This is a genomic window from Microcoleus sp. K4-B3 (assembly GCF_036704615.1).
Taxonomy (GTDB): domain Bacteria; phylum Cyanobacteriota; class Cyanobacteriia; order Cyanobacteriales; family Microcoleaceae; genus Microcoleus.
In genome coordinates, this window is sequence record NZ_JAUBSF010000006.1 from 113,933 (window position 1) to 155,917 (window position 41,985).

Consider the following 41,985-nt stretch of genomic DNA (forward strand, 5'->3'; position numbering starts at 1 on the left):
CAACTCGCAAATCGCCTCAAAGGTGAAGGAATTTCTCATATTTTCGCCTCCCCTTTTCTGCGAACCGTCCAAACAGCAAATCACGTGGCCAACGCCCTCGATTTGTCAATAAAACTAGAATGGGGACTGTGCGAATGGCTGAATCCCGAATGGATGACGGAAATGCCGGAAACCCTCTCCGTCGAGGCTTTGTGCTCGCGTTTCCCCAGAATTGACCCCTCCTACAAACGCGGCATTCCCAACTATCCAGAAACAGCCGAATATTGCCTCAACAGGGCTGGGGAAACTGCCAAACGCCTCGCCGCTGAGTTTCCCGAGGATATGTTATTAGTAGGTCACGGTGCGTCGGTTTTAGGAACTGCGATCGGGCTGGCGGGCGGTGCGGAAACGGAAATTAACGCTTCTCTGTGCTGTTTGGTAAAATTGGTGCGGGGTGAGGGAGAATGGTCGATCGCAGTTAATGGCGATACTTCTCACTTGACTGACTCTGAAGCCGCGATCCGGTTTAATTAAAGTTGAGATTCGTGCGAAAAATCGCATTTTATGCTACGTGTGTAAGGTGCGCCGAGGCCCACCTGACGTTAATCCGATCTGTGAGAATCTCGGTGTTATTATTTAATCTCGCTCGCACATTTTAAATCGAAAATCTTAAATCGGTATGGCAGGACACAGTAAGTGGGCGAATATTAAACGCCAAAAAGCTAGAGTTGATGCCGTTAAAGGCAAGGTTTTTGCTAGAATATCTCGCGAAATTATTGTCGCGGCCCGCAGCGGAGTTCCCGATCCCGCTGGCAATTTTCAACTGCGGACGGCTATAGAAAAAGCCAAGGCGGCGGATATTCCTAATGAAAACATAGAAAGGGCGATCGCCAAAGGTGCTGGCTTGGCGGGGGGGAGTTCGGAATTAGAAGCTATTCGCTACGAAGGTTACGGCGTTGGCGGAGTTGCTATTCTGATTGAAGCGCTGACAGACAACCGCAACCGCACGGCGGCTGACTTGCGAGAAGCTTTTACTAAAAATGGCGGCAACCTGGGTGAAACTGGTTGTGTGGGCTGGATGTTTGACCACAAAGGAGTTTGTACGGTACGCGGCCCGATTGATGAGGAACAATTGTTTGAAGCGTCGCTAGAGGCGGCTGCGGAATCTTATGATTTGATATTAATTGATGAGGATACTGAAGGTGCAGAGGTATTTACAAGTGTGGCTCATTTGGAACAACTGGCAGATGTTTTGAAACAAAAAAAGTTTGCAGTTTTGCAGTCGGAAAATCGCTGGATTCCGAGCAATACAGTGGAAATAGACACTCCTGAAAAAGCTCGATCGCTCCTTAAGTTAATGGATGCACTGGAAGATTTGGACGATGTGCAAAGCGTGACGGCGAATTTTGAAATGACCGATGAATTGATGTCTTTGAGTATGGTGTAACGATCGAAATCACCAGATTTTTGCCATCCGCAAGACAAATCCCGGTAACTCTGGATCAGCGCTGACTGTTTCAGGATTATCTAAGATTTCAGGTTCGCTATCGGGACGGTAGATGTAGACTTTTCTGTTTTTGCGATCGAGCAAAAAGCCGAGCGATACACCGTTCTCAATATATTCTTGCATCTTGTTTTGCAATCCCTTGAGAGTGTCACTAGCAGACCGCAATTCAATCACAAAGTCTGGACAAATCGGTGCGAATGAGGCTTTTTGTTCTTCAGTTAAAGCCTTCCAGCGCTCTAGTTTAATCCATGAGGCATCGGGGGAGCGGGTTGCTCCATTCGGCAAGGTAAAGCCTGCACTGGAGTCAAACGTTTCACCTGTGCCATCTTGTTCTGCCCAGTTCCCCAATTGTAGGGCAATCTTACCGTTTCGATTCCCTGTATCTGAAAAGGCTGGTGACATGATAATGACTTCCCCACTGGCAGTACGCTCAATTCTCAAATCGCGATTAACTAGACAGAATTCATAGAACTGTTCAACAGTCATCGATTGGATCGCAGGGAAATTGACCGTCAGGGGGACGCTTTCGGTTTGAATTAGCAGCGTCGTCATGGTTTTTCCTCAGTTGGTGCAGGGGTGATAGAATACCTTGAGCTTACACTATTTTAGCTTCGCGATCGAAAGTCTTAGTCGATCGGGGAATCGGATGCTTGTATCCGTTTTTGGGCTGAGTCAATAATCTTTTTTCCCAGTCAGTAAATAAGTAACCATGTATCCCTTGCCCTTAACTTGAATGGCGCCGCGCTTCTGAAAAGTATATTTATCTTTTAATAGCTGGTAGGTTTCGGCGGTGACTTGAATGCAGCCGGTAATCCCGTGGGATTCCATGCGCGAAGCAATATTTACTGTGTCGCCCCAGAGGTCGTAAATAAACTTTTTTAAGCCGATGACGCCGGCAACGACAGGGCCACTGCTAATCCCAATCCGAATGCTGAAAGGTTCCGAATGTTCTAAACTCAGGAGCCGAATTTCGTGTAGCATATCGATCGCCATGTTTGCAACCGCCTCGGCGTGATCCTTGCGGGGCGTAGGCAAACCGCCGACAACCATGTAAGCGTCACCAATAGTCTTAATTTTCTCCAAACCGTGGCGATCGGCCAAGTGGTCAAAAGCCGAAAAAATATCGTTGAGCACTTCCACCACTGCAGTCGCGGAAATTCTCGACGAAAGCTCTGTAAACCCCACAATGTCGGCAAACATCACAGTTACTTCCGCAAAACTTTCGGCGATATTGTGTTCGTTGTCCTTCAAACGCAGGGCGATCGCTGCCGGCAAAACGTTCAGCAGCAGTTGCTCGGATTTAGCTTGTTCGAGTTCCAACTGTAGGTAAGCAGCCTGCAACTGTTCGGCTTGGCGAATTCTTTCTCGGGCTAGCTTTTCGATTTGGGCGGTGCGGCTCAAAGCTGTCAGCATATATGTCACCGGAATCAGAGTCCACAGCATCCCCATCGTCAGAGTTCCCCAAGAGCGCCAGTGCTTGCGAATCCGGCGAATTTCCGGCGTTGCCGACACGTACATAGACCACTGGCGGCCACTAATTTTCAGCCGCCTTTTGCAAGCTGTATAGTTAGGGCCTGGATTGTCAAGAATCGGACAGTTTAGCCTGAGGGCTCGTTCCGCAGCGGCTGATGCTGGAAGCACTTGTTGGCTGGCGGATTGGAACAGCACCGCAAATTGCTGAATTTGGCCGTCAGCAGGCAGATTTTTGAGAACCGGGTTGGCCCTTTGCGGTAACAGCGGCGCTGCTTCTTGCTTGTCTGGAGCATCGCTAACGAGATAAATATTGAGGTAGTCGGTATTGCGTCCTTTTAAAGAGGTTTGGAAAATATCTTTGCCTCGAAATACGCCCAGAACAAATCCTTGTAGCAGTTGGCGACGGGATTCCAGCGTAGTCGGTTGAGTGCTGTTTTCGTAAATCGGAACTATGGCCAAAAGACCTAGTTCCGGGGAATTGCTCTGAGTTAGGCCGACGTAGTTGGTGACAATCATTTCTCCAGTATCTCGCCCTCGATCGAGCGCGGTGCGGATTTCTGGGTGGGAGGCGAGGTCAAAGCCCAATGCTGTCTCGTTTCCGGCTAGTGGTTCGACGTAGAAAGCCGGGAAGTATTCGGAACGCTGGAGGGCCTTGCGCAGTTCTCCTCGGGGGCCGCGCTCTGTAATCTCGAAGCTGGGGTCAGTTTCGGTTCTGGCTTTGGCTTCGTAGTTGCGTCGCTGGGAATTGGGGACGCGGGGAGTCCAAGCCAGGAGTTGCAAGCTGGGGTGGACGGCTAGGGGACGGGCGACAAACCGGGCAAAAGAGGAACGCTCGACGGCGCTGAAGGCTTTCATGTAGTCGCTGAGGGCGAGAACACTATCTAAGTCGGAGTTGAGCTGGCGTTCGATGCCGATCGAAATATCGTCGATGCGGCGCTGCATTTCGTAGTCGCGGCGCTTGTCTTCCCAGTCCCAAACCAAGGCGAATGCTAGGATCGACAGTCCGACACCCAAAGCCAGCGTCAACCCGGCTGGCTTGTAGCGAGACCAGGATAAAGGTAGTTTTTTCAGCATAATTGCCTAGCGAATAAGGGCAGCAGATTAGCACACCGCTGAGTGCGATTTAATTCGGCCTCTGAGTGCGGTTAATTCAAAACGCTGATAACTCAAGCACCGACGGCAATTGGGAATTAAAAGTTAGATATTGAAACTTTTAGATTAATGGACGATCGCTCAGCAGGGGATTTCAATCCAGAATTCCGCTCCCTGTCCGGGCGCTGAGATGCACCGCAGGCTTCCCCTATGTTTTTCTACCACAATTTGATGGCTGATGGACAATCCCAAGCCGGTTCCAGACCCTACGGGTTTGGTAGTAAAAAAGGGGTCAAATAGCCGCTTGCGAACGTCTTCGGTCATTCCGGGGCCGCTGTCGGCGATGCAAATGACGATGCGCTCGCAATGACTGAGCTGGCTTTTACTTTGGCTTTTCAACCCGGCTTTTTTCATTTCAGTGCGAATCACGATCGTCCGAGGTTGCGGTTGGTTTTCTAGAGCGTCGATCGCATTGGTGATAATGTTGAGAAATACCTGATTTAACTGCCCCGCACAACAGTAAATTTTGGAGATTTTTCCGTATTCTTTAATAATTTCAATCCTGCTTTTTATACTTGCCTGATGCAATCTGTGCTGCACAATTAATAGCGTACTGTCAATTCCTTCGTGAAGGTCTACCAACTTCATTTCTGATTCATCCAGTCGCGAAAAATTTCGCAGCGACAACACAATTTTACTTATTCTTTCTATTCCTACTCTCATGGAATTTAGCATTCTGGGCAAGTCTTCCTTCAGAAAATCTAACTCTAAGTCTTTAACTTTTTCCGCAATCTGAGGAACTGGGGACGGGTAGCATTGCTGGTAGAGATTCAATAGTTCTATTAAATCGTGAAAATAGTTGTATGTGTGAGAAATATTGCCGTTAATAAAAGTTGCGGGATTGTTGATTTCGTGGGCAATCCCAGCCACCATCTGACCGAGACTAGACATTTTTTCGGATTGAACTAATTGGATTTGAGCGTTTTGTAGTTGTTCGTAGGCTTCTTGCAATTGGGTGGCTTGTTTTCTTAATTGAGATTCGGAAGCTTGGAGTGCGGCTGCGGAAATTTTGCGGTTCGTTATATTTTCAATCATCCCTAAGTTGTAAATAGGTTTTCCTTCGCCGTCTCGAATCAAAGTAGCTGTCACGTTTACCCAAACAATTTTACCTGTAGCGGCAATTTGGCGGAGTTCGATTTGATAGCTATTAATTTCTCCTCGCTCAAGAGAATTAGCAACTTGGATATTTTTTGGATAATCTTCGGGGTGCCCAAGTTCAATAAATGTTTTGGCGAGCAATTCTACTGCGGTATATCCCAGCATTTCGCAGTAAGTTTTATTGACTCGCACTAACTTGTTATCGTCTAAATTGGCTAAGTAGATAGCGATGGGTGCATCTTCAAAAATTGTGCGAAATAGTTCCTCGCTGGCCCGGAGTTGAGCTGCTAGGGAAAGCCTGTCGGTGATGTCTTCAAACGTAGACAAAATGCCGACAACATTGCCGTAATGGTCGTGTAAAGGTATTTTATTGGTATCCAGACAGCACTGGGTGCCGTCGGCTTGCATTTGGGATTCTATGATGTGATATTCTGGGGTATTTGTTGCCATGATGCGGCGGTCGCAGGCTCGAAAAAATTCTGTTTCTTCCGGATTCCAGGGCATATCGAAGTCAGTGAGACCGGCGATTTCAGTGGGATGATTGAAACCTGCGACTTTGGCAAAATTTTTGTTGCCTCCCAAATAAACTAAATCTCGATCTTTCCAGGCAATTAACTGAGGAATGTTGTTGATTACCGACCACAGCATATTTTGGGATGTTTGCAAGGCTTCCGTGCGTTCTAGGACGCGCTTTTCAAGTTCTTGATTGACTTGTTGCAGGGCCATTTTTGATTCGCTGAGGGCGAGTTCTGCTAGCTTGCGATCGCTGATGTCGATTGTCACCCCCTCCCACAGTATATCGCCGCCCGGTTGCAGTTCAGGGCGGGCAATACCGCGAATCCATTTCAGCTTTCCCGATCCGGTTACGATCCGCCCTTCATATATCCAAGGTTTTAGAGTTTCGCCGGAAATTGCGACTGATTCTAACATGGGTTTTAGGTCTTCTGGATGCACCATTGACCACATTAAACCGGAGTTTTCTTGAATTTTTTCTGGCTCTAATTCGTAGAGTTCCCAACAGCCGGAACTCACATAAAGGAATTGATCGGAACCGTCGGGGTGTAGCAAGTATTGATAAATCATTCCCGGCACGTTGGCGGCCATTTTTTGGAATCTGGCTTCGCTTTGCCGCAGTGCGGATTCTGCAAGTTTGCGATCGCTAATGTCAATCAACAAGCCGTCCCAAATAATGTCATCTTTTTCGCCCGGTTCGGGTCGGGAAGCCCCGCTAATCCACTTAATCCCATCGCCCGGAAAGACTAATCTGCCTTCCCACCGCCAAGGCTCTAAAGTTTTAGCTGAGATGGCAAAAGATTCGTGGAAGCTTGGCGCATCGTCTGGATGAACCATTTCGATCGCGGGAATAGCTGAATTTTGGAGTACCTCTGGTTCTAATTCGTAGAGTTCGCGGCAGCCGGAACTGACGTAGGGGAATGAGACAGTGCCGTCTGCTGCTAACTGAAATTGATAAATCATTCCCGGAACGTTGGCGGCTAGCTTTTGAAACCTCGCTTCGCTTTGGCGTAGTGCTGTTTCTGCTTCTACGCGATCGGTAATATCGTAAAATGCCGATAAAATTGCGGCTTCGCCATTAAAATTAATCGCTCGCATCGACATTTTTACCCAAAAAAAACTGCCATTTGCTTTCTTGAGGCAGATTTCTGCGCTGTCGCTAAAGCCGTTTTGTTTGACTAATTCTAGCAATTGACGTCGATCGTTGATATTTGCATAAAATTCAATTTTTTTTGCACCAATAAGTTGTTCGCAACTCAAACCTAAACTTTCCCCGAGAGCAGGATTTGCATACAAAATAACGCTGTCTTCTAGGCGCGTAATTAACATGGGAACGGGAGTGGTGCTGGCGATCGCCCGCAATCTTTCTTCACTTTCTTGCAGGGCTGTTTCGGCTGCTACTCTTTTGCTAATATCGTTCTGAACTCCGATAAAATGAGTTAATTTTCCTTCGTTGTCTAGGATGGGGGAAACGATTAATTCGTTCCAAAAAGGAGTTTTGTCTTTGCGATAATTTTTGAGAACTACCTGAATTTCCGTTCCTGCTCGCAAACTGCTGCGGAGTTTGTCTAATTCGGCCCGATCGGTATCGGGACCCTGCAAAAACCGGCAGTTGCGTCCAATAACTTCTTCGCGACTGTAACCAGTCAGTTTCTCAAAAGCAGGATTGCAGTAGATAATAGGTATGTCAGGCCTGCTAGCATCCGCGATGAGGATGCTGTTGCTCGACGCTGCGATCGCCCGCTCTAGGAGAGACAGGTTGAAAGAGTCTGTTGTCATCTGTGGCAATATCCAAATTCCCAGGGAGCGGACAGAACAATAAAAAAATATAAATATCTTGAGCCATTCTTATTGTATAATTTTATTTTTAATTTTGCCTTGTTAACAAAGCCAGCAGCCAAAAAAAGTCGGCGGGGCCGGCGAGTAATACCATTTTAGATTTTAGATTTTAGATTGGCAATGACTAATTAGATTATGCTTTGAAGCTTGCTTAAAGTTGCCTTCTGGTTTGAAAGTATTACAACCGAAGGCATTAGGCACTTATCCCGAAAACAGAAGGTGAAAATACCGAAGGCGGCAAGAAAACACAAGGTGAAAACACTGATATTTTCAACTTTTTTTCTTCTCCTCCTTCTATCCGGCTCGTCAACCCTTTTAAATTGACAAGCTGATGCAAGAACCCTGAGCAGTTTTGCTTACTTCAATCCTGGCTTGAAAAGCTTCTTTCAGGTGGGGCATATGGGTAACGGTGAGAATGCAGGCGAAGTCGGAGGCGATCGCATTAATTGCAGCAATCAGCCGATCGCACCCTTCCGCATCCTGAGTCCCGAATCCCTCATCAATAATCAACATTTGCAAAGCCGTGCCCGCCCGCTGAGACAGCAGTCTCGCCAGCGCCAGCCGAATCGCAAAATTAATCCGAAAAGCTTCACCGCCCGAGTAAGTTTCGTAGGCACGAGTACCGCGAGCATCAGCAATTAAAATGTCTAAAGTGTCAATCAATTTAGTTGCTTTTTTAGAAGCAGCAGCCCGCTGAGTAATAAATTGAACGTGCAATTGATTCGCGCTCAATCTCGACAATATCTGATTGGTTTCAGCTTCGAGTTGAGGCAAAACATTTTCAATCATTAAAGCTTGAATGCCGTTTTTACCAAAGGCTTGACCCAGCTCTTGATAAACTCGCTGCTGGCGTTTGGCAACTTGCATTTGCTCTTTTTGAGCTACTAGCTGAACTTGCAGATTTTCCAGATTTTGCTGCTGCTGCTGGAGGCGTCCGAGACTTCCCAAATGTTGGTCTAGCTGCTGGCGGCGGCGACTGATTTGCTGTTCGATCGCACTTATGCGGGCTGTGGGATCGGGATATTCTTGCAATTGCTGGTTCATCGCGGAAGTTTGAGCGCTGACAGCTTGCAAATCTTGCTCGCGCACTGCGATGGAATTTGCTATTTCATTAACCCGCTGCTGTACTTGGGGGTACTGCTGAGTTGCCGATCGCAATTTTTCGGCGCGGGCTATCCAAAACTGCGATCGGCGCATTTCGCTGCGGACGTGTTCGTGCTGTTCCAAGTTATAACCAATTTCCGCAATGTATCTATCTAAAGACAGAATTTGCTGCTGTATTTCCGAGCTATTTTTTTGCTGTTCTAACTGTTGCTGTACTGTGGCTAATTGAGTTTGCAAATCCGGGCGACGGGCATTAATTTTATTGAGTTTCTGCTGAGCGTCTTTGATTTGAGCTTGCTTAATTTCCGCCCACCGCAAGCGCTTTTCATCGCTGCGGGCGAGGGAGTGGCTGCTATCGCTGTAATTGAGCTGTTGCAGTTGCTGTTCGATTTGCTGTAGTTGGCCCAAGTCATCGGCTGCATACTCGCCGGTGCGCAGCAACCGCTCGATTTCCGCAGCGTCTTGACGCATACTTTGCAGTCGGTTTTCGTCTTGGCTCAGGCCATCTAATTGTGCTTGCAAATGGCTGCGGCGTTCCCGCAATTCTTGGTAGGGCGCTAATTCCTCTTCTAGTTCGCGGTATTCATGTCTGAGGACTTGAATTTCGCGCTCGGAGACGGCCAACTGTTCGCGCACTACCCACAGTTGGTTCCAGATTTCCTGCTGTTGGGAGTGGTGTTTTGCGACTACCAAATTCCAGTAGTGTTCGTCTAAAGGTCGATCGCACAAAGGACAGTTGCCAAAATTTGTATCCCGCACCATTAAAGGCGAATTCGAGGGTTCGTTTTCCGCAAAATTCGAGGCTTTACCTTCGCCTGCGCTGGTTTCTCCTTCATGTTTCCGCAGCAGTTGCAGTTTTTGGTCGATCTCGGCGAGTCTGGTTTGATAGTCGCGGCTTTTGGCTTGCAGGTTTCCTAGAAAGTCGTGCCTTTCTTGACCTTTTTCGCGGACTCGCTGCTGATAAACTCGCTTGTTTTCCAACTGCAAAATTTGATTGCCGATGGCCGAGATTTCCTGCTGTAATTGCGGCTGTCGCTGCTGCTGCTGAACTTGCACCTGTCGCTTGATTTCGTCTAAGCGGGCGGTTAAACCGGCGCGGGCGCGATCGAGCTTTTGTTGCTTTTGCTGCTGCTGTTGTAGCAGCGGCGAAACTTGCAGTTGCAGTTGCTCTAGTTCGTTGAGACGCGATCGAACTGCTTGCAACTGTGCGAGTCCTTTATCAACCTCCGGCTGCTGTTTTAGAATCTCCAGAACCTCTTTTTCATCTTGTTCTAAAACCTCTAATTGAGCTTGCAACTGCTGAATTTTGCTTTGCAAAAAGCTCAGTTCTTGCCGCTGCTGTTCTTGCAATTGCTGGCGCTGATTTTGGGCTTGTTGATTAACCTTAAATTTTCCCGCCAGACTTTCTTCTGTGGCTTGCAAGCTGTGGAAATACGCGATGCCTGCTGTTATTTCATTTTCTTGTCCTAGGAGGGCTTGCAGCTCATTTTGCTGCTGTTTGGCTGCGCTGAGTTCTTGCTGCAAGCGGCGGCATTCTTGAGAGATATTGTAGTGCTGTTGCTGGTGGCCGGCGAGGAGTTTTTGCCAGGTTTGACGGTTGTGGTGCTGGAGTTGCAGTTGCTGCAACTCGGTTGTGTCGGCTTGCTGCTGTGAAGAGAGCAAATCGGTTGCTTGCTGCAATTGAGTTTGTTGGGAGGCGATCGCCTCTTTTTGTTGCAGTTGCTCTTGTACGGTTTGCAAACTCTGTTTGAGCACTTCGACTTGAGCTTTAAATTGTTTGGACGTATCCTTGGCTTGTTCGCATAATGTATCGTATTGATCGAGCTTGAGCAGGTTGGCTAAAACTTGTTTGCGTTCGATCGGCTTTTTGAGCATAAATTCATCAGCTCGCCCCTGCCGCAAATACGCCGAGTTGATGAAAGTATCGTAATCGAGTTTGATGTGTTCGAGGATTTTTTGCTGAGTTGTTCTCAGACCTTTGTCTGTGAGCGTGCGAAAATTCACCACCCCCGACCCCCCCTTACCAAGGGGGGGAGAAGAATTCACTTCTTCTGGCCCCCCTTTACCAAGGGAAGAATTCACTTCTTCTGGCCCCCCCTTACCAAGGGAAGAATTCACTTCTTCTGGCCCCCCCTTACCAAGGGGGGGGAAGGGGGGGTTTGTTGCTACTTGAAATTCCAAACTTCCCGATTGTCCGCGTCGGCGGTTGCGAATCACCCGGTAGATTTGGCCGCCGGTGGAAAAAGTGAAATCAACGCGCACATCAGTTTCGCCGATATGGATGATATCGTCTTCCGTATCGCTGCGACAACAGCCCCAAAGTGCCCAAGCGATCGCTTCTAAAAGGGAGGATTTGCCAGCACCGTTAGGCCCGCAAATGCAAGCGGTGTGCAGGCCGCGAAAGTCTAAACCGGCTTCGCGATAGCTGAGAAAATTTTTGAGTGTAAGTTGTATAGGAATCATTTAGGCCATCGCGCCATACAATCTATCTATAAATAACACTATTTGTGCGCTGTTGCCTAGTTATTCAATCTAGATCCAGAACAATTGTCAGTGCTTCTGCAATTTCTTCCATAATTGTCTCGGACAGAGTTCCGAGTTGTCGGACAAATCTTTGTTGGGAAACGGAACGGACTTGAAAAGCGTCGGCGGCGGAGACTTTAGTCAAGCCATTTTCGCCGCTGGGTTCTAGTCGAACCATCCAATTTCTCTCGGTGTATCGCTCTTTCCAGTCAGTGATGGGAACAATAACTTCAAGCAGCAAAATTCCAACCGTTTCATCACTGACAATTACTACCGGACGGGTTTTGCCGATTTCCGCGCCCACAGTAGGTTCAAGCGCAACCAGCCAGATTTCACCTCTACGCATTAGTTTTTATCCCTGCGTTAAGGCATTCTTCCTCGGAATCAAAGTAGGGTTCGCTGTCAGGCGACCACAAATCATGTAAAGCACCTCCCGGCATATAATCTTTTACTGCTGTTTCTGCTGCTGCTCTGAGTTTCCGTTTTCTCTCGGCTTTGCGCTGGGCTTTTTCTTCTATTTCTTCGCGCATCATCCGCGAAGCTGTTTCGATGATTTCTAGGCGTTCTTCTGCTGTCAGATTTTTGAGTGCTGCTAAGATTTCTGTTTTGGTCACGGTTTTTTCGGGTGGTTGGTGAGAAAGTACGATCGATCCCACCATGATTGTATCTTTCACAAAAATCTATCTCGGCGATCGCAGTTAATTTTTCACCTCATCCCCGGAGTCAGGACACGGCACTGCCGTGTCGCTACAATGATTAATAATCAGCTACCTCTAGGTAGGGAAACGGCATTGCCGTGTCCTCCGAATTGCCGTGTCCTCCGAATTGCCGTGTCCCTACAATGATTAATCAGCTACCCCTAGGTAGGGAAACGGCATTGCCGTTTCCTCCGAATTGCCGTGTCCTCCAATGGTAGGGAAACGGCATTGCCGTTTCCTCGATTGCTTTTGATTTTCTACCATCAAAAAGGGTTGACTGTATTCCTACAGCCAACCCCGCACATATTTATTTGTCCTGCGTTTGCTCAAACAGCAACACTACCGGACAATATTCGGGAACGTATAGCCGACACCGACTAACAATCCCACTTCAGCTCCGTCGATAAAACCAATATTCAGTCCCGCTGTTGCTGTAAAATTGCTCGACAGCGGCACATCTACACCCCCCGAAATCAGGAAGCCAATATGACCGTCATCGCCGGTAGAAAGTAGCACGCCAGCACCTGCATAAGGAGCAGCAGTAATCACAAAATCTTCGCTGACTTCGACAGCATCTTGAGATACAAAATCGTAGGTAACGGGAACTAGAAGAGTTAAGTTGTCGCGGAACAAAACAGTCGGTCTCACCGAGAAATTGTTCGTCAAACCGATTTTGCTAATAATCGCAAATGAACCGTCGCCTAAGGCTGAATCTCCGCCAAAACCTAGATTGCCACCAATGCCGACGTAGCTGGGTCCAGAACGGGTTGCTCGGCCTGGTCGGATTTGAGTTCCTTGAGCCACTTTTTTAGTTGGTTCCGAGACAGTTGCCGGTTTTTCAGCAACTTTCGGTTGGTTTGTCAAAGCTGAGGCGGAAGTGCTGACAGGATTGCTCAACAATTCTTGTGCTGTTTTGACTTCTTTTTCTTCCTTCGTTGCTGTTACTTCAAGATTATTGCTCTCGGCAACAATTGAGGTAGGTCGATCGCTCTTTTTGGCATTCTCGACCGTTGACTCCACTTTGACGCTATTATCAGCAATTTTAGCGGTTTCTTCCGACTTTTGGGTCTCAGCAGCAATGGAGGTACTTGGCGCAGTTTCTGTTCCAGCAATTTCAGATGTTGCTGCTTCCGATTTTTCTGGTGTTGCAATAGATACTTGCAAGTTGGCTGCCGGTTCAGAGGCCGCTGGCTCTGCCGCTTCTGTTAGTTCGCTCCAACTGATAGAATCAATTTTTTTATTACTAGCCGTTGTTTCTGCGTCTGGTTTAACTGCTGAAGTTGCCGCTGGCTCAGAAATTTGGTCAATATTTTGAGCTGCGATTGTTGCAGTTGTACCGACATCGGGCACGTTGCCAGTTTCAGCTTTCGCTGACAGGGTACTGCAACAAACAGCTAAAGCTGCAAGATTTATTAACGCGAAAGCAGACTTGGAAAATAGACTATTCATAGAAACTCCTCAATGAATGCTGTGTTAAAAGTGTAAGTGTTTGAGGGCGACAGTTGAGAGCTTTGCTAAAAAAAGACACAAATATGAGTTGTGTTGTTCCTACATTGGCACTCAACCGTTGAAGAGTCAACTCTCAAGCTGATTAGATTCAAGAACTGACGGCCGATTTAGAGGCTAATTTAAATTTACCTATCGATCGGCTAAAAATCAATCCTAGGGATGATTTCACCCTCGCTCCTGTTTAATTGAGGGGTCGATCGCGCGTCTCGCTTGCATTCTACAATTCTGTACTTGGGGGCGCTGCACTCGCAGCGACGCCGGAAAAATCCGGTTTTTGAGGGCGCACCGCCTCGAAACCAAGAGACAGCAAGCTTTCAAAACAGTTTTGGCAGCCCCGCCGTCCAAAGCAAGTGCAGTTAAAACAACGCGATCGGCTGCTGCACAGTCCCTGACAAGTAATGTAGAATAATAGCACCGATCCGAGAAAGAGTTGCGGCTCGATCGTGCCAAAATTACTGAATATTATGAAAATTGTGTAAAATTTAGTGTTCTATTACTAAAGTTTAGCTTTCGCTTTCGCTCAGGGTCTGACCATCTAACAACAGCACGCAACTAAACAAGTAAAAAAATACAAATTATCTCATCTCAACCTGACTTTATGAGCAAAGTTTTAGTCATATTAGGCGAATTGAGCGATCGCGACATCGATTGGATGCTCGCCAACGGCACCCGCACCCAAGTCCTCCCCGGCACCACCCTCATCACCGAAGGTCAGCCCTTAGACGCCCTGTACATAGTTCTGGAGGGAACTTTGAGCGTTGCTGTATCATCTTTGGGCGACAAAGAAATTGGAAAAATTATTTCCGGGGAAGTGTTGGGCGAAATGTCTTTTGTAGACGGGAGGCTTCCTTCTGCTAGCGTCACGGCAATTGAAGACTGCCTCATCCTGTCAATTCCGAGGCGGCTGCTAACTGAAAAACTCGAGCAAGACGTGCTTTTTTCCCTGCGGTTTTATCGGGCGATTACCAAATTTTTGTCGTCGAGACTCCGGGGTACAGTCAAACGCTTCGGCGAAGAGACTGATTATTTATCATATCAAGACTCCGACGACGAGCGCGCCATGCCGCAAAATGTTGAAAATCCAGAAGATTTGGCTGAATCTAGATTTCAATGGCTGTTGCAGCGTTTGAAGGGGAGTTGAAGTTGGGCAACGAGCAGTGTACGGGATTTAACGGATATTGAGGGGAGTTCCGCAACGGATGCGCTTTCTTCGCATTTAACGAATGGATGTTGAAGTTTGAGGGAAAAAGGAAAAAATAAGGTTATCCGCTTTGCCTCTTTCTTGTTTTTCTACCAATGCCCGATTACCAATTGGCAATTAGCAATTACCAATTTTCAGTTACCAATTTCCAGTTACCAATACTTCGGCTACGCGAGCGTACAAGTTCCCAATTCCCAATTAGAAAACATATTTTTCAGCGACGCGCCAGTAGCGGGAAAAACGCTTCAAATCAATGTAACCATCGTAGCGGACAAAGGGTTCTGACGGCAAAACTTCTATTGGGTGCGATCGCTTAATTTCCCGGCAAATATCCTGAAACCGAGGACTGGGACTTTCCGCAGTCACCACTTGATTCGCGCCGGATTCGATCGCAAAAGCGATAACTTCCGCAGCCACATCGCCCCGCCGAATAACTACCGGCAACTCCAGCAAACATTCGTAAATAAACACCATTCGTTTGAGACTCAACTGCCATTCCTCAATGAGCGCATCATCCCAAACCCAGATTGCCGGTGCCTCTGGGTGGGCTTGAAAAGCCGGGCCTTCAGGACTCAAACAGTCGCCGTGCAGCCAAATAATCGGATTGTTCATAAATTGGGAATGGGGAATGGGGCATCGGGAATGGGGCATCGGGAATGGGGCATCGGGAATGGGGCATCGGGAATGGGGCATCGGGAATGGGGCATCGGGAATTGGTATTTGGTAACTAATGACAACAGTCAACAGTCAACAGTCAACAGACAACAGTCAACAGTCAACCAATAAATTTTTAATTTATGCGACCTTTTTGAGGGCGGTTCCAACTTTTAGAACCGCCGCTGCGATCGACCTTTTCTCCTAAAGGAAACAACTTCCCTTCCAAATATTCGTAAGTTCCCTCAAAATCGCATTGCCCGTACATAGGACAATCGCGACAATAAACCGCCTTAGTGTAACGCTCCAAATTTTCTCGATTAAAAAAATAAGGTTTGTGGCTAAAAGTGCTGGCTACCCACTGCCAAGAAAGATTATTGCTCGCCGGATCTCCATCTAGCAAATGTTGCAAAAACCAGCGAGCTCCGGCTTGCCAGCGCACGCGCCGCCAGTGTACCAGATAAGCCGCAGTCCACATCCGCTGGTGGTTGTGCAAATAACCAGTTTCTCGCAACTGGCGGCTGAAACTGTCGATGCAAACCAAACCAGTCGTGCCATCGACGACATCCTGCGGCAGAGTTTCGCTGTAATCTTTAGCAGTGTAACCAGTTTTGTAGGGTTCCCGGTCTTGCCAAATCCCGTTGCCCAATTCGGCATAGAGTCGCTGCCAATAATCCCGCCAACCCAACTCGTTGACGAGTTTTACGGCATCTTCTCGATGCCGCACCTTCTCCAGCACGGCATCCCGGACTTCCGCAAGACTCAAAACGCCGTAGCGCAAATAGGGCGACAAGCGCGTTACCGCACCGTTGAGGAAATTGCGGGTTGAGGCGTACTTGCCGGGGTCAATTTGTTGCAGGGCTGTCTCGGCTGCTTTCCGCCCGCCTGGGGTTGGGGGTACGCTGCTGTCCCGGGCTGCTGCTTCGGGGAACTGTTCGCGCACGTAGGCTATTAATTCGTCGCGGCTGGCAAATTCCCGCTCCATGTCCTGACTCATTGTTTTTTCTCAAGCGCCTGTTATTCTTTCCTAATATTAAAGCTATTTGCTCGGGTTAGAAGCTGCCCGATCGCCCTAAATTGCCCTGAGATCCTGGTAACGTACAGTTGGCCCCAGCAGCAATCGATCGTCTGCTAGCAGCCAAAATTAGCATCAAAGTCAGTACACTCAGGGATAGATATCATACCAAAATCTCATGGAAACTTTTCCGGCGGACGCTAAAGCGATCGCCAGCTTAGCTAATCGTCAGCAGCCAGGTACAAAACAACTGGAAAACAGCGAAATTCAAGAGTTCGATCGAGACATGATGCGCCGCTGCATAGAATTGGCTCGCCGCGCTCTCGGCAAAACCGCACCCAACCCCCTTGTCGGTTCTGTAATTGTCCGAGATGGCAAGATTGTCGGCGAAGGGTTTCATCCCGGTGCCGGTCAACCTCACGCCGAAGTTTTTGCGCTCCGGGAAGCGGGGGAACTCGCCGAAGGAGCGACCGTCTACGTAAACCTGGAGCCATGCAACCACTACGGGCGGACTCCTCCCTGTTCCGAAGCTTTAGTTAAAGCCAAGGTGGCAAAAGTAGTGGCTGGCATGGTCGATCCGAATCCTTTGGTCGCTGGAACTGGGCTGACCCGGTTGCGAGAGGCTGGGATTGAAGTGGTGGCGGGAGTGGAAGGCGAAGCTTGCCAAAAACTCAACGAGGCTTTCGTTCACCGAATTTTGTACCGCCGGCCTTTGGGAATTTTGAAATATGCAATGACTTTGGACGGTAAAATTGCTACCAGTAGCGGCCACAGCGCTTGGGTGACAGGCGAGGAGGCTCGGAGCGAGGTACACCGGGTGCGCGTCGGCTGCGATGCTGTGATTGTTGGGGGAAATACGGTGCGTCTGGACAATCCCCTACTGACGAGTCACCAGCCTGATAGGAATAATCCCCTGCGGGTGGTGATGAGCCGCACTCTCGATTTGCCAAAGTCGGCTTGGTTGTGGGAAACCTCTGTGGCGGCTACTTTGGTGCTGACTGAGCCTGGGGTTAACCCGGAATTTCAGGAATTTTTGATCGCAAAAGGGGTGGAAGTTGTGGAACTCTCGCCGCTGACACCGACTAATGTTATGGCTTATTTGTACGATCGATCTTTTCTTTCTGTACTCTGGGAGTGCGGCGGCACTTTGGCGGCCAAGGCAATTGCTGAGGGTGCAGTGCAAAAAATTATGGCTTTTATTGCTCCTAAAATTGTCGGCGGCCAAGCTGCTCCAACTCCTGTAGGAGATTTGGGGTTTTCCGCAATGACTGATGCTTTGACTTTAGAGCGGGTTTCTTGGCGCGCGGTGGGTGCAGATTGTCTGGTGGAAGGCTATTTGAAAATTAAAGATTGAAAGTTAAAAGCGAGTCTTTTTAGTTTTTAATTTTTAACTTTTAACTCCTTTTATGGTTGAAATTCTGATTTGGAGTTTGATGGTTGGCAGTCTCGGCTTGGAGGCTGCGCTCGCGGGTGTATTGGTGAGCCGCGAGCAATTGGCTGCGGGGCAAAAATACGACGAGGAGGAGGAAGTTTTGACTCGGTACGAATCTCAAGAGGATAATTTTAATGCGCCTGAAAATGCGCGCTCGAATGGCAATCCCAAATCCGCTCCTAATGCTGTTGATTTGACGGTTTGGGAGTACAAGATTGTGCGGGCTAGCAGCGATTTGTTTCGGAATCCTGCGATTTTTAACAAGCTGTGCCAGGAAGAGGAGGAAGTTGGCTGGATTTTGCTCGAAAAGCTCGACGACAGGCGGGTGCGGTTCAAACGTCCGATCGCGCTCCGGGACGCCCCGAGGCCTAATTTACCCTTGTTTGACCCTTACCGCACTCATTACGGCCCGCTCTCGAATGCGATGACTTGGGCGGCGGCGATCGTGTTTCTGAGTGCGATCGTGCTTCCTGCTGTTTTGGGCTATGCTTTGGTGTCTACTACTCTAACCAGAAGTCGCTCTAATTGGCCTCCGACACCTGTTCAATCTTTGCCCTCTCCCAGCGGGCAAAAAACTAATAAGTGAAACCAGGAAAATTGGGAATGGGTAATTCTAATTGGTAATTGGTAAATTGACGGCTGTGGAAGCCTGTTTTATAGCAAGTCTAAATCATTTGTAAACCAGCTTTGTTTTACGAATCGCGAAGGCGTGTAAGCGATCTTATCGCGAAGGAAGACAGGAGAAGTGTGTGTTTGTTGGACTGATTTAGGCTTGCTATATACGTTAATTCTATTTTAATTTTTGGGGGGTATATCTGAGGGAGCGGATAGCAATCTCAAGTCATAATTTGTATCGCCTTGAAATTGAGAAACGCGGAGGAAATAAGTCCCCGCCGGCAAAGCCCCATTGCTGACAATTGTTTCTGAAGCCGTGCCTAAATTGTTAGACGAAGCAATAAGATCCTCTAATCCAACTGCGCCGTTGCCGTTCAAATCCTGAATTAATTCTACATCAACATCTGCACTCAAACCGTCAACAGTTACACTGAAAAGGCTGGGGGTATTGAGGATGAAACTGTAAATGTCGGCTGGTTCAGTAGCTCCCACAAAATCGCTCGCAGTTTGAATTTCTCCGAGAATGCCCAGGCTTTTTGCTGCGATCAAATTGTCGGCGGGATCGGGGAGAGTGCTCAACAGTCCTTCTTGTTGACCGAATTGAATGTAGTGCTCGATCGCGCTTTTAACTGCGCCGCTTTGGACTGCTGCTGCTACCAGCGGATATTTCTCTAGATAAAAGCTGGGATCGAAGAAAACGCTGGCTTTGCGGTTTTCTAATTGACCGGCTTTGAAGTAGTGTTCAAATGGGGTAAATTGATTTGTTTGGACTGCTGTCTGAACGTCTGGGTTGCTTGCTAGATAAAAATTAAAATCGAAGAATGGGTTTGGGCTGCGAACTTCAAATTGACCGAATCTAATAAAGTGATCTGCTGCTGAAAAGCCATTGAGTTTGGCTGATACCGCTACATCTGTATTGGTGTCTAAATAATAGCTGGCGTCAAACAGGGCATTCGGGTCGCGATTTTCAAATTTGCCAATTTTTCGGTAGTGATCGAAGGGACTCGATACCGTGCCTCTGGCAACTGCTACGGCGACATCTGGGTTGTTTTCGAGATAAAATTTGCTGTCGAACAGTGTTCTGAGGGTTAGCATTATTAAAAAAATCTCTCTGGACTTTAGTCTGGAAAGTGCACGATCGAAAATCCAGTTTACATCAAAGTTTTGTTTTGTGAGGATGTCTTAATTATGGCTAAATCTGCACTGATGGCAATGCTGCGCCGCGCTGCGAGTATTGCCCAGAAATCAAGGGAAACGGGCATTCCAGGTGATGAAATGCTGGGGATGCTGACCGTGAAGCAAAGCTATCCCGTAGGGAATCGCATTCCCAATTCTCCCCTATCTCGCCGCCGCTTGCTGCACGGGGGCTTAGCTGCTGCGGGGGCTGTCGCTGCTGCGACTTTTACCAGGGAGGGAGGGGGAGCTTTTGCTCAACAGGGCGGACGATCCCCGATTTTGGTTGTGGGTGCAGGGATTGCGGGTTTGACGGCGGCTTATCGCTTGCGCCAAGCGGGCGTGCGCGCCGATATAATCGAGGCAACTAACCGCGTGGGGGGGAGGATTCGCACTATTCCCAAGGCGGCTGGAACGCTGATTCCGGTGGACGTGGGAGGAGCATTTATTGACACCGGTCATACAAATTTAATCTCGCTGGCGACGGAATTGGGTTTGCGGGCGATCGACTTAGCCCAAGTGCAGAGTGGACTGGTGAAGGATACTTTTTTCTTTGAAGGGCGCCGCTTTTCTCTTGAGCAAATAATCGCCGACTTTGCGCCACTAGCGAGTAAAATTAATGGAGATTTGGGCGCTATCGGAGATAACATTAGCTATCAAGATTTTACAGAAGCAGCGGAAAGATTGGACAATCTTTCGATCGCTGAATATGTAGACCAAGCTGATACTAGCACCATTGTCCGGCAGTTACTCCGCATTGCTTACACGACGGAATTCGGTCGAGATCCCGAAGAACAGTCGGCGTTAAATCTGCTGTTTTTAATTGGTTCTGAATCTGGCAGTTTTGAATTGTACGGCAACAGCGATGAGCGTTATGAGATTGACGGTGGCAACAGTCAAATTATCAACAGTTTAGCAAGTCAATTGTCGGGTTCGATCGAGGCGGGGACGGTTTTGGAAGCGATTACTCTTTTGCCGGATGGGCGCTATCGGGTAAATTTGCGATCGGGACAAAGCGCATTCGAGCGCACTTACGAGCGAGTTTTGTTAACTTTGCCGTTCAGCACTCTGCGAGACGTTAAAATTAACGTACCTTTGCCCCAACCGAAGCGTAGGGCGATCGAGCAATTGGGTTACGGTACTAATTCTAAGTTAGTTACCGGCTATCGCAGCCGAATTTGGCGGGAACTTTATCGATCGACTGCTTCTGTTTATAGCGATTTAGGATTCCAGAATACCTGGGAAGCTACGCCTTTTGCTCCTACTGCAAACGGTTTAGTTACTAATTTTACAGGAGGAAAGCAGGGTTTGTCGATCGGTGCCGGAACTCCAGAAGACCAAGCACAAAGATTTTTGAACCAATTTGAAAGAGTTTTTCCCGGAGTGAGAAATTTGCGATCGGGCAAAGCTGTGCGAGCTTATTGGCCGGGAGAACGCTTTTCTCAAGGTTCTTATGCCTGCTATTTAGTCGGACAGTGGACGCAAATGTACGGCGTTGAAGGCGAACGAGTTGGCAATTTATATTTTGCCGGAGAACACACTTCGCTGGAAAATCAAGGTTACATGGAAGGCGGTTGTGAAACTGGACAAAGGGCGGCTTTTGAAATTTTGCAAGATTTGGGTTTGATAGCTTCTGCTGATGCTTTGAATGCTCGAACTGCGAGCAGTTTGAACAGTCGCCGTCCGAGCCGGAAAGTTCCCGGAGCGCGGAATCTTGGGAATAGGAAGCCGAGTATTAGATAATCTCGTAAGGTGCGCGGCCCGGCGCACCCTACTGATCAGCCTAGACATATCTAAATCTTACAGTCAAGTTTGATGAAATTCTTGTGGGGTGGGCATCCCGCCCGCCCAAAAATACAATTTAGATGCCCAATAGCTTATGGCGTACAACTTATCAAATAATCTCGTCCGGGTTAATTCCCCGATCGCGCAAATATTCAGCCAGTCGTTCGGCCCGTTCACGTTCGCGATCGGCTCGCTGGCGTTCTGCTGCTAACTGTTCTACACCCCATAAAAGCAGATTTCCTGCTTCATCCCACCAGCGCAACCAATAGCCTGAACGCTGTTCTTTCTCCCCCCGCCACGTTCCTAAATACAAACCAATATCTGCCATCCAGTGGCGACCTTCCGCGTCGGGAAATTCTAATTCGTACTTGCCATTTTGCAAGCGATATACTTCCAGCAAGCCAGTTTCTGGGTCAAAAATGATGTAAGTTGGTACTTGCAGAATTTGTTCGTAAAAAAACCACTTTCCCGGAGGAAAAGTACGTTTGATAGAATATTCCCCGCCGTCTGTTTCCGACAAGAATTCCATGACAATGGTCGGGATTTCTCCTTCCAAGTTTGGGGTATAGCTTTTGCGGTCTCTTCTCGATTCGGCGGGCAGTACCGACGGTACATAAACCCAATCTGGTGCTTTGATTACTAACTCGCCGTTGACAGTAGCGCAAATGCCAAAGTTGCTGGCTATCAGCATTCGTGGCCCGATCGATCCTCTCAGTTCTAAGATTTCTCGCAGTGCTCCAGCAATTAGCGGTTGACCTGTATTCTCCACTGGTTTTTCTTCTAATTGGAAGTCGTCTGGCAACTTCTCCCAAGTTACGATCAGTTCTAACGTTTTTTGTCCTGGGTTATCTTGAGTAACGACCATGACTTTACTTTACTTTCTAAAATTTGATGTCTTATCATAGCACAAGTAAAGTGCGCATTGCGCACCCTACATATAGATATGCAAGCGTAAATTTTATGGGAATTACAGCAGATTTTAAGCTCCCCGTAGGGACACGGCATTGCCGTGTCCTCTGATCGATATGCGTAGGGACACGGCATTGCCGTGTCCCTACAAGGACTACAATTAATTTCAAAAAATGCCGATAAAAAATATGAAACTTTTACCTTTAACAGTAGCTTTATCGATTTTGCTAATGTCGCCGATCTCGGCTCGCCTTTTGATGGCAGACTCTACAAATACAATGGCTCAAACTTTACCGGTAGATGAACCGTTTTGCTACATAAAAACTCCCGACGGCAAAACAGTAGACTTGGGCAAGTTGTGCGAGAAACAGCCAGCGTCGGGAACTTCCCAAACTTGCATTCCCGGTTCCAACATTGCTGCCAAAGTGTCAATTGGGGCGGCAAATTATGACGGCAACTTTTTCAGCGGTCAAGTGCTTAATCAAGGCTGTAAAATAATCAAGAATGTCAAAGTCAATTATGAAGTTTTGGACGAGTCAGGCAATTTAATTGACAACGGATTTATCTACGCTGAACCAGTTACTCTTGCACCCGGACAGTCAGCCGCCTTTCGGGGTGCAGTTGTCGCGGGGGCTAAGGTGCAGGCTACTCATGCAGACGGGCAAGAATGATTGTTGATAGGTGGCGACCCACTTTCAGAAACCCGATCGAGGTTATAGTAAGGTGCGTCGCTTTGAGATTGTCGCTGTTTTTGAAGATTGTAGATGGCGACGCACCCTACAGCAACTATTCCATGAGTTTTGAGAATTAGTATTATTTACCGATCGCTGATATCATATTCAGGCTCAGATATCTCTATGACTTACGCAGAGATCCCCCTCGCATCCCCCTTAAAAAGAGGGACTTTGAATAATAATCTTGTCCCCCCCTTACTAAGGGGGGTTAGGGGGGATCGAAGTTTGAATATTCTTGCAGAGATTCCCAAAAACAGAATTTGCGAGGGCAAAATATCTTGAAAACTCGATCGACATACTGGCAAATCTTACCCTACCTCCGCCCCCAAAAACAAACCATCGGTAAAGCATTAGCTTGTACCGTAGTATTTACCATATTTTGGCCTATTATAGCGTGGCTAGTTGGCGAAACAGCCAAATTTATAGGTAAAGGAGATTTACAAGGGTTCGCTCAAATTGCTGCACTCAGCGCCATTATATTTCTAATTCGCGGTACAGCCCAGTACGGTCAAGATACGCTGATGGCAAAAGCTGCTTTGACTATTGCTTTAGAAATTCGCAAAAAAGTCTACTCCCACCTGCAAAAACTAAATCTCGGCTACTTTGAAACTGCCAAAACTGGAGATTTATCCTACCGCCTCACCGAAGATATTGACCGCATTGGCGAAGTAGTAAATAAATTTTTTCATCAGTTTATCCCTTGTGTTTTGCAGCTAATTGCTGTACTGGGATATATGATTTATCTCAACTGGCAATTAACTCTAGGTGCATTAATTATTGCACCGCTGATGGCTATTTTAATTGGCTGGTTTGGTGAAAAACTGCTAAGTTACTCGCGGCAAAGTCAAAATCGCATCTCTGATTTATCCGCTTTGCTGACTGAAGTATTCAGCGGCATTCGTTTAATCAAAGCATTTGTGGCTGAAGACTACGAAATTGCCCGCTTTGCAGAAGAAGCGGAACAAAACCGCCGCGCTAAGTATTTGTCAGAACGAATAAAAGCACTTCAGTTCGTTGTAGTTGGCTTTCTGGAAGCGATGAGCGTGATTTTGCTCTTTTTCCTCGGAGGTTGGCAAATTTCTCAAGGAAATCTTACAGGTACTGAATTTATCAGTTATATAGCAGGGGTGGCACTTTTAATTGACCCGATCGCTATCACAACTGCTAATTACGGAGATTTTAAGCAGGGAGAAGCTTCTAGCGATCGCATTTTTGAATTATTAGCAATTGAACCAACAGTAGTCGAAAAATCGGGTGCAATTGAACTTCCCCACGTTACCGGAAAAGTCGAATACCGCAATATTAATTTTGCCTACCCCCCTCAACCCCCCCTTGATAAGGGGGGGCAAGGGGGGGTTCCGATTCTGCAAAACATGAGTTTACTGGTGCTTCCCGGAGAAATGATTGCCCTTGTTGGTGCATCCGGTGCGGGTAAAACTACTTTAGTAAACTTGTTACCCAGATTTTACGATCCGCAAGCGGGACAGATTTTAATTGACGGTATTGATATTCAAGATGTCACCTTAAATACTCTACGGAGGCAAATCGGAATTGTACCGCAAGAAACAATTTTATTTTCCGGTACAATTGCTCAAAATATCGCTTTTGGGCGCTCTTATTATGAACTGAAAGATGTGCAAAAAGCTGCGGAGATTGCTAACGCTCATCAATTTATTAGTGAGTTTCCCGACGGTTATCAAACTTGGGTAGGAGAAAGGGGTGTAAATTTATCTGGTGGCCAAAAACAAAGAATTGCGATCGCCCGTGCAGTTCTGCTCGCTCCCAGAATATTGATTTTGGATGAAGCGACATCGGCGCTGGATTCTGAATCCGAAGGTTTAGTGCAAGAAGCGCTGGAAAGATTGATGCGCGATCGCACGGTTTTTATCATAGCTCACCGCTTGGCTACTGTGCGGAGAGCCGATCGCATTTTAGTTTTGGAAAAAGGCAGAATTGTGGAATCAGGGACGCACGAGGAGTTGCTGGAAAAGGGCGATCGATATGCTGGCTACTACGCTCAACAGTTTAGTCAGTAGGCTACGTTAGAAACCGGGTTTTTAGCCGTTTCTGCTGGCCTCAACCAAGTATTCTGGAAAAAACCCGGTTTCTGGTTACCCGCGCGCGCTTCGACAAGAAACCGGGTTTTTGGCCGAATCTGCTGGCCTCAAGGAAGTATTGTCGAAAAAACCCGGTTTCTGACCACCCGTGCGTAAGTTCTAATCTCATAAAAATCTCCTTCTAAAGCCTCTCTCGTCTCCAAAGTAACGGAGGACACGGCAATGCCGTTTCCCTACCCCAAAATCATCGATTTTCCTCGATGAGAAATGTAACCCTCGCCCGATTAATTGTAGGGCCACGGCACTGCCGTGTCCTAATTATGGGTAATATCAATTCCGCTGAAGCATGGTAGGTTTAGTTGTCCCATGAGTTTCTTTCTTCTTCTAGTTCCCGATCGATTTCTTCAACAGTTCTGGAGACATGACGGCTGCGGATTTCTGTAAGCAATTCCAACACCTTACGCCGCCCGCCTTGATGCTTTTCTGGTATAATCACAAAAACTTCAACCTCTTCACCAACAGATCCAGGCGGCACTTGAATTTCAAGTTTATTTCCTGCAAGAACTTTGGTTGTAATCCGTATTGCTGACTGCATAGTTTCTCCTGTGCGACGATCAATTTTCAACAGCCCCTAAAGCTTTGAGCGTGGCTTTTTCAACTTCCGTTAAACCCGTAACTCCTGCAATATTCATGTTTTCATAAAGTCGGTCATTTTTCAGTGTTTTGATGCACTCACCAGTCTGGAAATCCCAAAGTTTAATTGTGCCATCCCGACTGCAAGCAGCAATAATTTTTCCATCTGAATTGGAGGCAACCGAGTTAATTCTACTGGTATGACCTTGCAAAATTTTTAGACATTCACCACTGCGGACATCCCATAATCTTACCGTTTGATCGACACTTCCACTAACAACTATTTCACCAGAATAACTAAAGGCAACTGAACGTATCCAATCAGTATGCCCCTGCAAAATTTTTAGACATTCACCACTGCGGACATCCCATAATCTTACTGTACGATCGATACCTCCACTGGCAAGTATTTCACCATTCTGGCTAAAGGCAATCCCGCGCGCCAAACCCATATGCCCCTGCAAGATTTGGAGGCATTCACCACTATGGATATCCCACAGCCTTACCGTTCCGTCATAAGTTGTACTGGCAAAGATATCGCCATTTGGACTGAAGGCAACCGAGTATACTGAACTGTTAAGCCCTGGCAAAGTTTTGAGGCATTCACCAGTACCGATATCCCACAGCTTCACCATTTGGTTATGACCTGCACTAGCAAGTATTTTACCATTTGGACTGAAGGCAATCGATCGTGTTTCATTTTTCAACTCTGGCAAAGTATGGAGGCATTCACCACTACAAATATCCCATACCCTCAGTGTTTGGTCATAACTAGCACTGGCAAGTATTTCACCCGAAGGACTGAAGGTAACTAAGTCTACTCGATCGAGATGTCCGTGCAAGATTTGGAGGCACTTACCGCTGCTGACATCCCACAGCTTGACAGTTTTTTCGTCATCGCCGCTGGCAAACATTTCACCGTTTGGACTGAAGGCGATCGACCTTACTTGATTGCTATGCCCTTGCAGCGTATTCAAGCATTCACCGCTGTTAATAGCCCACAGCCTCAGCGTTTTCTCGTAACTACCACTAACAAGTATTTCACCGTTTGGACTGAAGGCGACTGACCCTACTCGATCGTTATGCCCTTGCAAAGTATTCAAGCATTCACCGCTGTTGATATCCCACAGTTTTGCTGTGCGATCGTGACTTCCACTTGCGAGTATTTCGCCCGAAGGACTGAAGGCTATTGACCGTACTAGACCGAAATGTCCCTCCAAAGTTTTGAGACATTCACCGCTGCCGATATTCCATAGCCTCACTGTTTCGTCGCCGCTGCCGCTAGCAAGTATTTCACCAGCAGAATTAAAAGCAACTGAAAACACGTTTTTAGTATGGCCGTACAAAATTTTGAGGCATTCACCAGTACCGACATTCCACAGCCTCACTGTTGTGTCGCCACTTCCACTGGCCAACATCTCACCAGCAGGATGGAAAGCCACTGAAAATACAACTTTAGTATGGTCTTGCAAAATTTGGCAGCATTCACCCGTGTGAATATCCCATAACCTGATCGTGCCATCGAAACTCCCGCTAGCGAGTATATTTCCATCAGGATTGAAGGTGACTGACATTACTGATTCGGTATGTCCCTGAAAAACTTTTAAACATTCACCAGTCTTGACATCCCATAACTTGATTGTATTTTCATAACTCCCGCTAGCAAGTATCTTACCGTCAGGACTGAAGGCGACTGACTCCACGACGTTAGTATGTCCTTTACAGGTCAATATTTCTCTGCAACTGCTAGCTTCCCACAAGCGAACTATGCCATCAGTATCACCTGTAGCTAACAGTTTGCCATCTGGACTAAATATTACCGATCGCACGCTGCCGAAGATTTTAGTAAAAGTAGAATTAGCTAAATTCGCTTCAGCAAAATTGACGTGGCGCAGCGTCGCATTTGTAAAATCAGCACCTAAAATAACGGCATGAGAAAGGTCTTTTGCTTCTAAAGCAGTCTTGTCCTTTTTTAACAACAGCGTCGCCGCATTTCCTCCCACATAACCCACCTCGCTTTCTGTTTTGCCCCGCGTTGCTTCCAGAATTTCTAGTAGGGGCGACTTCTCTAAAGCCCCCCTTGTTAAGGGGGGTTGGGGGGATCTCTCCTGGCTAGCATCGTCACGATCCCCCCCGGCCCCCCTTAACAAGGGGGGAGAAATTGCATCCAACATCGGCAACAACAAATCCATCACTGCTTTCGTCAGCGGCGCGTGTCCGAAACTCTGACGGAGTTGACCTAAATCTTCAGCAACAAATCCCTTCAAAGGCGCGATAAGTTCGTTGTTATTTCTCTTCTGCGCCTGAAGCCGACAATAATTAGACCAGGTGTACGATCGAGGTTCTGCATCAGGGTTGACACAAGACTGTTCAGGCGCAACTAATTCGGTAAAATCTGCGGCCAAAACTCCCAATTCTGCTGCAAATTTATAAGCGACAAAAAACTCTAATAACGAACGGTGTGCCGGGGTATAATCCCCATCTGCATTGCGAATTAGCATCGTTTGACCCATCATGTCGTAGTGCCAGTGGTCTAAGTCTTTTTCCTCTTGCACGACAGAACCAAACAGGCCTCGAATGCGATCGGGAAAACCGCGATAATTCAGGCTCATTTGGTCGGTAGACAGCATTTCCCAAGACAGTTCGCACAAAAAGTAAAGCTTATCTGCTACAGAAGTAAAAGTACGTTCTGCTTTGATATCTCTCTCTATCTTCCGCCGCACCGCATACAGATAAATCCGCGACATATCTACTGGTTTTCCAGCTTCAATATCGGGCAATGCTTCCAAAATTAACTCGGTCATCACAGGGCGACGCGCTAAATCCAATAGTTGCGGGTTTCCCATCACTTTTTCTACTGTCGCCGCTTCTGTTTGAAATGACAGCGCTAGCCTAATTTGCTCGTCGTTAAATTTCTCTAATTCTAAGACTTCAAATTGGGGAGTTTCGCCTGTTAAAATGGTTGTTGATGCTTGCAGTTCTGCATTGAACAATGCCCGTCCTTCCTTGCCTTCAGGAAAGTGTTCGGTACGGCAAGTGAGGATGACTTTTGCGCCGGGAACAACGGCTTTTGCCAGTTCCCAGAAGTTGTTGATGGTTTCTTGCCGATCGCACTTAGCGGCCATTTCATCAAAACCATCGAAAATTAGCAGAAATTTACCCATGCGATTAAGTTGTTCAAAGGCCGAATAACCCGCCAAAGGTATTTCGTGCTTACGAAAGAAAAACTCGGAAAATAGCGACTCGACACTAACTGCTTTGGCGTAATCTCGCAAAGGAATTACTAACGGCAAACGCGGACGTTCTAAGCCGCGCTTTTGAGCATCTCGGTAGCGTTGCAGCGCCATCCAAGCATAGTGCATCGCAAACCAACTTTTTCCCGTCCCAAATTCTCCTAAAACTGAAATATGTTCTTTAACTGGGTCATCTAACCACAGGTCAATATAACCTTCGATCCAGCCATCTCGATCGCCATAATGACTCACACCTATCTTGCGCTGAGTATCGGGGTCAATTTCTTCTTTGGTACAGGCTAACGGCACATATTTAGTATCAATTCCTCGGCTGGTGATTTCAGTTTCTAGCCAATCCAGATAAGCAGTAAAATCGGCATCTTGGTCGAGTAATTCATCGAAAGTATAGCAAGCTAAATTACGATTTTCGGCTTTCTCTACCTCGTCCCGCGCGGCGCGACTGATGCGGCGGGCTGTAACTAACCAACCTTCATCGGTGCGCTGTCTTTCCACCGACTCGCGCAAGGCTGAGATATCCCTGAGTCCGGCTTCTCCGGCTATTCCGCGCACTAAAATGCGATCGTACCGATTGCGTCTGACGGGAACATTGATAATCCATTCAAAATAGTTATCTTCCGAGATTTGATAGGTTTCAAACTTATAACTTAATGTTTCAAACCAACCGCGAACTTGTTGCGATAAAATAAAAGCTTGAGACTTTTGAATATTAGTTGATGCTGCGGCGGGAAGTGCGGGATAATCTTCAGCTTCCAGTCGTGCAAATTCGGTGCGAATTCCTTCGATAGTGGGGAGGCGTTCGATGCGATCCATTACCATAGATAGGCGTTTTTGCAAAGAGGCGATCGCATTTCCCACCATCACATCTCCCAGCGTCCGCGTCCGCTTTGCTACTTCCATAAACACGGCGGCAAATGCCATGAATTCCCGTCTGGGGTCAATGCCTAAATCTCGAATTTCTTTGCCTAAAGCACTGTCATTCAGATAGTCATCGCCTGCTTTAATTAAAATGGCTGGGCTATCGGACTCGAAAGCTTTGCGAAATGCTGATTCAATCTCTTTTTGGCGAAACAGTTCTAAAATCTGCTTGGGTTTGCCAGCGCCGTACTCGACTAAAGTATAAACATAAACTCCGCTAAAATCTGCGGGCGGAGCATCGGGGTCGAGGTTAAATCTTTTTAAGATTTTGATGACAGTTTCGTTGCGCTGAAACTTGTCTTTGATAGTGCCGAAGGGAATTGTCGTCAGGAGACTGATAACTAAGTCGAGACTAATTAACATGATCTAGGCTTTCCTATTTTTCCGTGGAAGTAATGCTCAAATCTAGAATCGGTAGGCTGTGTCCCTGAAATGCGCTGCGGGCGACGATCGCAAACTGCTCTATTTTTATGTTAACAGGATTTACGCGCTCCGACCAAAGAAACCGGGTTTTTACCGAATCTGCTGGTAGGAGCGCGTCTTTTCGTAAAAAACCCGGTTTCTGACCCACCGTTGGTAAGTTATATCCAGTTAATTAACTTAGCATTTTTTAGGAAATTTGACAACTATAAAACACAGAAAAAACCGACATACATTGTAGTAATAATAGCTCTAATTGAGTTGTCATATACGATTTTAAAAAGTTAAAATATAGATAACTAACAAATAAAAGTTGCTATCTATGAAAATACAATCTTCTGTCTTAGTCCACCTGGGATTTGGCAAATATGTACGCTCCGATCGAGTAACAGCAGTCATACCAATTGAAGAAGAACGGGGGCCCGGTCGGCGCACTTTCGTGCATATAGACGGCGAAGCAGACCCGATCGTTGCTTCGCGAGCCGAAGATACCATCATCCGCGACCTCGTGCAGGAACCGCGCGAAATAACTCAAGCTAGGCAGCAACAAGAAATCCTGCAAGATTTGCTGGCAGATTTGAGCAATGTTAACGTCACCGTGCGCCGCATCAGCCGCGATGAAGGTGGACTCGACCTCGAACGTTTGGAGCGCCGCATTCGCCAAATTTTAGACGCCTAAAAATGAAAGACCGCCCGGGCGGTCTTTCTTATTGTTTGTGTCGCTAAAAATTTTCATCTAAGGGTTTCAATGTAATTTCGATGTCCGCTAAACCGGTGAGTTTTTCCACCACGGGCTCTTCTTCAACTCGCGGTACAAAAATAGTTAAACCTCCCGGAACGCACTCAATAGAAACCGGAGTCATGCCGATGATTTCGCCGTCTACAACCACTTTTTGAGGCGGATCGGCACTAATTGTTACTTTTTTTGCCCGCAAATAACCGATGTCGTCGCGATCCGTAGCATTGCCGCTCAAAGCTGTTTGCAATAGATGATAAGAAGCTGCGATCGCCCCAGCTTTATTCTGAGGCGCCACCAGCGTCACGTCCAGCAAGCCGTCATCAAAAATAATCCCGGCAGGCCCTTGAGCTAAAATAGAAGTAGGCGGCGCTGCATTCGCCACTGTCACGGCGACAGCAGTAAGGCTGATAATTTTATCTTCGGTTTCGATTTCCGCTTCAAATCTTTCTAAATTGTTTAACTGTTTAATTCCCGACAAAATGTAAGCCAGCATTCCCCAGCGATTCTTCATTTCGCGATCGGCTAGTTCGACGGTTTCCGCCTCAAAACCCACTCCAGCTAACAAAACCATCGGCATTTCACCGTTGCAAATCGCCGCATCTACCACCCGCGTCAACCCTCCAAAAATAGTTGCGCAGGCGGTTTCAATTGTATTGGGAATGTCTAAAGCATTAGCAAAAGCATTCGCCGTTCCCCGCGAAATAATTCCTAAAGGAATATTTGTGCCCACAATCGCCCCAGCAACTGCGGATAGTGTGCCGTCGCCCCCGGAAGCAATAATTGCCTCAACTCCCCTAGCAACTGCTTCGCGGGCGATTTGATCTGCGTCTAATTCTCGGGTTGTCAGCCGAATGTCTAAGTCAATAAAAGGCTCTAAAAGTTCCTGAATTCTAGCTAAGTCTTGGTCGGGGTCGCTGTTGCCGGCGACGGGATTGAAAATTAGACAGGCTGAACGTTTCATATTTGGTAATTGGTAATGGGTAATCGGTAATTGGTGATGGCTCGTTGATAATATTATGTCCGTTCAATCGGCAACAATCAAATTGGTTTGTAGTGAGAACTTCAGTCCTCATAAAACTCGATCGGCTGAAGTTCTCCCTACAAACCTAGAACGGTGCAGTATTTTTGCTAGAGGTTTAATTAAGACTTGACAAAAGTCCACTCTAAGACTTCGCGGGGAGCTTTGTGCAGCGCTTCCTTAATTTCCTGGTTGCTGTCGAACTTGACTTTATCCAAGTGGCACGCTTCGACGTTAACAGTAAACTTATCGTCTTCAAAAGGCCAAGGAGTTACAGTCACAAGTTCGTTGCTGTTCTGTACAATATCGTAGCGCTTACCGTCCGGGCCGACACTAATTTCTAAAGCTCGTTCTCCGGCGGGTAACTCGCGGCTGCAAAGAATTAATGATAGCCGATCGCACCACTGGAAAAAAGCATAAGCTGCCTTAGCATCTTTCTCGGAAACTTGCAACTCTTTGCGCCATTTTTTTTGATTTTCCAGTTGTTCGTCCAAAAACTCGTCGAGTTCCTTCGACTCTCCCCGCTTTCCTTCATTGAGAAAGCTCATGTGCATAGAAATCAGCATTGCTACCCAGCGACCGCGATATAGGGCATTCTGCGTCATGGCTTTAATTTTCGGCACAGAGGTTCCCGTCTGCAAGGTAAAATCAAAGGGCGCGCCCGCTTCAGTCAAAATATTCTCTTCCCACTCTTTCTCCAAATCATCGTGATGCGAAATAGCCGCTATGGTTTCGTAGAGGCGAACCGGAGATTTCGAGCGCTTCCACTGTCCGCCAAGTTGCGCCGCGAGCAAAGCGTGGGCGCGGTGGTAAATAATTTCCCAGCCGGTGGCGGTTAAATTAGCAATCATGGAATTTTTGTCCTGAATTAAGTTGATAGAGCATTCGGCTCTCGATCCCCCCTAACCCCTCTAAAAAAAAGGAGGGAACCGGAATCGGTCAAAGTCCACCTTTTTAAGGGGGATCGAGACTTACAGAAAAACGAAAGTTAAATCACAAAAGGTTCGATCGAGATATCGTGCCATTTCCCCTCAAATCGTTCGACAACCAAAGGTCGGATGCGGAACTTGGGAGGACACCCATCGAGAACATCAATCCGCAAACACGAATAAGGACGGCGTTTGTGGGAACCTTGACCGCTGCGGCCGACAAATAGCAAAGATTCCGCTATCCGCCGAGAGTCTTTTTGCGATCGCCCGCCCTCGCGCGCCGAGCGATAAGCTTCTGGACTTGATGCTTCCTGCAACACCGGCCCTTCCGGGCGCTGGCGGCGGAGACTGTGGCCGCTTCCCCCGCAGACAATCCAATTAATCCCAGAGTCGCCGTGTCCGGTATCCCCAGTCCGCAGGTATTCCAAACAGTGAGCGTGGCCCGTCAGCACCAAATCTACTAGCGGACGCCCCCGCGCCGCCTCCCCAACTGCATCGGCCACCCCGTCGAGCACCTCGCGCAATCGCAACCTAACCGCCAAAGTTTGAGCTTGATTCCACTTTGTCGCCTCCGTCACGTAGGGGGGATGGTGCAGGTAAATTACCCGCCCCCGCACCTCGGAATCAGCCCAAGACGCAATCAGTCTTTTTCTCAGCCATTCGAGCTGTTCAACGTCTGTAGCTGTTTTGTCGGGCGACAGTTGTTTGTCAATATCCATCAGGATTTCGTCAACTTGCTCTAATTTGGCGGCCAAGTCGTCTAGGTGTTCGGCTTCCTCGGGAATTTGGGGGTTCAGCCGAGCGCAGATTTCGAGCATTGCCAATTTTTCTTGTTCCAACTTCTGCCGATCGAGTTCCAAATTCTGGCGGCGAATGTCGCCCTGTTTGGTTTTCGGGATCGGCAAGGGTTCGTTGAAGGTGTTGGAGTCGAGGGCGAAGAAGTCGATGCCGCCGCTGCGGAACGTGTAATAGCGGTTGGGTAAGCGGGTAAAACGTCCGGGTTGGTAACGGAGGCAGCGGCCTGTGCTGGTGCTGGCGGTGTAGTGGGCGTCTAGGTGGCGATCGAGATCTCCCGGCATTTTGTGAGCTTTGAGGTAGTCGAGAAAGGCTTTAGCGTAGGTATTTCCGCGATCGGAACCGTGCCAGCCGACATCGAGATCCAACTTGGAACCCAACAGCCGACGCAGCGGCAAAGCTGTCGCCGACAGAAGGCCGTAGACTATGGGCAAGTCGTAATAGTCGTGGTTTCCCGGTACTGGCAAAAACGGAAAGTTAAACACCATGCGATCGTAGGCAATCCGAGAGGGTTGCTCGCCGCCGACTATAAATTCTCGGTAGGGGCGAATAAAGTTTTGCAAGTAATATTCGCTGGAACCGACGAGATAAACGACATCGCCCGTGTGGAGGAGGAAACGGCAATTTTCGCGCTCCGAGAGCATCAGTTCGGCCACTTGCCGCTGGGGATTGTGGCCGCGGTGGTTGCCCGTGCCGCTGTCGCCTGCGACTAAAAACGAAAACTCTGGAGAGTCGGTGGTTTGAGATCCCAAAACCATCCGAGTTTGGTCGATTCCCCGATCGACGATCGACTGTTCTTGCCACCGCACCCGCTCTTTCATTTTGCGGATTTTGACTGTTATTCGCGGGTCGGACACGAATTTCAATTCACCTCTTCTCCCAAATTGCTGAGTTCCTAGTTAATCATAGTGTAGCGATCGGGCGAGTTTTTACCTCTCTCTAAAAGCTGAAAATCGACGCGCGGGTACTCAGAAACCGGGTTTTGGACGAGAATACTTCGTCAAAACCGACAGCAACGGCCAAAAACCCGGTTTCTTTGTTTCTTTGGTTTGACGCGCAGGCAGTCAGAAACCGGGTTTTTTACTGAGAAGACGCGTTACCACCGACAGCAACGGCCAAAAACCCGGTTTCTTTGGTTTTGATGCGATCGCCCCGTCTCTAAACTCAAATAAGGGTTTGTACGAGGCGGTGCTGTTTGCTGCCGAAGACGAGGGAATCTATCAACGACCTGGGAAGATTACACTAACAATGCCAGTTTTGCGGGAGTTGTTGAAAATCTTAAATCGAATTCTCAGAGCCAATATTAATGAGGATGAGTTTAGGAAATTTTATCAATATTTCCTGGGAATTTTGCTCAAAAATAAGGGCCCAAAGGCGGAGATTTTTTTACTCCAATTTCACTGGTAAAGCTGATTGTCGATGTAATAGAGCCGAATTGCGGGGGAATTGTAGACCCGGCTTGTGGTGCTGGGGGAATGCTGGTTTCGAGTGGCTCAATAAAAATTTGGGTTAAGAAAAAGGCATTACGAGACAGTATTTATCGCAATTTGCTGTTTGATTAGATTGAGAGTAGGAGCTTGAGTTTTACCTAGTTAATAGCTGACACAATTGTCAAAAAAACGAATAAATTAATCGATATTTATTCACCAGTTTTTAACTATAATTGCTTCTAATCCTGATGCTGTCGTCACATCTCGCTGAAGTCAAGCGGCTGTGCAAATTCTGCACAATTCATTCCCAGTAAGCCATTCAGCTTTAGCCCAGATGTCTGGTGTTTTTGCAAAATAGTTTTAAGGTTCTGGGCTGGAGGAATTAAACCCCCTAATCCTTTCCTCCCCGCAACTATTGCCGAGGAGTGTTCAGATTTTATTTGATAATCTCAATCAACACTCAAGGCATCGAACCACTGTAAAATCCGATTCCATGCCCACCACCGATCGCTATCAGCAAATTGATGCTGACAACGTTTACTACTGATATGCCCAACATGACCGCCGTAGGCTGTCAACACTAATTCTAAGGCAGGATTGTTCGCGCTAATGGCTTGCAACTCAGAGACAAGCACCGGGTCAAACATCGGATCGTCCGCTGCATAAAGGATGAAAGTGGGTTTTTTGAGGTGAGGTAAAATGTGTAGAGCGCTGCTAGCGTCATAGTATTCTTCCACAGAGGAGAAACCTAACGGGCCAATTACCAGTTCATGGTCAAAGCCCCAAATGCTGTTGGCGCGTTCAATAGCGGCAGGATCGATCGCCCCTGGATGTGCTTTAGCGATCTTTTTTGCTAGTTTTTTTAACTGTCGCGCGATCGCTTTTTCTAACAATTTCCCCCACTCATCTTTAACTAGATAAGACAGAGAACGGTTCGAGTCCAAGCTGGGGCAAATTACTGCCGCGCCTGCTAGTTCTGACTCTTCAATCCCTAAGTCAGGCCCCCAATCTGCGATCGTCTGAGCTGATTTTACGGCCCACAAGGCTAATTGTCCGCCCAGGGAATAACCCGTGAACCAAAAAGGCGCGGGACATCCCATTTCTTTAGCAGCGGCAGCAATCCGAACGAAATCTTCGCCTTCGTATAGGCCATCAGAAGTCAGGGTGGGAGAGAGTTTGGCTGTTTTGCCGTGAGCTCGCCAGTCAAATAATACCACTGCACAGCCTTGGGCATAGGCTTTACGGCCTAGTAGCCTCAGAAACCATTGATTATCCAGATCGCCAGTAATGCCGTAAGTACCGACAATGGTATATCGGGGATTTTCGGGGATGGCAACCCAGCCGAAAATCGGGACTCCACAGGCACCAGTAAAGATGTGTTCTCGGTAAGGGGGCTCTGGGTAAGGGATCGTCTTTTCCCAACGGCGACTAGCCCTTAATGCGGTGTACAACGTCATTAATAGGCCGTTGTTCAGCAGCCAAGGTGGAGTATAGGCAATGGTCATAAGCGGATATCGGAAATGTCTGTCTTGTTGTTGGGATGATTTTACTTGACAGTTTGGCTATTCTAGCGACTAACCCTGAAAACCGCAATACTTTTTGAGTAAATGCACTCCAGGGGGAAGTCAAGCCAAAATAATAAATAAACTCTATCTAAGCGAGGAAAGACCTATCTACAGCAACCTTATAGGTTTAAAGAAAAACCAGCTCAAGCAACGGGAAAAGCTTTACCCCCAGAGACTTCCAGGCGATCGCCTTGCAACAGCATATCGGAATTTGCTCAACGCGCCCCTGCTATCTGCACAGAAATTGACCAGCCCGTTTGTGCCTGTATTAACTGGTGGGGAAAGGTGATTCGCCTTGGTGTTGCTACCCCTAGCCAAACCCAAAGCCCCTTGAACTGCCCCGCTATGGTGGCGGCCGTCAAGGGCGGTATTCGCTGTATCGCCACTCACCTCAAGCCGGAACCCCCCAGCCAGTCCGCACTCACAGCAAGGGCTATTCAGCTAAAACAGAAACCGGTTGGGGCTGGACTTGGCGAGGGCTATCGCTAACCCTCCCGACATAAAAAAATTCAAAACTCTTGTGGTATCGCTCTTCTGTGACAAAGCGTCCGAGTATAATAGACTAAAATCTCTCAAAGCTAAGCTGGGTCTATGGTTAAGCCTCGCCAAGCTAATTCGACTTTGAAATTGATTGATGAGTATTGTAGCTATTACAGAAATCTGTTTCCATAATTCAGAAGCTGTGAAGCTTTTACCCACCTTCATGCTGATATAATTTCTGGCTCAAAGCCCAGTTTGCATCGGGTTACAAACACACCGAAACAGAGAAACTCAAAGGCATAATTAGCAGCCAACTAACCCAGATGCTACGCCTCAACAAAAGCCGGATGAATTAGTTAGACAAGTTCCAGCAACTGATTGATGAATACAACAGCAGTTATCGCAATGTCGAGACATTATTTGCCGATTTGGTGGAGTTTGCCCAAGAACTCAACTTTAAGGATAAACGTGCAATATCCGAGAACTGGGCAGAGGAAGAATTAGCGATTTCTGACTTATTAACCCAACCAGATATTACTTTAACGAAAAAGAAAAGCACGAAATCAAGAAAGTAGCAAAGGAACTTTTATCAACTTTCAAAAAATAAAAATTAGTGTTAGATTGGCGCAGGCGACAGCAAACAAAGGCAGCAGTTAAAGTGGCGATCGAGGAAATTTTAGATCGACTGCCCGAAAGCTACTCAACCGAAGCGTATCAGCGCAAATGTCAAGAGGTTTACCAGCACGTTTACGAATCTTACTCTGAGGCTGGACGCAGCATTTACACCGCAGCCGCTTAAAGCTGAATTGCCAGCCACCCACCCACAGCTTTTGTCAAAAATTCATCAAAAATTCATCAAAAATTCATCAAGGCTTTACCAACTTTTTCTCAGATTGACTGTAATTTATGATACCGATCACCCAAGTTGCCCGAATCTCCACAAATGCAGAATTTTTAATATTTAATTTCCCTATCTCCCTCTCTCTCCCTCTCCCTCTCTCCCCCTCCCCCCCTCTCCCTCTTTCCCTCCCCCCTCTCCCTCTTTTTGCCTAAAATTTGCAATTTTTGAGTGACGAATCATGGCAGGATGGCAGCGTGTTTTGATACCATGCAATCAAACGCAAGACAATCAGGGAATGCACTGGAGGTGCGTAAATGGAGCTTTTGGGAGAACAAAAACGGTGCTTGGATTGCTTGGTAAGCTCGATCGAGCAATTGGGAGGTCGAGTAGAGATTCCGATGCTGGAGCAGATAGCTGAGCTCATCATTCAAACGATGAGAGGGCCTTGGCGCTACTTTCACACGTCGGAACACATTTTTGAGGTCGGGGGGTCAGTCGATCCGATCGAGGTGCTGGCTGCGCTGTTTCACGACCTCGTGTACGTGCAAGTCGATCAGGGTGTCAGTTTCAATATTAGCAGCGCCCTTTCTCCTTTTGTCAAAGAGGTGCGATCGCAGTTAGTTATTAGAGATGAAACCGAACTGCCCAACGATGCCATGTATCACCTAGTGGCCTCAGTATTTGGGTTTATTCCCGGCAAGGCTCTCTCTCCGTTTGCCGGTCAAAACGAATTTTTGAGTGCCGTTATTGCTGCCAAATGTTTGGAGCCTTTTTTGCCAGCTAGTACGATCGCCGAAATCGCCGCTTGCATCGAAGCTACTATTCCTTTTCGTCCGGTTGCGCCCAGCGGTTTGAGTGCGATCGAACTTTTGCACCAGCGTTTGGTAAGTGCGAACCGCGATTTTAAATTGGGATGGAGCGATGCCGAAACCGTAGAAATTGTCAAGCGATCGGTCAGGTTAGCAAATCGGGATGTAGAGAATTTTGCCTCTCCAAATTCCTCTAATTTCTTAGACAATACCTGGAACTTGATGCCAGAAACCAACCACGAATTAAGCAATGTCAATTCCTATACTGTTGGTGGATATCGCAGGTCTCTGCAAAAAATGGAAGGATTTTTGAACTTCCTCAAACCCGAACTGGTTTTCCAGCAGTTTATGCAAGAGCCGGACGATGAAACCTACGCTAACCTGATTGCCAGAACTCGAAAAAATATCGAAGTTGCTAAACTTTATCTAGGGATAAAGCTAATTACCATCGCCATTTTAGAAGCTCTTTCCTACCGTTTGGGGCGCGATATTCCGCTTTCAACTATGATGGGAGAATTGCGCACGCCAGGATTTAAAACCTCGGTTTTGGAGGATTACTTGCCCAACAGACAGATAGCCTACCCCTTAGAAAGTCAGTTGCAAAGAGAGGTTCTTAATTTGTTAGCAATAGGACGAAATCAAGAATCACCCTACGATATTAAAAACTCTCCCGTAGCTACGTTTATTATCAAATCTATCGGCTTTTCTGAAACAGAAAACTTTTTGAAGAAAGCTCAAGATTTTTTTGCAGGTCATATTTCGTCGGAAGAGTTTCTCTCTTACTGTTCACCCGATGTAATCGACACCATCTCCTCCGGGGTGATGAAACTCTTTGACAGCAGGAAGATGGCTTTAGGGAAGGTTAAATTAGCTCACCCAACTCTTTCTTAGCATAGGTTGGCACAATCTTAAAAAGTTCGCGATCGCCGAAACCTGGTTTATTGAGTTCAGTCACGATCTCCGGTTAGTGGGACTTAGACATTTTAAGGCCCCTAAAGGGGCTGAAGACCTCTCGATCGCGCGCAAGAGGTCGATGACCTAAAAATGCCTGAAACCCTTGTAGATACTAGATTTATGCTTATTAGAGCTAAAAGTCTCTCTATATCTAGGTTTGAAGCCATTTTCGCCTCAGTTTTTGTCTCAGTCCCGCTAATCTTGGTAAGCCCAAGCGCATCTAAAGTTTACAGTCAAGTTTGATGAAATTCTTGTGGGGTGGGCTCTCGTAGCCCGCCCGAAAAATACAACGCAAGATGCCCGACAGTTTATGATTGAAGAAATATTTCTTTAAACCATAAAAAAAAGTCCTCTTTAAAGGACTTTAGCTATGAGTCTGGGGTTTGAACCCCAGGCGGACTAATTAGACATCCAACTTCTATGGCTGTGAACCAGGCGCACCCTCTGCGCCGGGGTTGCTATTAGGTACAGCCGTACCCGTAGAATTAGAATCAGTCTGGCTTTGCGTATTAGTTTCGCCGCTGGTACCTGATCCAGAAGCGCCATCATCTGGAGTTGGAGATGGAGTAGCTGAACTCTCAGGTGCTGGAGTTGGCGGAGTGGTAGCTGGCTCGTTCTGCGAATTCGGAACCGTAGTATTGGTATTATTTGACCGCGAAGATGGAGACGGCGCTGCTTGCTGAGCGGGTGCATCTTGCTGCTGTGAATTGGGAATTGTAATATTGATATTGGGAGCCGGACTTTGTTGAGGAGCCGGAGCAGCCTTTTGAGCTGGACTTGGTTGAGGAGCAGGCGTAGCTTTTTGAACTGGAGATGGTTGAACCGGAACAATCTTTTCAATGATCGTTTTTTCTCTCTCTATAGTCCGAGTCGGAGCAGGTGTTGCTGAAGGCTGATTCGCTTTCGGTACAACAATCACAGGAGCAGCAGTAGGAGTAGGAGCCTCCTCACCCCGATTGAAGTAATATACACTGCCGAGAACTAAGCCGGCCAAAGAAGCAAGAAGAATCCCTAACAGTAACCCGCGACCAGCATTCTCATTATCGCGGACTTCTTGGACTCCAACTTGGCGGTGGTTTTCCGCCATTTCACCCTGTACGTAACCTTGGTGATGAGCTGCTTCTTTAGAAGCCTTCGCCGTTGTACTCGGAACACTTGTAGTAGTTCGCGTTGTACTGACGTGACCGTTACTTGCATCTGTGTGAACTTCTTGATGAATTTCACGGCTAGAGCTATTTTCTTCGTTAGGTTTCATAATTATCTTCGTCACAACTATTCAAAAAATATTAGTCTGTAGGAGATGCTTCAGTTTGAAAACTTGAGCTAAGCGGTTCAGCATTGAAATCACTTCTTTCGATTCACTCACTGTGAAGATTCAGGTGTAAGCATTTGGCGTTTTGGTCATACCCAGTTTAAATGCTTAACAGCTTTCTGCTTAGGGAGTTTAGAGAACTTTTGGTTTTTCCTTCATTTGTATCCAATCTAACTCCCCAACGCATTAACCAGGCTCTACCCTCAGAGTGATTGTCCGAGTTCCCCAAAGGAATAGAATTCGCGGGACTTAAACAAAAAATACGGGCTAAATGAGTTATAATGCCTGCTCTGCAAGCATATAAATTTAAACAATGAGCAATGAAAGACACAACCCCCGCCGCAATGCCCCCCTGCTTTGATAAATGGTGTCAAAGATTTGACGATATCTTTGGTCATCAAGCCCAAAAACGGGAGTTTAAAAACTATTTAGGCGAATTATTGGCAGAAAGTGAGCGAAAAAACCTCGATAGTGCTAATTGATGCTGGGTATGGCAATAATAAAAATTTTTTACAAAAATTAGAGAAAAGGAAATTAAAATACATAGGACGAATCGCCAAAAATCGAAAAGTAATAATTCAAAAAGGATCAGATGAAAAATAGGATATTCCACGAAACGAGTTGGCAAAAGCCTTGTTCCAAAAGGTTTTTACTAATTTTACCTACCAGTAAAAAAACAGATTGCGGTGTGGTTAGCCAGAATATAAATCGAGTTATCAAACTACACAAACAAGAAAGTAATAGCGAGCGTCATGAATGCAGCTACTTTCGATGAAGCCAGTGAAATTGATTATTTGATGACTAATGTTGACTTTTAAACGGTAAAAGGGGAGTGGATAGCAAAGCAGGGTAAGCTCATCTAATTTGGTATAAATTGTACTTGACAAAAAGGGCAATATATACGATTTGGCATTAGTGATT

The 41,985-nt window shown here is 47.1% G+C and carries 33 protein-coding genes and 2 pseudogenes (1 of these 35 running past the window's edge); 15 read left to right on the forward strand and 20 right to left on the reverse strand.

Going from position 1 to position 41,985, the window contains the following annotated elements:
- Together QUA78_RS05410 and QUA78_RS05415 are read left to right on the forward strand one after the other, a co-directional pair.
- Nucleotides 1-513: the 3' portion of a histidine phosphatase family protein gene (locus QUA78_RS05410; protein WP_333398637.1), read on the forward strand. Its footprint begins 126 nt before the window's first position; 513 of the gene's 639 nt are visible here — the last part of the coding sequence; its start codon lies beyond the left edge, outside the window; its stop codon occupies nt 511-513.
- 145 nt (nt 514-658) lie between these two features.
- Nucleotides 659-1,426: a YebC/PmpR family DNA-binding transcriptional regulator gene (locus QUA78_RS05415; protein WP_333398639.1), complete on the forward strand. Its 768-nt coding sequence runs from the start codon at nt 659-661 to the stop codon at nt 1,424-1,426.
- A 9-nt stretch (nt 1,427-1,435) separates the two neighbouring features.
- On the opposite strand, the gene QUA78_RS05420 is transcribed toward QUA78_RS05415, so the two are convergent.
- The 8 genes from QUA78_RS05420 to QUA78_RS05455 form a co-directional block, all read right to left on the reverse strand.
- Nucleotides 1,436-2,038 carry a Uma2 family endonuclease gene (locus QUA78_RS05420; RefSeq protein WP_333398640.1) on the reverse strand — a complete coding sequence of 201 codons (603 nt, stop codon included), beginning with the start codon at nt 2,036-2,038 and terminating at the stop codon, nt 1,436-1,438.
- Nucleotides 2,039-2,158: 120 nt separating this feature from the next.
- Nucleotides 2,159-4,033, reverse strand: a complete 1,875-nt coding sequence (locus QUA78_RS05425) for an adenylate/guanylate cyclase domain-containing protein (protein WP_333306491.1) — start codon at nt 4,031-4,033, stop codon at nt 2,159-2,161.
- Nucleotides 4,034-4,192: 159 nt separating this feature from the next.
- Nucleotides 4,193-7,501 carry a PAS domain S-box protein gene (locus QUA78_RS05430; RefSeq protein ID WP_333306493.1) on the reverse strand — a complete coding sequence of 1,103 codons (3,309 nt, stop codon included), beginning with the start codon at nt 7,499-7,501 and terminating at the stop codon, nt 4,193-4,195.
- 375 nt (nt 7,502-7,876) lie between these two features.
- Nucleotides 7,877-11,128 (reverse strand): AAA family ATPase, encoded by a 3,252-nt coding sequence (locus tag QUA78_RS05435; RefSeq protein ID WP_333398642.1) that lies wholly within the window; start codon nt 11,126-11,128, stop codon nt 7,877-7,879.
- A 64-nt stretch (nt 11,129-11,192) separates the two neighbouring features.
- Entirely contained in the window at nt 11,193-11,534 is a 342-nt protein-coding gene (locus QUA78_RS05440) for a type II toxin-antitoxin system PemK/MazF family toxin (protein ID WP_015175564.1), read from the reverse strand.
- Nucleotides 11,527-11,862: a hypothetical protein gene (locus QUA78_RS05445; protein ID WP_333302814.1), complete on the reverse strand. Its 336-nt coding sequence runs from the start codon at nt 11,860-11,862 to the stop codon at nt 11,527-11,529. Before QUA78_RS05445 ends, QUA78_RS05440 begins: the two co-directional genes overlap by 8 nt.
- 363 nt (nt 11,863-12,225) lie before the next feature.
- The gene (locus QUA78_RS05450) at nt 12,226-13,335 is read right to left on the reverse strand and encodes a hypothetical protein (RefSeq protein ID WP_333302815.1); all 1,110 of its coding nucleotides are present in this window, start codon (nt 13,333-13,335) and stop codon (nt 12,226-12,228) included.
- A gap of 225 nt (nt 13,336-13,560) precedes the next feature.
- Complete coding sequence (locus QUA78_RS05455; RefSeq protein ID WP_333302817.1) at nt 13,561-13,845, reverse strand: hypothetical protein; 285 nt, start codon at nt 13,843-13,845, stop codon at nt 13,561-13,563.
- A gap of 148 nt (nt 13,846-13,993) precedes the next feature.
- On the opposite strand from QUA78_RS05455, the gene QUA78_RS05460 reads away from it, so the two are divergent.
- Complete coding sequence (locus tag QUA78_RS05460) at nt 13,994-14,536, forward strand: cyclic nucleotide-binding domain-containing protein (RefSeq protein WP_333302819.1); 543 nt, start codon at nt 13,994-13,996, stop codon at nt 14,534-14,536.
- A gap of 258 nt (nt 14,537-14,794) precedes the next feature.
- Here the strand turns inward: QUA78_RS05460 and QUA78_RS05465 are convergent, their stop codons facing one another.
- Nucleotides 14,795-15,208 carry a hypothetical protein gene (locus tag QUA78_RS05465; protein ID WP_333302820.1) on the reverse strand — a complete coding sequence of 138 codons (414 nt, stop codon included), beginning with the start codon at nt 15,206-15,208 and terminating at the stop codon, nt 14,795-14,797.
- 9 nt (nt 15,209-15,217) lie between these two features.
- Between QUA78_RS05465 and QUA78_RS05470 the strand changes: the two genes are divergently transcribed.
- Nucleotides 15,218-15,382 (forward strand): hypothetical protein, encoded by a 165-nt coding sequence (locus QUA78_RS05470; RefSeq protein ID WP_333302822.1) that lies wholly within the window; start codon nt 15,218-15,220, stop codon nt 15,380-15,382.
- 4 nt (nt 15,383-15,386) lie between these two features.
- Here the strand turns inward: QUA78_RS05470 and QUA78_RS05475 are convergent, their stop codons facing one another.
- Nucleotides 15,387-16,247, reverse strand: coding sequence for an FAD-binding domain-containing protein (locus QUA78_RS05475; RefSeq protein ID WP_333302824.1), 861 nt, complete (start codon nt 16,245-16,247; stop codon nt 15,387-15,389).
- Nucleotides 16,248-16,443: 196 nt separating this feature from the next.
- On the opposite strand from QUA78_RS05475, the gene ribD reads away from it, so the two are divergent.
- A complete protein-coding gene (gene ribD, locus QUA78_RS05480; RefSeq protein ID WP_333302826.1) occupies nt 16,444-17,619 on the forward strand; it encodes a bifunctional diaminohydroxyphosphoribosylaminopyrimidine deaminase/5-amino-6-(5-phosphoribosylamino)uracil reductase RibD in 1,176 nt (391 codons plus the stop codon).
- A gap of 52 nt (nt 17,620-17,671) precedes the next feature.
- Nucleotides 17,672-18,283, forward strand: a complete 612-nt coding sequence (locus QUA78_RS05485) for a hypothetical protein (protein ID WP_333302827.1) — start codon at nt 17,672-17,674, stop codon at nt 18,281-18,283.
- Nucleotides 18,284-18,492: 209 nt separating this feature from the next.
- Here QUA78_RS05485 and QUA78_RS05490 read toward each other — a convergent pair whose 3' ends face one another.
- Nucleotides 18,493-19,407 (reverse strand): PPC domain-containing protein, encoded by a 915-nt coding sequence (locus QUA78_RS05490; protein WP_333302829.1) that lies wholly within the window; start codon nt 19,405-19,407, stop codon nt 18,493-18,495.
- Nucleotides 19,408-19,500: 93 nt separating this feature from the next.
- Between QUA78_RS05490 and QUA78_RS05495 the strand changes: the two genes are divergently transcribed.
- The gene (locus tag QUA78_RS05495; RefSeq protein WP_333302830.1) at nt 19,501-21,228 is read left to right on the forward strand and encodes an NAD(P)/FAD-dependent oxidoreductase; all 1,728 of its coding nucleotides are present in this window, start codon (nt 19,501-19,503) and stop codon (nt 21,226-21,228) included.
- Nucleotides 21,229-21,379: 151 nt separating this feature from the next.
- Here QUA78_RS05495 and QUA78_RS05500 read toward each other — a convergent pair whose 3' ends face one another.
- The gene (locus QUA78_RS05500; RefSeq protein WP_333302832.1) at nt 21,380-22,135 is read right to left on the reverse strand and encodes a Uma2 family endonuclease; all 756 of its coding nucleotides are present in this window, start codon (nt 22,133-22,135) and stop codon (nt 21,380-21,382) included.
- Between the two features lie 232 nt (nt 22,136-22,367).
- Between QUA78_RS05500 and QUA78_RS05505 the strand changes: the two genes are divergently transcribed.
- Complete coding sequence (locus QUA78_RS05505) at nt 22,368-22,850, forward strand: FxLYD domain-containing protein (protein WP_333302834.1); 483 nt, start codon at nt 22,368-22,370, stop codon at nt 22,848-22,850.
- A 341-nt stretch (nt 22,851-23,191) separates the two neighbouring features.
- The gene (locus QUA78_RS05510) at nt 23,192-24,949 is read left to right on the forward strand and encodes an ABC transporter ATP-binding protein (RefSeq protein WP_333302836.1); all 1,758 of its coding nucleotides are present in this window, start codon (nt 23,192-23,194) and stop codon (nt 24,947-24,949) included.
- Between the two features lie 376 nt (nt 24,950-25,325).
- Here the strand turns inward: QUA78_RS05510 and QUA78_RS05515 are convergent, their stop codons facing one another.
- Both QUA78_RS05515 and QUA78_RS05520 read right to left on the reverse strand, forming a co-directional pair.
- Complete coding sequence (locus QUA78_RS05515) at nt 25,326-25,565, reverse strand: hypothetical protein (RefSeq protein ID WP_333302837.1); 240 nt, start codon at nt 25,563-25,565, stop codon at nt 25,326-25,328.
- Between the two features lie 19 nt (nt 25,566-25,584).
- Nucleotides 25,585-30,135 carry a WD40 domain-containing protein gene (locus tag QUA78_RS05520; protein ID WP_333302839.1) on the reverse strand — a complete coding sequence of 1,517 codons (4,551 nt, stop codon included), beginning with the start codon at nt 30,133-30,135 and terminating at the stop codon, nt 25,585-25,587.
- Nucleotides 30,136-30,514: 379 nt separating this feature from the next.
- On the opposite strand from QUA78_RS05520, the gene QUA78_RS05525 reads away from it, so the two are divergent.
- A complete protein-coding gene (locus tag QUA78_RS05525; RefSeq protein ID WP_172186242.1) occupies nt 30,515-30,871 on the forward strand; it encodes a hypothetical protein in 357 nt (118 codons plus the stop codon).
- A 43-nt stretch (nt 30,872-30,914) separates the two neighbouring features.
- Here QUA78_RS05525 and QUA78_RS05530 read toward each other — a convergent pair whose 3' ends face one another.
- From QUA78_RS05530 to QUA78_RS05540, 3 genes are all read right to left on the reverse strand, one after another.
- Nucleotides 30,915-31,892, reverse strand: coding sequence for a YegS/Rv2252/BmrU family lipid kinase (locus QUA78_RS05530; protein ID WP_333302842.1), 978 nt, complete (start codon nt 31,890-31,892; stop codon nt 30,915-30,917).
- Between the two features lie 179 nt (nt 31,893-32,071).
- Complete coding sequence (locus tag QUA78_RS05535; protein WP_333302844.1) at nt 32,072-32,800, reverse strand: DUF3891 family protein; 729 nt, start codon at nt 32,798-32,800, stop codon at nt 32,072-32,074.
- Nucleotides 32,801-32,937: 137 nt separating this feature from the next.
- Nucleotides 32,938-34,530, reverse strand: a complete 1,593-nt coding sequence (locus QUA78_RS05540; RefSeq protein WP_333302845.1) for a metallophosphoesterase — start codon at nt 34,528-34,530, stop codon at nt 32,938-32,940.
- 525 nt (nt 34,531-35,055) lie between these two features.
- Here QUA78_RS05540 and QUA78_RS05545 point away from each other — a divergent pair.
- Nucleotides 35,056-35,235: pseudogene (locus tag QUA78_RS05545) on the forward strand (N-6 DNA methylase); the annotation flags it as partial.
- A gap of 317 nt (nt 35,236-35,552) precedes the next feature.
- Here QUA78_RS05545 and QUA78_RS05550 read toward each other — a convergent pair.
- Nucleotides 35,553-36,608 (reverse strand): alpha/beta fold hydrolase, encoded by a 1,056-nt coding sequence (locus QUA78_RS05550; RefSeq protein WP_333302847.1) that lies wholly within the window; start codon nt 36,606-36,608, stop codon nt 35,553-35,555.
- A 222-nt stretch (nt 36,609-36,830) separates the two neighbouring features.
- Nucleotides 36,831-37,058, reverse strand: coding sequence for a hypothetical protein (locus QUA78_RS05555; protein WP_333398643.1), 228 nt, complete (start codon nt 37,056-37,058; stop codon nt 36,831-36,833).
- Nucleotides 37,059-37,761: 703 nt separating this feature from the next.
- On the opposite strand from QUA78_RS05555, the gene QUA78_RS05560 reads away from it, so the two are divergent.
- Nucleotides 37,762-37,947, forward strand: coding sequence for a hypothetical protein (locus QUA78_RS05560; RefSeq protein WP_333302850.1), 186 nt, complete (start codon nt 37,762-37,764; stop codon nt 37,945-37,947).
- Between the two features lie 356 nt (nt 37,948-38,303).
- Nucleotides 38,304-39,689, forward strand: a complete 1,386-nt coding sequence (locus tag QUA78_RS05565; RefSeq protein WP_333302851.1) for a hypothetical protein — start codon at nt 38,304-38,306, stop codon at nt 39,687-39,689.
- 481 nt (nt 39,690-40,170) lie between these two features.
- On the opposite strand, the gene QUA78_RS05570 is transcribed toward QUA78_RS05565, so the two are convergent.
- Nucleotides 40,171-41,007, reverse strand: coding sequence for a hypothetical protein (locus QUA78_RS05570; RefSeq protein WP_333302853.1), 837 nt, complete (start codon nt 41,005-41,007; stop codon nt 40,171-40,173).
- A 377-nt stretch (nt 41,008-41,384) separates the two neighbouring features.
- Here QUA78_RS05570 and QUA78_RS05575 point away from each other — a divergent pair.
- Together QUA78_RS05575 and QUA78_RS32765 are read left to right on the forward strand one after the other, a co-directional pair.
- A pseudogene (locus QUA78_RS05575) lies at nt 41,385-41,531 on the forward strand (IS701 family transposase); the annotation flags it as partial.
- A 4-nt stretch (nt 41,532-41,535) separates the two neighbouring features.
- On the forward strand, nt 41,536-41,667 hold the full coding sequence (locus QUA78_RS32765) for a transposase (RefSeq protein ID WP_445302367.1): 132 nt from the start codon (nt 41,536-41,538) through the stop codon (nt 41,665-41,667).
- Nucleotides 41,668-41,985 lie beyond the last annotated feature (318 nt).

Excerpts from the sequence above, each read along its gene's own strand:
- QUA78_RS05535 (WP_333302844.1), bottom strand. The coding sequence starts at position 32,800 with ATGATTGCTAATTTAACCGCCACCGGCTGGGAAATTATTTACCACCGC.
- QUA78_RS05550 (WP_333302847.1), bottom strand. The coding sequence starts at position 36,608 with ATGACCATTGCCTATACTCCACCTTGGCTGCTGAACAACGGCCTATTA.
- QUA78_RS05515 (WP_333302837.1), bottom strand. The coding sequence starts at position 25,565 with ATGCAGTCAGCAATACGGATTACAACCAAAGTTCTTGCAGGAAATAAA.
- QUA78_RS05565 (WP_333302851.1), top strand. The coding sequence starts at position 38,304 with ATGGAGCTTTTGGGAGAACAAAAACGGTGCTTGGATTGCTTGGTAAGC.
- QUA78_RS05490 (WP_333302829.1), bottom strand. The coding sequence starts at position 19,407 with ATGCTAACCCTCAGAACACTGTTCGACAGCAAATTTTATCTCGAAAAC.
- QUA78_RS05505 (WP_333302834.1), top strand. The coding sequence starts at position 22,368 with ATGAAACTTTTACCTTTAACAGTAGCTTTATCGATTTTGCTAATGTCG.
- QUA78_RS05440 (WP_015175564.1), bottom strand. The coding sequence starts at position 11,534 with ATGCGTAGAGGTGAAATCTGGCTGGTTGCGCTTGAACCTACTGTGGGC.
- QUA78_RS05415 (WP_333398639.1), top strand. The coding sequence starts at position 659 with ATGGCAGGACACAGTAAGTGGGCGAATATTAAACGCCAAAAAGCTAGA.
- QUA78_RS05420 (WP_333398640.1), bottom strand. The coding sequence starts at position 2,038 with ATGACGACGCTGCTAATTCAAACCGAAAGCGTCCCCCTGACGGTCAAT.
- QUA78_RS05525 (WP_172186242.1), top strand. The coding sequence starts at position 30,515 with ATGAAAATACAATCTTCTGTCTTAGTCCACCTGGGATTTGGCAAATAT.
- QUA78_RS05475 (WP_333302824.1), bottom strand. The coding sequence starts at position 16,247 with ATGAGTCAGGACATGGAGCGGGAATTTGCCAGCCGCGACGAATTAATA.
- QUA78_RS05530 (WP_333302842.1), bottom strand. The coding sequence starts at position 31,892 with ATGAAACGTTCAGCCTGTCTAATTTTCAATCCCGTCGCCGGCAACAGC.
- QUA78_RS05500 (WP_333302832.1), bottom strand. The coding sequence starts at position 22,135 with ATGGTCGTTACTCAAGATAACCCAGGACAAAAAACGTTAGAACTGATC.
- QUA78_RS05425 (WP_333306491.1), bottom strand. The coding sequence starts at position 4,033 with ATGCTGAAAAAACTACCTTTATCCTGGTCTCGCTACAAGCCAGCCGGG.
- QUA78_RS05495 (WP_333302830.1), top strand. The coding sequence starts at position 19,501 with ATGGCTAAATCTGCACTGATGGCAATGCTGCGCCGCGCTGCGAGTATT.
- QUA78_RS05460 (WP_333302819.1), top strand. The coding sequence starts at position 13,994 with ATGAGCAAAGTTTTAGTCATATTAGGCGAATTGAGCGATCGCGACATC.
- ribD (WP_333302826.1), top strand. The coding sequence starts at position 16,444 with ATGGAAACTTTTCCGGCGGACGCTAAAGCGATCGCCAGCTTAGCTAAT.
- QUA78_RS05430 (WP_333306493.1), bottom strand. The coding sequence starts at position 7,501 with ATGACAACAGACTCTTTCAACCTGTCTCTCCTAGAGCGGGCGATCGCA.
- QUA78_RS05465 (WP_333302820.1), bottom strand. The coding sequence starts at position 15,208 with ATGAACAATCCGATTATTTGGCTGCACGGCGACTGTTTGAGTCCTGAA.
- QUA78_RS05570 (WP_333302853.1), bottom strand. The coding sequence starts at position 41,007 with ATGAAACCTAACGAAGAAAATAGCTCTAGCCGTGAAATTCATCAAGAA.
- QUA78_RS05450 (WP_333302815.1), bottom strand. The coding sequence starts at position 13,335 with ATGAATAGTCTATTTTCCAAGTCTGCTTTCGCGTTAATAAATCTTGCA.
- QUA78_RS05485 (WP_333302827.1), top strand. The coding sequence starts at position 17,672 with ATGGTTGAAATTCTGATTTGGAGTTTGATGGTTGGCAGTCTCGGCTTG.
- QUA78_RS05470 (WP_333302822.1), top strand. The coding sequence starts at position 15,218 with ATGGGGAATGGGGCATCGGGAATGGGGCATCGGGAATGGGGCATCGGG.
- QUA78_RS05435 (WP_333398642.1), bottom strand. The coding sequence starts at position 11,128 with ATGATTCCTATACAACTTACACTCAAAAATTTTCTCAGCTATCGCGAA.
- QUA78_RS05520 (WP_333302839.1), bottom strand. The coding sequence starts at position 30,135 with ATGTTAATTAGTCTCGACTTAGTTATCAGTCTCCTGACGACAATTCCC.